39 protein-coding genes and 8 tRNA genes (1 of these 47 running past the window's edge) are annotated in these 57,671 nt (G+C 33.5%); 32 read left to right on the top strand and 15 right to left on the bottom strand.

Annotation, left to right across the window (positions count from 1 at the left end; genetic code table 11):
• The 4 genes from EAH81_RS24570 to EAH81_RS24555 all read right to left on the bottom strand — a co-directional run.
• Positions 1-1,598, bottom strand: partial view of a 3-hydroxyacyl-CoA dehydrogenase/enoyl-CoA hydratase family protein gene (locus tag EAH81_RS24570; RefSeq protein WP_140511643.1) — the 5' portion only. It extends 793 nt beyond the left edge of the window; the window shows 1,598 of its 2,391 coding nt (coding positions 1-1,598); it begins with the start codon at positions 1,596-1,598; the stop codon falls past the left edge of the window.
• A gap of 51 nt (positions 1,599-1,649) precedes the next feature.
• Complete coding sequence (locus EAH81_RS24565; protein WP_089354313.1) at positions 1,650-2,108, bottom strand: MarR family winged helix-turn-helix transcriptional regulator; 459 nt, start codon at positions 2,106-2,108, stop codon at positions 1,650-1,652.
• A 246-nt stretch (positions 2,109-2,354) separates the two neighbouring features.
• Complete coding sequence (locus tag EAH81_RS24560) at positions 2,355-3,368, bottom strand: helix-turn-helix transcriptional regulator (protein WP_140511642.1); 1,014 nt, start codon at positions 3,366-3,368, stop codon at positions 2,355-2,357.
• Positions 3,369-3,864: 496 nt separating this feature from the next.
• Positions 3,865-4,479 (bottom strand): hypothetical protein, encoded by a 615-nt coding sequence (locus tag EAH81_RS24555; protein WP_140511641.1) that lies wholly within the window; start codon positions 4,477-4,479, stop codon positions 3,865-3,867.
• Positions 4,480-5,263: 784 nt separating this feature from the next.
• Here EAH81_RS24555 and EAH81_RS24550 point away from each other — a divergent pair.
• From EAH81_RS24550 to EAH81_RS24490, 15 genes are all read left to right on the top strand, one after another.
• The gene (locus EAH81_RS24550; RefSeq protein WP_140511640.1) at positions 5,264-6,781 is read left to right on the top strand and encodes a TROVE domain-containing protein; all 1,518 of its coding nucleotides are present in this window, start codon (positions 5,264-5,266) and stop codon (positions 6,779-6,781) included.
• Positions 6,782-6,932: 151 nt separating this feature from the next.
• A tRNA-OTHER gene (locus EAH81_RS27305) sits at positions 6,933-7,063 on the top strand.
• A gap of 517 nt (positions 7,064-7,580) precedes the next feature.
• Entirely contained in the window at positions 7,581-7,883 is a 303-nt protein-coding gene (locus tag EAH81_RS24545; protein ID WP_140511639.1) for a hypothetical protein, read from the top strand.
• A 51-nt stretch (positions 7,884-7,934) separates the two neighbouring features.
• Positions 7,935-8,351 (top strand): hypothetical protein, encoded by a 417-nt coding sequence (locus EAH81_RS24540; RefSeq protein ID WP_140511638.1) that lies wholly within the window; start codon positions 7,935-7,937, stop codon positions 8,349-8,351.
• A gap of 744 nt (positions 8,352-9,095) precedes the next feature.
• Positions 9,096-10,112 (top strand): T4 RnlA family RNA ligase, encoded by a 1,017-nt coding sequence (locus tag EAH81_RS24535; protein WP_140511637.1) that lies wholly within the window; start codon positions 9,096-9,098, stop codon positions 10,110-10,112.
• 1 nt (position 10,113) lies between these two features.
• Entirely contained in the window at positions 10,114-10,986 is an 873-nt protein-coding gene (locus EAH81_RS24530) for an AAA family ATPase (RefSeq protein WP_140511636.1), read from the top strand.
• Positions 10,987-11,177: 191 nt separating this feature from the next.
• A complete protein-coding gene (locus tag EAH81_RS24525; protein WP_140511635.1) occupies positions 11,178-11,978 on the top strand; it encodes a TatD family hydrolase in 801 nt (266 codons plus the stop codon).
• Positions 11,979-12,423: 445 nt separating this feature from the next.
• Positions 12,424-13,248, top strand: coding sequence for a hypothetical protein (locus tag EAH81_RS24520; protein ID WP_140511634.1), 825 nt, complete (start codon positions 12,424-12,426; stop codon positions 13,246-13,248).
• A 36-nt stretch (positions 13,249-13,284) separates the two neighbouring features.
• Positions 13,285-13,974, top strand: coding sequence for a hypothetical protein (locus EAH81_RS24515; RefSeq protein ID WP_140511633.1), 690 nt, complete (start codon positions 13,285-13,287; stop codon positions 13,972-13,974).
• A gap of 1 nt (position 13,975) precedes the next feature.
• Positions 13,976-15,346, top strand: coding sequence for an SDR family NAD(P)-dependent oxidoreductase (locus EAH81_RS24510; RefSeq protein WP_140511632.1), 1,371 nt, complete (start codon positions 13,976-13,978; stop codon positions 15,344-15,346).
• Between the two features lie 4 nt (positions 15,347-15,350).
• A tRNA-OTHER gene (locus EAH81_RS24505) sits at positions 15,351-15,423 on the top strand.
• Between the two features lie 3 nt (positions 15,424-15,426).
• Positions 15,427-15,500: transfer RNA gene (locus EAH81_RS24500), tRNA-Ser, on the top strand.
• A gap of 138 nt (positions 15,501-15,638) precedes the next feature.
• Positions 15,639-15,714, top strand: a tRNA-Trp gene (locus EAH81_RS27300).
• A 107-nt stretch (positions 15,715-15,821) separates the two neighbouring features.
• Positions 15,822-15,897, top strand: a tRNA-Ala gene (locus EAH81_RS24495).
• 238 nt (positions 15,898-16,135) lie between these two features.
• The gene (locus tag EAH81_RS24490) at positions 16,136-19,909 is read left to right on the top strand and encodes a leucine-rich repeat domain-containing protein (RefSeq protein WP_140511631.1); all 3,774 of its coding nucleotides are present in this window, start codon (positions 16,136-16,138) and stop codon (positions 19,907-19,909) included.
• Between the two features lie 68 nt (positions 19,910-19,977).
• On the opposite strand, the gene EAH81_RS24485 is transcribed toward EAH81_RS24490, so the two are convergent.
• A complete protein-coding gene (locus EAH81_RS24485; protein ID WP_140511630.1) occupies positions 19,978-20,376 on the bottom strand; it encodes a helix-turn-helix domain-containing protein in 399 nt (132 codons plus the stop codon).
• Between the two features lie 155 nt (positions 20,377-20,531).
• Between EAH81_RS24485 and EAH81_RS27665 the strand changes: the two genes are divergently transcribed.
• Positions 20,532-20,681, top strand: coding sequence for a hypothetical protein (locus tag EAH81_RS27665; protein ID WP_170214157.1), 150 nt, complete (start codon positions 20,532-20,534; stop codon positions 20,679-20,681).
• A 301-nt stretch (positions 20,682-20,982) separates the two neighbouring features.
• Here the strand turns inward: EAH81_RS27665 and EAH81_RS24480 are convergent, their stop codons facing one another.
• Entirely contained in the window at positions 20,983-21,756 is a 774-nt protein-coding gene (locus EAH81_RS24480; RefSeq protein ID WP_140511629.1) for a hypothetical protein, read from the bottom strand.
• A gap of 1,090 nt (positions 21,757-22,846) precedes the next feature.
• On the opposite strand from EAH81_RS24480, the gene EAH81_RS24475 reads away from it, so the two are divergent.
• The 12 genes from EAH81_RS24475 to EAH81_RS24425 all read left to right on the top strand — a co-directional run bounded on the left by EAH81_RS24475 (position 22,847) and on the right by EAH81_RS24425 (position 35,680).
• A tRNA-OTHER gene (locus EAH81_RS24475) sits at positions 22,847-22,917 on the top strand.
• Between the two features lie 20 nt (positions 22,918-22,937).
• Positions 22,938-23,010, top strand: a tRNA-Asp gene (locus tag EAH81_RS27295).
• A gap of 274 nt (positions 23,011-23,284) precedes the next feature.
• Positions 23,285-23,854: a DUF5565 family protein gene (locus EAH81_RS24470; RefSeq protein ID WP_140511628.1), complete on the top strand. Its 570-nt coding sequence runs from the start codon at positions 23,285-23,287 to the stop codon at positions 23,852-23,854.
• A 309-nt stretch (positions 23,855-24,163) separates the two neighbouring features.
• Positions 24,164-24,949 (top strand): hypothetical protein, encoded by a 786-nt coding sequence (locus tag EAH81_RS24465; protein ID WP_140511627.1) that lies wholly within the window; start codon positions 24,164-24,166, stop codon positions 24,947-24,949.
• Between the two features lie 843 nt (positions 24,950-25,792).
• Positions 25,793-26,890 carry a slipin family protein gene (locus EAH81_RS24460; RefSeq protein ID WP_140511626.1) on the top strand — a complete coding sequence of 366 codons (1,098 nt, stop codon included), beginning with the start codon at positions 25,793-25,795 and terminating at the stop codon, positions 26,888-26,890.
• Positions 26,891-27,203: 313 nt separating this feature from the next.
• A complete protein-coding gene (locus EAH81_RS24455) occupies positions 27,204-27,710 on the top strand; it encodes a hypothetical protein (protein ID WP_140511625.1) in 507 nt (168 codons plus the stop codon).
• 224 nt (positions 27,711-27,934) lie between these two features.
• A complete protein-coding gene (locus EAH81_RS24450) occupies positions 27,935-28,480 on the top strand; it encodes a 3'-5' exonuclease (protein WP_140511624.1) in 546 nt (181 codons plus the stop codon).
• A 247-nt stretch (positions 28,481-28,727) separates the two neighbouring features.
• Positions 28,728-29,354 carry a hypothetical protein gene (locus EAH81_RS24445; RefSeq protein WP_140511623.1) on the top strand — a complete coding sequence of 209 codons (627 nt, stop codon included), beginning with the start codon at positions 28,728-28,730 and terminating at the stop codon, positions 29,352-29,354.
• A 41-nt stretch (positions 29,355-29,395) separates the two neighbouring features.
• Positions 29,396-30,526, top strand: a complete 1,131-nt coding sequence (locus EAH81_RS24440; RefSeq protein ID WP_140511622.1) for an AAA family ATPase — start codon at positions 29,396-29,398, stop codon at positions 30,524-30,526.
• A 1-nt stretch (position 30,527) separates the two neighbouring features.
• Positions 30,528-31,226, top strand: coding sequence for a hypothetical protein (locus tag EAH81_RS24435; RefSeq protein ID WP_140511621.1), 699 nt, complete (start codon positions 30,528-30,530; stop codon positions 31,224-31,226).
• 7 nt (positions 31,227-31,233) lie between these two features.
• A complete protein-coding gene (locus EAH81_RS24430; protein ID WP_140511620.1) occupies positions 31,234-33,792 on the top strand; it encodes a ribosomal protein L7/L12 in 2,559 nt (852 codons plus the stop codon).
• A complete protein-coding gene (locus tag EAH81_RS24425; protein ID WP_140511619.1) occupies positions 33,782-35,680 on the top strand; it encodes a tetratricopeptide repeat protein in 1,899 nt (632 codons plus the stop codon). The genes EAH81_RS24430 and EAH81_RS24425 overlap by 11 nt, the downstream gene beginning before the upstream one ends.
• Positions 35,681-35,767: 87 nt before the next feature.
• Here EAH81_RS24425 and EAH81_RS24420 read toward each other — a convergent pair whose 3' ends face one another.
• The 8 genes from EAH81_RS24420 to EAH81_RS24385 form a co-directional block, all read right to left on the bottom strand.
• Positions 35,768-37,096, bottom strand: a complete 1,329-nt coding sequence (locus EAH81_RS24420; RefSeq protein ID WP_140511618.1) for an SWIM zinc finger domain-containing protein — start codon at positions 37,094-37,096, stop codon at positions 35,768-35,770.
• A gap of 5 nt (positions 37,097-37,101) precedes the next feature.
• Positions 37,102-40,194, bottom strand: a complete 3,093-nt coding sequence (locus tag EAH81_RS24415; protein ID WP_140511617.1) for a DUF6493 family protein — start codon at positions 40,192-40,194, stop codon at positions 37,102-37,104.
• 201 nt (positions 40,195-40,395) lie between these two features.
• A complete protein-coding gene (locus tag EAH81_RS24410; RefSeq protein WP_140511616.1) occupies positions 40,396-42,174 on the bottom strand; it encodes an AMP-dependent synthetase/ligase in 1,779 nt (592 codons plus the stop codon).
• 179 nt (positions 42,175-42,353) lie between these two features.
• Positions 42,354-42,785 carry a hypothetical protein gene (locus EAH81_RS24405; protein WP_140511615.1) on the bottom strand — a complete coding sequence of 144 codons (432 nt, stop codon included), beginning with the start codon at positions 42,783-42,785 and terminating at the stop codon, positions 42,354-42,356.
• A 148-nt stretch (positions 42,786-42,933) separates the two neighbouring features.
• Positions 42,934-45,339, bottom strand: a complete 2,406-nt coding sequence (locus EAH81_RS24400) for a TonB-dependent receptor domain-containing protein (protein WP_140511614.1) — start codon at positions 45,337-45,339, stop codon at positions 42,934-42,936.
• A 1,277-nt stretch (positions 45,340-46,616) separates the two neighbouring features.
• The gene (purL, locus tag EAH81_RS24395) at positions 46,617-50,288 is read right to left on the bottom strand and encodes a phosphoribosylformylglycinamidine synthase (protein WP_140511613.1); all 3,672 of its coding nucleotides are present in this window, start codon (positions 50,286-50,288) and stop codon (positions 46,617-46,619) included.
• A 450-nt stretch (positions 50,289-50,738) separates the two neighbouring features.
• Positions 50,739-52,592 (bottom strand): endonuclease, encoded by a 1,854-nt coding sequence (locus EAH81_RS24390; RefSeq protein WP_140511612.1) that lies wholly within the window; start codon positions 52,590-52,592, stop codon positions 50,739-50,741.
• 395 nt (positions 52,593-52,987) lie between these two features.
• Positions 52,988-54,502: a hypothetical protein gene (locus tag EAH81_RS24385; RefSeq protein ID WP_140511611.1), complete on the bottom strand. Its 1,515-nt coding sequence runs from the start codon at positions 54,500-54,502 to the stop codon at positions 52,988-52,990.
• A 266-nt stretch (positions 54,503-54,768) separates the two neighbouring features.
• Between EAH81_RS24385 and EAH81_RS24380 the strand changes: the two genes are divergently transcribed.
• The 4 genes from EAH81_RS24380 to EAH81_RS24365 all read left to right on the top strand — a co-directional run bounded on the left by EAH81_RS24380 (position 54,769) and on the right by EAH81_RS24365 (position 57,278).
• Entirely contained in the window at positions 54,769-55,197 is a 429-nt protein-coding gene (locus EAH81_RS24380; protein WP_140511610.1) for a PaaI family thioesterase, read from the top strand.
• Between the two features lie 5 nt (positions 55,198-55,202).
• The gene (locus EAH81_RS24375; RefSeq protein ID WP_140511609.1) at positions 55,203-56,288 is read left to right on the top strand and encodes a chorismate-binding protein; all 1,086 of its coding nucleotides are present in this window, start codon (positions 55,203-55,205) and stop codon (positions 56,286-56,288) included.
• A gap of 122 nt (positions 56,289-56,410) precedes the next feature.
• Positions 56,411-57,127 carry a bacillithiol biosynthesis deacetylase BshB1 gene (gene bshB1 / locus EAH81_RS24370; protein ID WP_140511608.1) on the top strand — a complete coding sequence of 239 codons (717 nt, stop codon included), beginning with the start codon at positions 56,411-56,413 and terminating at the stop codon, positions 57,125-57,127.
• Between the two features lie 77 nt (positions 57,128-57,204).
• A tRNA-His gene (locus EAH81_RS24365) sits at positions 57,205-57,278 on the top strand.
• Positions 57,279-57,407: 129 nt separating this feature from the next.
• Here the strand turns inward: EAH81_RS24365 and EAH81_RS24360 are convergent.
• On the bottom strand, positions 57,408-57,671 hold a 264-nt coding region (locus EAH81_RS24360), incomplete at its 5' end, for a transposase (RefSeq protein WP_140511607.1).

Below are 57,671 nucleotides of genomic sequence, written 5' to 3'. Positions count from 1 at the left end.
GCTGCCTGGTTTCCAATGACTAAACCTTGATATTCTTTTTCAGATAAGTCAATTGCTTTATTGATAGCCTGAAGTACATCGCCACCAATCGTATTCATTTTAGATTGGAATTCTAAGTTCAAAATTCCATCTCCTAAATCCTGAATGATTGCACCACTATTGCTCCAAACTTTTTTGCTTTCGCGAATGTTGTTCAGAATAATGAATGAATCTTGTCCAGGAACTTTTACTTGAGATTTTGTTGGAATGTTATAGAAATAAGTAGCTCCTTCTTTAACAGAATAGAAACTCTCACTTCCGGAAGCCAACATTTCGTTAACCCATGCAGCAGGCTCAAGACCTTCTGCTTTCATGATTTCGATTCCGTTGGCAACACCAATCGCGTCCCAGATTTCGAAAGGACCATTTTCCCATCCGAAACCGGCTTTCATCGCATCATCAATTTTATATAATTCGTCTGAGATTTCAGGAATTCTGTTTGACACATAAGCAAACATTCCGGCGAAACTCTTACGGTAGAATTCTCCTGCTTTATCTTTTCCTTTCACAAGAACTTTAAAACGATTGATAGGTTTATCGATAGTTTTTGTTAGTTCAAGTGTAGCAAAATTTGCTTTTTTAGCAGCACGATATTCTAATGTATCTAAGTCAAGAGTAAGAATATCTTTGTCTACTTTTTTGTAGAAACCTTGTCCGGTTTTGCTTCCTAACCAATTATTTTCCATCATTTTGGTGATGAAATCAGGAAGTTTAAACAATTCGTGTTGTTCATCCGTTGGGCAGTTTTCATAAATACCATTGGCAACGTGTACCAAAGTATCCAAACCAACAACGTCAACAGTACGGAAAGTAGCCGATTTTGGACGACCAATTACCGGACCAGTCAATTTATCAACTTCTTCAATCGTTAATCCCATTTCTTTTACCAAATGGAATAAACTCTGAATACCGTAAATACCAATTCTGTTTCCAATAAACGCCGGAGTATCTTTGGCAACAACCGAAGTTTTTCCTAAAAATTTAGAACCGTATTCGTTTAAGAAATCCAATACTTCAGTTGCCGTTTTTGGACCAGGAATAATTTCAAATAATTTTAAGTAACGCGCAGGGTTAAAAAAGTGAGTTCCGCAGAAGTGTTGTTGAAAATCTTCGCTTCTACCTTCGCTCATAAAATGAATTGGAATACCAGAAGTGTTAGAAGTAACCAAAGTTCCCGGTTTACGGAATTTCTCGATTTGTTCAAAAACCAGTTTTTTAATGTCAAGACGTTCTACAACAACTTCAATAATCCAGTCAACATTAGCAATTTTTGCCATATCATCAGTCGTATTTCCAGTCGTAATTCTGTTTGCGAATTTTTGACTGTAAATAGGAGATGGTTTCGATTTTAATGAATTCGCCAAGTGCTCATTTACTACACGGTTGCGAACAACTTTACTTTCAAGCGTTAATCCTTTTTTAGTTTCAGCTTCTGTCAACTCGCGTGGTACAATGTCAAGCAATAAAACTTCAACACCAATATTGGCAAAATGACAAGCTATTCCTGAACCCATAATTCCGGATCCAATTACAGCAACTTTTTTAATTGTGCGTTTCATATTTGTTAATGTTTGTTTTTATTTGAATTTGAAACTCCTTAATAAATAAGGTTATTCATTTCCTGTTTTTTCTGTTTGATTAAATATGTTTTTATCGTGAATAAGTTCATTTATGATTTCCGAAACCTCGATAAAATGTTTCATTTTTTCATCCGAAACATGTTTTCTAACCGTCTCATTAAATTTCAAAACTGTATTCTTAGATAATTCTCTTTTTTCTTTTCCAAATTCCGTCAGGTAGATTAAGACACCGCGACCATCACTTGGGTTTTTTTTGCGAACAATCAAACCTTTGTCTTCCATTGATTTCAAGGTTCTTGTAAGACTTGTAGCTTCCATACCCATTCTTGGGCCTAAAGCCGTCGATGGAGTCCCATCTTCCTTATCAATACTCAAAAGTGCAAATCCCGTCGCCATTGTAGCATCGTATTTAGCAGCTTCCTCGTTATACATTCTTGATACGGCTTGCCATGTAGCTCTCAAAATATAATCTATTGTTTTGTCTTTCATATGTAACTATATCGATTTCAAATATAATCAAAAAATACTATGCATGCATATTATTTTATCATAAATTTTTGGTTATTTAAAAAATTCCTCTGAATTATAGGGGTTTACGGTTAATTTTTAATTGAAATATACTATTCTTTTTTTTGATTTTAACAAATTTTAAGACTTAAAAAAAGTTTTACGTATCTAAAACGGACTAAAATTCTTCTTTATGTAAAAAAAGATATAATAAAGTGCGAATAAACTTTAGTCTTCATATCGTGTAATCGCTTTCTGAAGGATTTTTTTCATCCGATTCCGAAGATTTTCAGGACGCAAAACCTCAATTCCGTCACCAAAACCCAATAAAATACGTTCCATTTCATAATTAGGAGAAATCATTAGATGAATAATAACACTATTGTCTTCATTTTCCTGAATTAATCTTTGGGTATGATGCAACGGTTTTGTCAAAACATAAGGTGCATTTGTGGCATCAATCCAAAGTTCAATTCTTCTGGGTTTCAAACCCGAATTTACTGTTACGCCAATAATATTCTCGTAATAGACTTCAGCATCAAAATCCTCCTCTATATAAGGAAGGTTAAAATCGTAATCGATCGCAATAATTCTGTCCAGCGCCAAATTCGTAATGGGTTGAGAACCCTTAGTTTTTCCAATCAAAAACCAACGATTATTGAATTCCTTCAAAATAAAGGGATGAAAATGAAATTTACTTTCCTCCTTCGATTTAAATGATTTATAAGTAATCACAAGAACAACCTTCTTGATAATCGCCTGATAAATCTCGTCCAGATAATGCAAACCCTTTAAACCCTCGTTTTTGTCCAGATAAATAACAGGCTTCGTATGCGATTTCTCCGAATAGATTTTATCCTCCAAACGCTGCAAAATATCCGATACATCATTAAACAGCGAAAAATCCTTAAACTGCTTCAGCATCGAAACCGTTTCCGTCAAAACATTCATATCCGTTTCCGTCAGCGGAATATCCGTAATCGTAAACTCGTCGTCCTCATATTTATAGAACTTCTTGTCATAAACGACAATTGGCGCATTATAACCCAGTTTTTCACTTCGCATCAGCTGAATATCCATTTGGATTGTCCGTTTGCTAATTGGATTTTCCCGACCTTCATATTCAAACAAAGCTTCAGAACAATATTCGATCAAATCCTCCAAAGTCCATTGCCGATATTTATTTTGTAGACATTTGTCTATCGTTTTGTACCGTATTAAGGCATTCTTGTTTTGAGACATATTATTTTGTTTTGCCGCAAAGGCGCAAAGGCACTAAGTTTTTTTGTTTCTCGCAGATTTAGCAGATCGAGCAGATTTTTTTAATCATTTTTTATACTTTATCCCGATAGCTATCGGGAGTGGCTTTAAAAATAAAACTTTGCTACTTTGCTACTTTGCGCGATTATTTTTTTGCTTAACAATTATATTACCAGCATGTTTTGGGTGTGTCCCTCCGGGTCGGGCTTTCGGCTTTATCTTTTGTTCCGTTCCACTTCACAAAAGGATATCGCCTCTATCCCTCACGTAATTATGATAACAACAAAATCTCGTTTATACATTGTTATAATCTGGGTTTTTCAATTCCCAATTCTAGATTCCAATTTTCCGCCATCATTTTCCGTAGAGACGCACAGCAGTGCGTCTAACACATCGTAACCACAATTTATTCAGATCGCGAAAGACGCACTGCTGTGTTCCTCTACAGAAATTCGTTGTAAATAAATCACGAAAATTTTTACGTCAAGAATAAAACCTCCCGTTCAATATTCGTCCTTGCTTTCTTTTCATACAATTTCCTGAATACATCTGTTTGAAAAATAGAATCATATTCCAGAAAATGTTTCAAAGCCTTTGCGCGTCCCGGTTTATAAAGAAAATCAGGATAAATGCGATATTCCTTTCGAATCTGTTCAAAATAAATTTGATATTCAGACCAACCTCGGGCAAGAATTTTCAAATCAAAATCAATTAACCAATTAATATCTTCAACCTCATTATGTTGGTGCAATTGCGTCGCACAAATCATATCAAATACCAATTTCTGATTTATATTAGAACTTTTCGGCAGAATTTTAACTGCAAACTCAGCACTTTTGAGCTCGTTATCTTTTTTACTGCTTACATAGATATAGTCATGATAAAAGATCGAATACAAAACCTCATTTGGGAATTGAAGTTTGTCAAAATACATTTCAAAACATTCAATCATATCGTTAATATGCGTCAGATTGTGATAATATCTTGATTTCTTGGAATATGCCTTTTCTAAATCAAACCAATTTTTTTCAATTGCTTTTTCGTCAAAGCCAATATTTGCAAGCAATTCGGCATATTTTTCCTTTAAATTCATGTAGTTTTTATTTAAATCTTAATGTAAAGCTCCATAGGAGCGTAATATTTATAGCCGTAATATTTATAGCAATTTATTAGAAGGGATCAAAAGCTCCAGCGGAGCGACATTTCGGCTTTTATGTTTAATCAATAAAATATGTCACCCCGCTGGGGTTCTTGAAATGTTTTTGGAAAAATAGCTATAAATATGTCGTCCCTCTGGGACTTTATGGTTTTTGTCAAATCTTAAAAATAGCTATAAATATGTCGTCCCTCTGGGACTTTCGTGATTTTATCAAATCTCAATAATAGCTATAAATATGTTGTCCCTCTGGGACTTTATTGTTTTTGTCAAATCTAAAAAAATCTATAAATATGCCATCCCTATGGGACTTAGGCGATTTTTGTCACCTAAATATCTACTCAAATATAGAATTCTTTTTTTACTGCGCAAAATAATTGCGTAGTGGTTCTGAAATCTTTGTAATGTCAAAACGAAAGGCCTTGTAGCTTAAAAGGAAAAGCCTACAGAAAAATTACTGACTGTAGAGTTTGCGGATATTCCGGTTAGACCCGAGCGGACTAATGGGTAGAATTTACAGAAGCACCGAAATCGTTAGGGAAAGTAGGGAAGCGTATTTAGAGCCGCAATGCCCGAAAGGGAATATGAGTTCGAATCTCATCAGGGTCACAAAAATAAAAGATTTTTTTACTGCGCAAAATAAGTGCGTAGTACAATCGAAATCTTTGTAACATCAAAAAGAAACAACAAGAGATTGTTTAATTTTTAAAAACGAGAAATTATGAAATTCAATTTTTTAGCAAAAGAAAAAAACACCGTAGTTAATTACGAAAATGCTGTAGCTTTTCCGTTAACGCCAGATTATGAATTGTATGCAGCGGTTGTGACAACAAGTTTAAATGCTTCATTTTATGAAAAAGATACAACTCGTTTAGAAAGAATTAAAGATTTAATCCAAAAGAGTAATCCGGTATTTGTAGCAAAATTGGCGGTTTATGCCCGAAACGAAATGCACATGCGTTCCGTTCCATTAGTTTTAATCGTAGAATTAGCAAAAATATATTCCGGTGATTCGTTAATCAGTAAAATGATTACGCAAGTTATACAACGTGCCGACGAAATAACCGAATTATTGGCGTATTACCAAATGGCAAACGAACGAAACGGCGTGAAAAAACTAAACCGTTTATCGAAACAAATCCAAAAAGGTTTAGCAAATTCATTCAATAAATTTGATGAATACCAATTTGCAAAATACAATCGTGATGGTGCGGTAAAATTAAAAGATGCCTTGTTTTTGGTACATCTAAAAGCAAAAGACGAAGCACAACAAGTATTATTCAACAAAATAGTAAACGATGCTTTGCAAACGCCTTATACCTGGGAAACCGAATTATCGAAAGTAGGTCAGTTAAAATATTATAACGAAGCCGAAAAGCAAAAAGCATTCACCCAAAAATGGGAAGAATTGATCGATAGCAACAAAATAGGTTATATGGCATTGTTGCGTAATTTGCGAAATATAGTCGAAGCCAATGTTTCGCGATATCATATCTCAAAAGTTTGTGATTATCTTTCTAATGAAAAAGCGGTTGCAAACTCGAAACAATTACCATTCCGATTTTTAGCTGCATATCGTGAGTTAAAAGAGTTGAATTCTAAATACGTACCAATGATTTTGGATGCTTTAGAAGAGGCTGTTATGGCGAGCGCACAAAACATAAAAGGTTTTGATGTCAGTACATCAGTTGTAATAGCTTGTGATGTTTCTGGTTCGATGCAAAAAAACATCTCGCCAAAAAGTAAAATAATGCTTTACGATATTGGTTTGATGTTGGGTATGTTGCTGCAAAGCCGTTGCAAAGATGTGGTAAGTGGTATGTTTGGTGATCGATGGAAAATTATCAATATGCCAAAACGAGCGATATTGTCCAACGTAAACGAATATTACAAGCGAGAAGGTGAAGTAGGTTACTCGACAAATGGTTATTTGGTTTTGGAAGATTTGATAAAACGAAATGAAATCGTTGATAAAGTAATGCTATTTACCGATGTTCAAATGTGGAATAGTAATATGACGAAAGATTCATTTGCGTATTCATGGAACCGATACAAAGCGATCGCTCCAAATGCAAAATTGTATTTGTTTGACTTGGCAGGTTACGGTCAGACACCAATAAATGTCGAGAAAAACGATGTGTATTTAATAGCCGGTTGGTCAGATAAAGTGTTTGATGTATTGAATGCTTTAGACGATAAAAATAGCGCGTTGAATTACATTAACCGTATAGAATTGTAGAAAAATATCTGCTGCGCAAAATAATTGCGCAGTAGTATTTGAATCTTTGCAATAGAAATGTTCATTGAAAAATAATAAAAAACAAGTGTCGTAAAAAAGAGCTCCTTCGTGTCGTGGGTTCAATCCCCATCAATTTTATTGTTATATATAGAAATGTAGCTCAGTGGTTAGAGCAGAAATATCTTTTTGAATGTAGCCTTGTTTTAAAATAAAGGTATTGGTTTCGTAGATAAGAGTTACTTCAGGGGAATTGTAGTACAGGTTCGAATCCTGTTCAGTTTAGGCTGATAGTGAAATGGTAACACACAATTATATAGTCTCTTATTGATTATTATCCAATACTTTAAAATAAAAAAGAATGTCGTAAACAAGAGTTACTTCGTCTCAAATTTGGGGAGGAATAGCGAAGTTGTAGAATCAGCAAGGTTATCCAGTTCGACTCTGGCAAGACAAGCCCCGTTTCTCTTATTGTCTTTTACTTCTTTTTAAAATCGAAAAATGTTGTGTGTGAGAAATACTTCGTTCCAAAAAGAATTCTCATCAATTGTTGCTTTTTCAAAATTATAATATGCCGTGTATAAAGTGTTACTTCGCGGCATGATTATATTAGGTTCGAATCCTAAAAGTCGCTAATAGAATATTGCTCTTAAAAAAGAGTGTCGTCAGGAAATGGTTACTTCGATTCCAATGAAAAACAAACCATCCCTAAACATTACCTCTTTTAAAAATTATAAAAGCTGCGCAAAATAACTGCGCAGCTTTTTTTAATATTTGTATCATCAAATTAATACAATCACAAATGAAAAATGCTTTTCCTTATCCGTATTATATTTATGGTTCTGATGATTCTACGGATCAGGATGTTATTATTATAGTTCCAAAAGAAGATATGCCGGAAACACAGGAAGACCGAAAAAACAAGGTTTTTTTTCTTTTGAAAGAATACAATCTGAATTGGAATGCAACATTGGCAGTAATCGAAAACGGGAAAATCTCGGATACAATTTTTACCAAATCCTGGATTGATTCCCTCAATAATGCATTACTTGAAACGTATCCTTTACATCAACAGGAATATGAATTATTAGTCACCAAAAAATAAATCAGAAACAAAACACTGGCTATTTACAAAGCCGTTCGAACCGTTTTGACGATGTTAACGCGAACAGAATATAGAACTCAGATTCGACCAATTTTAAAAGGAATACATGATTTTAATTTGAAATTGGAAGTACTGGACAAAATAGATTTTTTTTCGCTTTCAGAATTTCATCAGAAGAATACGAAAGATGAAGATATTTGGAAAATTATAGCCTTTTATGTCGGACAAAATATCGCACTTATCGAAAACGATATTGAAATATATACCAAGAAGAACTTCGTAAACCATTTCAATGATTTGGATGGATTTATATATAGAAAAACAATTACGGCAGAAGATAAAATGATTTTACAGAAATATATCAAGCATTGGCTGAAACTGCTTCATGATTTTGGAGAATTTAAATCGGCAAATGGTTTTTTGACTTGTAAAGAGGAATGTATTGACATGTTAAATGAGAAATTTTAATTGGTTTAATCGTTGTGTTTGTCATTTCGACCAAAGGGAGAAATCACACAAGAAACTCCGTTCCCGTAATCGCCAATCTTTGTCGAGCTACTTTATGTGATTTCTCGTTCCTCGAAATGACACAAAATGTGCTGACTAATCTTTGTCGAGTCACTTACGAGGATTTCTCGTGCCTCGAAATGGCAAAAATGCGCTGGCCAATTTTATGCATAAACTATTGGCTACACCCCATCTTGTCATTTCGACCAGAGGGAGAAATCACACAAGAAACTCCGTTCCCGTAATCGCCAATCTTTGTCGAGCTACTTTATGTGATTTACTTCGTCTGTTCGCTATCGCTCGGGTCTCGTTCCTCGAAATGACAAATTAGACGAAAATATTATTATGAAAATGATTGCCCTAGCCCCGATAGTCCCGAAGCTTCGGGAGAAAATCCTTTTGTGGCGGTCCCGAGGCTTCGGGAGCCACAAAAGATTGTAACGGATAGCGGGATTAGCTCCTAAAAAAAATTGGTATTATCATAGAAATTGAAATGACACAAAATGTGCTGACTAATCTTTGTCGAGTCACTTACGAGGATTTCTCTCCCGAAGCCTCGGGATCGAGATGACAATATTGCGGTTAAACTTTGTGCCTTAGCGTCTTCGCGCGAAATAATATATATCAAAATAAAACTTACTTTTCAGCTTCTACGCAAGATAACTGCGCAGTAACTTTTGAATCTTTGTTTAAAGATTAGAACTTATGAATACAGCACTTTTAAAAGAGATGATTTCCAAAAATTATGTAAGGGTAAATAAACATCCACAACATGATTTATACATATACAATTATACCCAAAGCGCACAATTTGAGAGAATCTGGAATGATGTAACCTTGGCTTGCAGAGGTTTAATTTTGGACAAAAACGGAAATGTAATCGCAAGACCTTTTCCTAAGTTTTTCAATTTGGGCGAAATCGAAAATCAGGTTCTTCCTAATACAGCTTTTGAAGTTTATGATAAAATGGACGGTTCATTGGGAATTTTATATTGGATAAACGATGTTCCTTTTATCGCAAGCCGAGGTTCTTTTTCGAGCGTTCAGTCGGATAAAGCAAATGAAATGTTACACGGAAAATACAAAACGACATGGGAACTTTTGGATAAAAACAAAACGTATATGTTCGAAATTATTTATCCTGAAAACCGAGTTGTTTTAGATTACGGAGCTTCAGAAGAATTGGTTTTGCTGGCAATTATTGATACACAATCCGGAGAAGAATTTGACCTTGAAGATCTTGGTTTTCCTGTGGTTGAGAAGTATAACGGAATCAAAGATCTTTTGGTTTTAAAAGAAATGGATATTGCGGACAAAGAAGGTTTTATCATTAAATATTCAAACAATTTCAGGGTAAAAATTAAATTTGAAGAGTATCTTCGTTTACACCGAATTATTACTCAGGTTTCTAACTTGAATATCTGGGAATATTTGAAAACCAATCAGCCAATGGAAGAAATTCTGGAACGAGTTCCGGACGAGTTTTTTTATTGGGTAAAAGAAACTAAAAAAGATTTAGAAACGAAATATGCGGTAATAAAAGATCAGGCCGAAAAGGATTTCAAAGTATTTGAAACGGTCAAAGAAACCGCTTTGTATTTCCTGACTTGTCAACATTCGGGCGTATTATTTGCCATGCTGAATAACAAAGATTATTCGGTGATTATATGGAAAATGATTCGGCCAACATTTGAAAAACCGTTTAATAGAGAAGAAGAATAAAATGAGAAAAGTAATTTTAATGAAAGGATTACCGGGAAGTGGGAAATCTACTTTGGCAAAAAAGATAATTGCAGATAATCCTGAAACTTATAAAAGAATCAACAGAGACGATTTACGTGCGATGTTTGACAACGGAAACACGACACAAAGCAATGAGAAATTCGTTAAAAAAGTACGTGATTTATTAATCGTAAAAGCTTTGGAAGAAGGAAAAAGCATTGTGATTGATGATACCAATTTATCGGATACTAATTTTAAACGTGTTTCACAATTGGTTCAGGAATACAACACAAAATTCAATGAAAAGGTAGAAGTTGAGGTTCTGGAAGTCAATACAGATGTTGCGGTTTGTATCGAAAGAGATGCGTTGAGAGAGAAACCTGTTGGAGAAAAAGTGATCAAAAAAATGCACCGACAATTCTTTAAAGGTTCTCCGGAATACTGCGATCAAAACCCTGATTTGCCAAAAGCCATAATTTGCGATCTTGACGGAACACTGGCATTAATGAACGGACGAAATCCTTTTGATGCGAGCAAATGTGACGAAGACGAAATCAATAATCCGGTGGCGAATGTTTTGAGAAATTACAAGAAATTGGGTTATGAAATATTACTGGTTTCAGGAAGAGAAGACCGGTACAAAGAACCAACGTTGCGTTTTCTTGAAAAACATGAAATCGAATACGATGCCTTAATCATGAGAAAAACCAAAGACAGCCGAAAAGATTCCGTCATAAAAACCGAAATCTACAACGAATCCATCAAAGATAAATACTTTGTAGAATTTGTCTTAGACGACAGAAATCAAGTAGTTGATACTTGGAGAAATGATTTGAAATTACCTTGCTTCCAGGTTTACTATGGAGATTTCTAGAAGAGGTTCAAAGGTGCAGAGGGACAAAGATGAAAACGATGCAAGAAACAAGAAGCAAGATGAAGAGTGTTTATGAAAGAAGTTAGGTTGAAAAGGATGGGAATAAAGAAGCAAGATGAAATAAACTAGGTTTTAAGATTAAGTCTTGCCTCTTGCATCTTTCTTCTACCAAATCTTAAAAAATAAAAAAAATGAATACATACATAGATATGGGAATTAATTTAACCAATAAACAATTCCAAAACGACATAGACGATGTCGTACAAAACGCATTAGATGCCGATGTATCGCAAATGATACTAACCGGAACAAGCGTAAGAAACAGTGAAGAATCTTCGCGAATAGCAAAAGAATATCCCGGAATATTATACGCAACAGCAGGAATTCATCCGCATGATGCGAAGAGTTTTGATGCGCAGAGTATTCCGAAACTGAGAAATTTATTAAAACAGAAACAAGTAGTTTCAGTAGGCGAGTGCGGACTCGATTTTGATCGGGACTTTTCGCCCAGAAATATTCAGGAAACCTGTTACAAAGCCCAATTAGAATTGGCAATCGAAGTTCAGAAACCTTTGTTTTTGCACGAAAGAGCCGCTTTTACAAAGTTTATGGACATTACAAAAGACTATTTGCCACAATTGCCAAAAGCCGTTGTGCATTGTTTTACAGGAAATTTACAAGAAGCCAAAACTTATCTTGATAACGGATTTTATCTTGGTTTTACAGGAGCAATATCCGACAGCAAACGTTTTGAGCATTTAAAAGAAGTGATACAATACATTCCGCTTGACCGAATGATGATCGAAACCGATGCACCTTTTATGCTCCCAAAAAATGTTCCGAACAGTCTTTTAAAGAAATACCACGAACGCCGTTGCGAACCTGCTTTTCTGCCTTTTGTTGCAGCAACAATTGCACAGTTCAAAGGAGTTTCAGGAATTAAAGTTGCGGAAGAAACAACGAAGAATGCGAAAAACTTTTTTAATATCTAGGTTCAAAGTGGCAAAGGTTCAAAGGTTCAAAGGTTCAAAGTGGCAAAGGTGCAGAGGAACAAAGGATAAAAACAAAAAAACTTTGCGACTCCGCGTCTTTGCGAGATTAAAACCATACCAAGAGAATAAAAAAACTTTGCGTCTTGGTGCCTTCGTGGCAAAAAAAAACTTTGCGACTCCGCGTCTTTGCGAGATTAAAACCAGACCAAGAGAATAAAAAAAAACTTTGTGTCTTAGCGCCTTCGTGGCAAAAAAAAAACTTTGCGACTCTGCGTCTTTGCGCGATTAAAACCACACCAAGAGAATAAAAAACTTTGTGTCTTACCGCCTTAGTGGCAAAAAAAACTTTGCGTCTTAGCGCCTTCGTGGCAAAAAAACAAACAGATTTATATCAGGATAGAACGGGAGATATAAATATTTATTTAATTTGCCTAAAAAAATAATAATGAAATTCGTACTGCACAGAACCATAATCATAAAGTCACTTATTGCTGCATTGGCTGTATTAGGAATTAAAAATTTTGTATTCAAAAACCTTTCTTTCTACGGACAGGATTTTCATGATTTGATTGAATTATCAGATATTACGATTATTTTCACCGGAGCATTTTTTGTATTTGGATTATTATTGGCAGCAACGATGACCGATTTTAAAGAAAGTGAAAAAATCCCGGGAGAAGTTGCTTCAAATTTGGAAGCGATCAAAGATTGGATTTATCTCGCTTTTAGAGCGCCAAGAACAGGAACTTCAGATTTGTGTATGGAAGAATTAAACAGCACTTTTTTGCGCGAAGAAATGATTTCCATTACTAATGGCATTATTGATTGGATCTATTCCAGCGGAAAAGATTCTACCGTTATCTTTCCCTTAATTCGGAAATCAAACGAAATTGCCTATTATTTTGCCGAAAGAGGCGTCGACAAAGAAGCCATAAAAGGCATACAGGAAAATACGAATGCGATGCGAAAACAGCTTACGCGTGCCTATACGATTTCGCGAAACAACTTCATCAAACCCGCATATATTCTGCTTCAAAGTATTTTGTTTATTGTCATGTCATTTTTATTGATTAGCAAATTCAAAAGCCCTTCGGCAGATTATTTGGTAACTTCTGCGATCACCTTTATATTTTGCTATTTGTATTTATTAATCAGCGGATTAGACGATCCTTTTGATATTCATAACGGAGATACCAATGTCGATTTGAAACCTATAGACCGATTCAAACAACGACTGATTTCAGATTTTTTAGTTTCAAAACCGAATTAAATATTCAGAAAACTAGAATCGAAAAGCCAATAAACAATGAATGCAACTCAATTTTATAACGAAATAAAAGCAACAATTCCAGACTTAAATAAAGAATGGAAAGAGAAATATGCTTTGTTTTTAACCGATGAAAATTTATATGATTTCTCGGAAAAGCTGTTTCATTTTTATCAAAATCAAAAGTCTGAAATTTCAGGATTACCTTCTTTTAAAGAAGAGATTTTAATTTCGAAAAAAGATTTTCTGCCTTATTTTAAAAGTGTTTTTGAAGCTTTCGAAAGCAATTCAGATCAATTGAAATTGGAAATTATTAATATGTTCGAAAAGACGCCATTCGGAATTATTTTGCTTATTTTGGGACAGCGATTGACTCCGGCAAGTGTGCGTGATGAAACGGCAATTCCGCCTGCAAAAGAAATTCTTTTAGAGAGTTGTTTTCAGCCTTTTAATAGCGAAACCACTATTGTGGCGAGAGCTTGGGAAAAACATGTTGGCAGAAAAAAAGACAGTATTTTTGGCGAAATAAAAGGAAATACCCAACAAAAACAGGAAACGGTAGAGAAATTAATTGACTATATTATCCTAAATAAAACATGGTGGAATGTATTTCATCATTATAAACATGAGATTGTTTACGAAATCAGAGTACCAAACGGACAAGGAATGAGATGGTCTGGTGATGGAAAGAAATTCATTGGGTTTTTAGAACATTTTTTAGAAGAATAAAATGAAAGAAGATATAAAACATACTTTTAGTGACGAAGAATGGCAAAGTTGTATAAAAGTCCTGAACGCATTAAAAGAAAATCCATTTGAAAATCCCGACAATAATTTGTTTGCCGGTTTGATTACCAAAATTCACAAGAACGCAAAAAAGAATATCCGTAATGTAAGTTATACGTCAAAAAAGCAGGAAGATCTTCAAACAAGTCTCAATGCCGAATTAGTCTCAAATGCTTTAAACGGAACGACTTTGTTTTCGGAAAAAGAGAATCCTGACGAACAGCAATTTACCGAATTAAATTTGCCCAAAAACTGTTATTGCTGCAATCAATCGTATAAATTGGCGCATAGTTTCTACACCAGACTTTGTCCGGATTGTGCCGAAGAAAATTATGCAAAACGTTTTCAGAATCTGGATTTAAAAGGCCGAAACGTTATTTTAACCGGAGGCCGTGTAAAAGTTGGTTTTGCAACCGCGCTGAGATTATTGCGAAATAATGCAAATGTGGTACTTACAACCCGTTTTCCTGCGCTGGCTTTGGAGCAATTCATGCAGGAAAGTGATTTTGAAAATTGGAAAGAAAATCTAATTGTTTACGGTTTAGATCTTAGAAATTTAAATGCCATTACGGAGTTTATTTCTTTTTTTAAATCGAAGTTCCAAAGCCTGGATATTTTGATCAACAATGCCGCACAAACCATAAAATATACTGATGAATATTATCAGCCTTTGATTAAAAAGGAAGAAAATTTATTGATCAGTTTTCAAGCCAATAGCAATTTAATTGCCAATCAAACCGCAGTTACAAAAGAAGTAAAAGCATTAGAATACAGTTCTGGAGAAAAAACCGAAGTACAGCTTACCCGTTTTGGACAACCGGTTGATAATCGCGAAAAGACAAGTTGGAATTCGACTCTGGAAGAAATCAGTATGTATGAATTGGTTGAGGTGAATTTAATCAATCAAATTGCGCCTTATTTTTTAATAAAAGAGTTGAAACCATTGTTTCTGAATTCCGGTTTTGAGGAACGTTTTATTGTAAATGTAACTTCGTCTGAAGGGATTTTTAGTTATACCAATAAAACCGTTTTTCATCCGCATACCAATATGACAAAGGCGGCTTTGAATATGATGACGCTGACTTCGGCACGAGAATTTGCTGTTGATTCTATTTTTATGACAAGCGTAGATGTAGGCTGGATTTCGACGGGCGCAAAAGAAAGTCTGCGAAAAAAACAATTCGAAGAAGGATATATTCCGCCGCTGGATTCTGTTGATGGCGCCAGTAGAATTTTTGATCCAATAGTTCAAGGAATCAACGGAAAAAGTATATTTGGGGTCTTATTGAAAAATTATAAAGTTTCTCAATGGTAAAAAAGGGAGAAGTAGTTTAATTGGAAAAATAATTGTAAACACCGCAGTAGTTTTGGGTTCGAGTCCCAACTATCCCACGAAGGGCGTTAGCTCAATTGGAAGAGCAGCAGTTTGCTAAACTGACGGATGCAGGTTCGAGTCCTTGCACGCCTTTATTTTTTTTAGGTTTAAAGGTTCTTCAAAGGAATAAAGGTTTTTCAAAGGAACAAAGGGACAAAGGGACAAAGGTTCAAAGCTGAGAAAGAAAGTAAAAAAAACTTTGTGTCTTCGCGTCTTTGCGGCAAATTCATATAAAGGTGTTAGCTCAATTGGAAGAGCGTTCCCCACCACGGGGGAAGGATGCAGGTTCGAGTCCAGGCGCACTTTTATTTATTTTAGATTTTAAGGAACAAAGTAGCAAAGGAATAAAGGTTCAAAGCTGAGGAAAAAAGTAAAAAAAACTTTGTGCCTTAGTGTCTTTGCGGCAAATTCATATAAAGGTGTTAGCTCAATTGGAAGAGCGTTTGCTCGGCAGGCAAGAGGTTGCGGGTTCGAATCCTTGCGCACCTTTATTTTTTTAGGTGAAAAATCCATATAAAATTTTGTGAGATTGGCTTTTAAATTCAGGTGTTTTTACTGGGTTTAAAGGCTTATTGTTTATTTATATTTGAAGAATTTATTAATAAGAAAAAGTATTATAAAAAACAACTTATAATTGAATTATACTAGTATTTACGGATAACCATAAAATTACTGGCAATATTATAATTAGATTTGATAAAATATTTTGATTAACCAAAATGTATTGATATGAGTAAACCTAAGGAAATTGTGGTTTTAGAAAAATATTATAATATTGTAATTTCTGAATATTCTAATTCAAGTTTGAATAATAAAAATTACTTTTTACTTGATGAAAATAGCAATATTGTTTCCCTAAGTTTAATTCATAACAAAATTTCTAATATATCTTTTTTAAAGAATTTTCCTTTTTTAAAATCGCTAAATTTAAGTTATAATCAAATTTTAGATATTTCAGGAATTGAAAATTTACAAGGATTAGAAAGTATTAATTTAAGTGGTAATCAAATTTCTGACATTTATTGTTTGGGAAGATTAACAAATTTAAAAACCTTAATATTAAATGGCAATTCTATCTATGATGCTTCTTCTCTAGCTAATTTAATATCATTAAATAATTTAAATTTAAGTGAAAATCAAATTTCAGAAATCGAGTTTCTTTGTGAATTAACAGAGTTGATAGATCTAAATTTAAATTACAATATAATTTACAATCTTTCTTTTTTAGATAATTTAATGAGATTGAAATCTTTACATCTAAATAATAACCATATATCTAATATTGTGGCACTTGAAGATTTAAAAGAATTAAATTTTTTAGATCTATCAAATAATGAGATTACTGATATTTCTCATTTAGAAGGACTAAAAGAATTAACAAGTTTACATTTAAGTAAGAACGAAATTTCTAATATGTCTTCTTTCCAAAATTTATTAAAATTAAAATATTTATTTTTGCAAGGTAATCGAATTTCGGATATATCACATCTTGAAAATTTGATCGATTTAGAACATTTACAATTAGATAATAATAATATAGAAGACATTTCTCCTCTAAAAAATCTACAAAAAATATCTAATTTAGATTTAAGTAATAACAAAATTTCGGAAATCTTAGCATTAGAAAATCTTATAAATCTTAAAGATTTGAGTTTGTCCAGAAATGTAAACATTTCTGATATTACAATTCTTAAAGGGTTAAAAGAAATTATTTTTTTAGATTTGAGCAATAACAAAAACGTATCTGATTTTTCTATTATTAAAAATTTAAAAAAAATTAATAGATTGTTCTTAAGTAATGTTATAATTTCAGATTATTCTTTTCTTGAAAAACTAAACATCAGAACTTTATTTTTGGGTAGTAATAATATTGTAGAGATTTCATTTTTAAAAAAAATAAAATCTATTACTACTCTATATTTGAATTATAATAAAATTTCAAATATAGACGTCATAAAAGATCTAATTGAAATCAGTTCGTTATATTTAAGTGGCAATAATGTTAAGGATATTTCGGTACTTAAAGAGCTTACCTCTTTGAAAATTTTAGAATTAGAAAGTAATCAAATTTCAGAAATTGAGCAGTTCGAGTTTATTTATAATTTACCGTCATTAAATATAAAAGCTTCTTATAATCCTTGTTTCAAGATTAACGAAATACTGTTAGAAGAAAAAAGTAATCATTATGATACAATTTTAAATGCTTTAAAAAAAATTAATGAATCTAAAAAAATGTATAGGTTACCTGCCAAGGTTTTATTTTTAGGTAATACTGAAAGTGGAAAATCTACCTTATTAGATTATATTCTACAAACTAAAGTTCCTAGAGTAATAGGGAATTCTTTTCTTAGTACGCACATTGTTCAAATTGAAACATTGCCAAAAAAGTTAAGAAAAAATGCAATTCCAGAAGCAGTTTTTTATGATTTTGGAGGACAAGATTATTATCATGGTTTATATAAAGCTTTTTTAAGTAATGACTCAATTAATATTCTGTTATGGAATAAAGATTATGATAAAAATCAAATAAGAAGAGATAGAAATAAGCAATTAACGCGGGATTATAATCGCGATTATTGGCTGAATCAGTTGAAATTTCAATATGATAAAGGAAAAAATATTTTGAGTTTATCAGAATCTGAAAAAGCAGAACCAATTTTATTAGTTCAAACTCATGCCGATATAGAAAATCATAGTAGAGAGGCTTATAAAGGTGATTGCGAAAATTTCAATATCAAAAATGAGTTTTTTATTTCGCTTAATCAGGATTCTATAAATGAATCTGTAACTCAAATGATAAGTTTGAATTATTTGGAAGAAACTTTAAAAGAACTAATTAACCAAAAACAAATTGAAAAAAGGGAGCCAATCTGGTTTAAGGAGTTTTTAAATTATATTTTAAGGACAAGTACACAAAATTATATTTTATTGTCTGAATTGGCAAATGAATATAAAAGGGACAGCGATAAAGATAATTTGTTATTGCCAGAAGTTCTAAGGGAATTGGCTCAAACGGGTTTAGTTCTATATTATAAAGATGATATTGATTTGAAGGATATTGTTTGGCTTGATCCTTCAAAAACAATTCAATACATTCACGATAGTATATTGTCTAAAAGTAATATTATAGAAAAGAAAGGTATCGTTGAAAGAAGTGTTTTAGATGGATTTGCTGATCAAAAAATAGTAAAGTTGTTACTAAACCAGAAAGTTATATTTTTTGATGAATTTGATGATCAGTATATTATACCAGGTTATTTATGTTTGACAGAAGAAGATGATAGAATATATGAGCTTCTGACTTTTGATTTTATTGAGCCAAATTTTATTATGAAATTTGAATATTTTATTCCATTTGGATTAATTAATCAGTTAATATGTCATTATGGAAAAAATAAGCATAAAAAATATTATTGGAGAGACCAATTACTATTTACCAAAGGAAATTCAAAAATATTAATTAAGTTAGATTTCACGAATTTAGAAATTTTAGTATCTATAAAATCTAAAGATAGTAACAGTAAAATGGAGAAAATACAACAAGAAATATTTACAGATATTTTGGATTTATACTGGGATAAAAACAATAAATTTAAGAATAACGATTTTATTGAATCTAAAATTTACAAATTTGAAACTTTTAACGAGAAAAATATAGAAAAAAAAATAGACTTGGATATAAAAACAGAAAAGTTAAATGAAAGAAATTTAAGTACAAATATTTATTATGAATTTATTAAAGATTCATTGGAAAGTCCCGAGGATTTATATATTTCAATTGATAATAAATATTTTGTAAATCATAAAGATTTAGAAGACAAAGAAAAAACATTTAATAAAATTATGTCCTTTGGTTTAGAAATTAGTAAGGAAATTCAAAATAACAAAGAAATTGAAATAAGGAGAATAGATAAGACGAAATTTAGCGAAAAAGCTAGTGGATTATATAGAAGTTTCACAACAAATATAAATGCTGAAAATATGAAAAGAATATTTATTTCTTATGCAAAGGAAAATAAAAAAGAAGTAAACGAATTTCAAAAGCAAATTGCACCATTCAAATTAACTAAAGAAGTGGAAACTTGGCATTGTTCAGAGTTGCAACTTGGTGAAGATTGGGATTCAAAAATAAAAAATAAGTTTTATGAAGCTGATATCATTCTTTATTTTATAAGTACTGATTTTTTCAGCACTCCATTTATTTTGGATGAAGAAGTAAAAAGAGGAATTGAAAGAGATAATGATCCAACAGATAATGTTGTTTTAATTCCAATAATTTTAGAAAAGATTCATTGGGAAGATTTATTAGGAAAATATTCTTCAAATTTCAAAGGTAAAGCTATAAATTCATATGATAAATCAAATAACGCTTGGTATGAAATTGTAGATGATTTAAAAAAACATCATTTCAGAAAAATTGATCCAAATAGTACCTCAGGAGTTTTAGGGCAATCTAAAGAAAAAATGAAAGCTCAAGAAGATACAATTGCAGGAGAATTGTAAAAGGTAAAAGACAAAAAAGCGCAAACCTTAAAAATTTGCGCTTTTCAGTTATATAAAGAAAAAGAATATTATTTCCCTTTCAACAATTTTTCTAAATATTCAACCTTTTCTTTTTCAGATTGAACCAAACGTTCGTAAAGCTCAACAACTTTATCAAGAGGATTGAAAGTACAATTATTATTTGGACCATTTATCTGACCTTGATTAGTACTATTATCATAAAAGCTATTAAAATAACTAAACACAGATTCTTCCGAAAAGTTTTCAAGTGCTTCAACCGTAACACCAAGTGCTTTTGCAATTTCGGCAAGTTTTTTAGGATCAACTTCTTCGCTTCCTTCAATTCCGGAAATAGCTTGCTGGTTTGAGCCAATTGCCTGCGCAAGTGCTTCTTGTTTCATTCCGCGAAGTTCTCTTATTCGGCTTATATTTCTGCCAATGTGTTTTGGTTTGATTGCTGTGCTCATAATTCAAAGGTATTTAAAATTTTTCAAAAAAATTGTGATCCGTAAAAAACACCCTTGATTTGATAAAATACCGTTTTGGTTGTTTTTTAAGTGAAGTAAAAACACGCTTTTTCTTACTTTAAATCATTATGTTTGCATTATAAACTTCATAAAATATGGACTACAAAATATCATTTAAGGAAAGAGCCAGGTTAAGCATGGAACAATTAGCGAAGCAAGGTCCGGTTACTTTAGAACAAGCAAGAGCACAAGCAAAATGGCTTAGTGAGGTAAGCAAATCAAAAGAAAAGAAACAGCGTAAATGATTAATATTTAATTAACTCGTTGGGTTTAATGCATAAAATTTAATTAAACACATAGAAACATAGATTTTATGTGCTTGAAAAAAGTAAATCAAAAAGAAACTAGTTTCTCACACATAGCTATGTGTGTTAATGCAAGTGAAACGCCTTTTTTGAGTTCAATAATGCTATGTTTCTATGTGTTAAAAATAATTGCACCCAACGGGTTATTTAATTACATTTTCAACAGGTTTTGGTCCGCTTAAATCAGATTCTTTAGTTTTTACAAACTTCAGATAAATAAAATATTCAACAAAAGGAATAATCAGAAACAACAAGAAAAACAACAATTCATGTTCAGGATTTCTTTAAAAATATAATCTAAAACAGTTTGCAACTTGCGTCCAATTTCAGATTGAATCGAAAGTTCAATTCGTTGCGGTTCGATTTGATCTAATTTTTGCAAAAGCGATTTGAATTCGGTGTAATCAATATCTTTTACGTTTTTCATGTTGGCTTTATCGTCAACCACTTTCATAAAACCAAATACGCAAGCACTATAAACTTCGGACTCATATTTTTTGAGCAAATACGAAGTCGACGAATTCTTAAAGTTATCTACAGAAGCGAAACCGCTATTATTTTGTTTGATATAAAGTGCCAAAGCTTTGGTCATGGATTTGCTCACATCTTCAGACGAATTGGATAACGTTTGAAGCGTATGCAAAAAATCTTTCTTCTCTTTTTCGGACGAAAATGTAGTTCCAATAGTTTTAGAATAAATATTGGCAGTTATACTTTTATTCTCTGATTTCAAAACCGAATGTACTCCGTAAAAAAGCCCAATTATCGCAAAGAAATACAGAAATACAACCATAAAATACGGAATCCAAAGTTTGGCAAACCAATTGTAATACTTTTTATCCCGAACGAAAATGTTTTTTCGGTACAGGAAAACATTAAAAACGATTCCGAGAATAAGTCCCAGAATTATAAATAAAACGAGCCAAAAAATAAACCAACCAATATTGGGTAAAATATATTGTTTCGATATTTCCCAAATTTCAGACCACGCAATACTGTCGATGAATTCTTTCATATTTTGATTTAAGTGCGATAAAAATAATCAAAACTTTCATTTAAATTAAAAATATTTTCTTTTCTAAAAAGTGTCATTAATGCGTTGAGCGTTCGTGAAAAAAATAAAACTACTCTCGCAAAACCCAATGCTTAAACACAATCTTGTCATTTCGACCGAAGGGAGAAATCACACGCGTAATTAGACAAAGATTGGCGACTTTGATTGCGGAGTTTCTAGTGTGATTTCTCCCTTCGGTCGAAATGACAAAAACTTTGCGACTTAGCGTCTTTACGCGAGATTTATTCGCAATAGCATTATATATTTTTCTTTAACTATTTTTTAACAAACAATGAGAGAAAAGTTATATTAATTAAAAAATTAAACTACATTTGCTTCCGAAATAAAAACAAAACATACATATGTACCTGTCAGCAATAAAAATTATCGATCAATTAGTGGGATTTTATCCTTCTGACGATTCAGGGCGTAATATGTATTTTATGGAATAGAAGAGAAATTGTAGTTCGAAACTCAACATAAATATATAAAAGCGCCCTAATCAGGGCGCTTTTTTTGTTTTAGATGCAATTTGAATACACTCAATGTGACAAAAGAGAAGCTTATAAATGATACTAATTAACCTTTAACTAAAAATAATTAAAAAAATAATTGACCAAATGTTTAATGATTAAACTAAATATCGAAATATAATCTTGAAAAGTAATCCGGTGATAAACAGTCATTTGATACGATTAAGGATCTGCACAAGTATGCGGACAGGGATTTTTATGATTCTAATTTAGGTTTAACTAATTGATTATCAGTAAAATAAATTTAAAAATGATTTGGATAATTGAATTTTTAGACTTTATCTTTGCCCCAGAAAATTTCGGTAGAGAATTTCAAACCACAACGATTTCAAAATATAATACAACACATAAAATGGCTTTTAATAAAAACATATATAACGAACAATTGCTAAACCCGATCTCAGATCTTGGACGTTTAACAATACAGGTGCATGAACGCAGGCAATAGGATACGTATATCTTATTAGATCTCATGAAGCACCTTTAATCGGGTGCTTTTTTTATGCCCCAAAATAAAAGATTCCGTATTTCAATTGGTAGAAGGAAGGTTAATAAACCTGGAATGAAGGTTCGAATCCTTCCGGAATCACACGTTCTCTAGAAAGAACAGGCTCATTGGGGTTACTGGCTAACCTTCCCGACTGTCTCTCGGGAGAAACGGGTTCGACTCCCGTATGGGCCGCTATTTTTTGCCACGAAGGCACAAAGACACAAAGTTTTTTTAAGTAAGGATTTTAAAACTTTGCTCCCGATAGCTGTCGGGATTGCGAGAGATTAACAAAGTATTGAAAAAAATGCAGCGAGCAATTTTCACGCAATCCCGATAGCTATCGGGAGCAGAGTCGCGAAGAAAAATAAGCTTTGTGTCTTAGTGCCTTAGTGGCAAGACAAAGTTGTAAATAAATAAAGTTAACGCCTTTGTGCCTTAGTGGCAAAACAACATTAAATATTAAAATATGAAAAAGATAAGTACACTATTTGCTAAAGACCCAAAGAATTTGGCAAGAGTAATAGATAAGATAAATACTGAAAATGCCTGGGTAATAAGCGGCGAAGCTATTGCGACAAGAAAATTCGACGGAACATCTGTAGCTATTATCAACGGTGAATTGTTCAAACGATTTGATGCCAAAAAAGGACGTGCAATTCCGGCGAATGCAATTCCGTGTCAGGAAGCAGATTTGATTACAGGGCATCACCCACACTGGATAAAGTGCGATAGAACAAAATCTGAAGATAAATTTTTCTTCGAAGGATTTGATTCTTTAGATACAAAAACAGATGGAACTTTCGAATTATGCGGACCAAAAGTGCAAGGAAATCCTGAGAAATTGGAGAAACATACTTTAATCAAACACGGAAGTGAAGTACTTGATTTTGTAAGCCTTGGATTTGAGGATTTAGAAAAATTCTTGTCAGAAAATGATATCGAGGGAATTGTTTTCCACCACATTTCAGATGGTAGAATGTGCAAATTAAGAAAATCTGATTTCGGAATTAAACGCTTGGAATTAGAAGCAGTTTAAAAAGAGTCTTGCCACAAAGGCACAAAGACGCAAAGTTTTTTATACGAAATCAAAGTAAACTTTGCGGAGACGCGAAGTGAGATAAATTTAAAGTTAGCGCCTTAGTGCCTTAGTGGCAAAACAAAACAAAAAAACTGGACTGCTTCTCAGACAAAGGGTTATTTGAATAGTTCTGAGATTAAAAACTTTGCGACTTCGCGTCTTTGCGCGAAAATCATTTAGTCAATCTCGCGCAAAGACGCAAAGTCGCCAAGAAAAAAAATTAGCGCCTTAGTGCCTTCGTGGCAAAAAAAATTAAATATTAAAATTATGAAACAAGATTACAATAGAATAGCACTAGTTGGTATTGAACAAGAAGAATATGATATTATAAAAGCCAATTATTCGGGACATATTATTTGGCACCAGTCTATACCGAAAATCGTTGTAAAAGATGAGGTTCTTTATATGGAAAAATCCAACGGAATCGGAATGTTACCGGTTGATAAAGTAGTTTATTACGGAATTTATGACAACGATTTTGATTTTATTTCTGGTTTAGCGATCTGGCGAGGAGCTTGTTATCCTAATGCCGCTGCGATGCTCGATTGTCGATTTAAAATTCCGTGTCTGGTAAAAGCTTTATCGCATTCGAGATTTAGCGCACCACGCGGATTTATAAGTGCAGGCGCTTCGGTTACCGTAACGGGTGATACTGTTGCAAAATGGGGAAACTGGCATTGTGGCGAAAATAAACATCGTTTTACAGACGAATGGGAAAGCGAATTTACGGCAACAACAGAACCTTATTTTGAGGGCGAAGCAGTTCGGATCATGATTATTGGTGATGTTTATTGGCAAATTAAACTGGAAGGGGATTCATGGTTAAAATCGATTCACCCTGATGATGCAGGATTTATGGAAGTTGATCCTGAGTTGCTTGCAGACACTTTATACATTAAAAATGTTTTGAATATGGATATGATTGGGAATGATTATATCGTTGCAAAAGATGGATCTAAATATTTATTGGAAGTAAATCATATTCCTAATATAACCCGATTTGAAGACGTTCGACAAGTCTATTTATCGACTGTAATCGAATGGATAAATTAAATTATTTATGCTGCGCAGAATCACTGCGCAGTGTAATTTGAATATTTGCTCAGGAAATAAAACAAGTTCTTTTATACACTGAAAATCATCAAAGGAAACTTTGATTTACAATATCAAACAAGTCCTGTTGCGTGTTTCTGTATAGCACCATTGTAGGGAACTTTTCGCGAAAGCGTATTATGTTTTTCTATGCAACTTGATTTGGAGGTTTTAGGTTGTTTTCCAAAAAACGATCACCAATCTATGTGTTATGGGTTCGAGTCCCATTCGCAGCAATGCGATAACTCAATTGGGTAGAGTAATAGAAATTTCTGCAGGTTCGAATCCTGCACCGATTAAGTTCGGTTAGACAAACGGTAAGTCAACTACAGACTGAAAATCTGTGTTTAGAGCGCATCACTCGTAAAAAGATGTTCATTGAAAAAAACTGATTTGTCTTTGTCAGTGAAGTTTGGATTTTAGGATTCAAAATTTCACACTCATGATAAAACCAGTGCGAACAGAAATGTATTTTGAAATACTCTTTTTCTTTTCGGTTTGATTGTCTGAGTGATTTTTTTAGAATTTAGAATCACTTTTTCAAAATAGAATTGCAAAACAATTAGCGTAAACAAACCACAAACTATTCGTCCGTTTTTCTCAGAGGAGAGAGGCAATGAGGTTTTTTTATTTTTAGAGAAGATAGAAGCAAGATTATAGAAGCAAGATTGTTGAGACTAGAAAATTGGCTTGAGAAAATAGACTTGAGAATAAAGATTATAGAAAATAGAACTAAGTTTTAACGGCTACAAAACTTGAAACCTGAAACTAAAAAAACTTGAAACAAAATATAAAAAAATAAAAATGATAAAAAGAATTAAAATCGAAGCTTACCAAGTGGGTTTGGTGTTCGAAAATAGAAAATTAGTTACTGTAATTGAGGAAGGTTTACACTGGATTTTTGGAGACAAGAATGTAATGCTTTACGATATGAATGCCAATTTCAATGCGCCATTTGAGTTGAATATTTTGTTGCAGAATGAAATATTGGCTTCAATGTTAGAAGTTGTAGAAGTTGCCGATAACGAGATTGTTTTGCAATTCGTGAACGGAAATTTCAAAGGAACTTTAACTGCTGGAAGACATGCTTTCTGGAAAGGAATTGTAAAAAATGAATTCACTAAAGTAGATCTTTCCAAAATTGAAATCACAGAGAACATTCCTGTAAATTTATTGGAACACAATCAGTTAAAATACTTTGTTCGAAAATTCACGGTGTCAAGCAACGACAAAGCTTTGTTGTTTGTGAACGGAGCTTTTGTGAAAGAGTTAAAAGCCGGAACACATTATTTTTGGAACAATACCATTACAATCGAAGTTAAAACTGTTGATGCAAGACAACAACAAGTGGAGATTTCCGGACAAGAATTGTTGACAAAAGATAAGGCGGGATTAAGAATCAATTTCTTTGTGAGATACCAGGTTATTGATATTATGAAAGCTTTGGTTGATAACAAAGATTTCGAAAAACAATTGTATGTGGCAATGCAATTGGCTTTAAGAGCTTTTGTTGGCGGATTGACTCTAGACGAATTACTGGCAAAAAAAGATGCCATTGCCGAGTCGATTTTGGCAGAAGTAACTACTAAAATCAACGAGTTGGGATTAGTGATTTCTGATGCCGGAATCCGTGACGTGATCTTGCCTGGAGATATGAAAGAAATCATGAATCAGGTTTTGGTTGCCGAGAAAAAAGCGCAAGCCAACAGCATTATGCGAAGAGAAGAAACCGCCGCAACAAGAAGTTTACTAAACACAGCAAAGCTGATGGAAGAAAACGAAATGTTGTGGAAATTGAAAGAGATGGAATACGTGGAGAAAATCGCCGATAGAATTGGAGAAATCACAATCTCAGGAAGCGGAAACGTCATTAGTCAATTAAAGGAAATCTTTGTAAAATAAAAAGTCATCTATGAAATACGGATGGCTTTGATTTAAAAATTAAATTAATAATGAATCAAAAATTATTTTTTGCGGCAGATCAGCATTTTGGTCAAGCCAATAGAATTAGGTTTAGTGAGCGACCGTTTATTTCAATAGAAGTAATGGATTTGGAACTCATTAAACTATGGAATAAAAAGGTAAGTTAGGGAGATTTTCATTTAGGTGATATCTCTCTGGTAAAGTAAAGATTTTATAAGCTTTACAAATAAGGGATTCCCAGAATTCCTTCATTTTCCTGAGATTCCAGAAGATTCCCAAAAGAAAATATACCATGCGTACTAATACATTAAAAGAATATAAAAAAGCGATCAGAATTAAATATGAGATAGAAAGAGAACGAGAATACTTTGATTATTTGAACAGTCCTTCTCGTGGAAAACTTCGAGATTTTTGTTGGCTTATCTTCGAAGATAACCCAACTGAGGATGACTTAAAAGTCTTTAAGAATCTATTTTCTATAGATTTTGATCCAGCTAAAAAGAAAAAGTTCAAGGAACAAAAAGACAAATTCAGACCGATTGAAACTTTCTTTAAAGGCGAAACAGATCCATCAAATATCGATGCGATAAATATGGCAGCAATTTTGGTTGATTTTGAACCGCGTCCGTTCAAAAAGTTTCACGAAAAGTGCAGACTTGAAGAAACGAAACAAATTGGAACTATCGATAAACCGAAGAAAGCGGTTAAGAACGAAAAAGAAGTGATAGATATTTTCAAATGGCGGAAACGTTACAAGTCAATCGGAAGAAATCTTCGTCAGGTAATGGCTCTTTTTTAGAAAGAGAATTGAAATAACCGTTGAGTCTAATTCAAAAAAAATTAAACACATAGATACATAGTTTTTATGATGAAAAGAATGCAAAAAAGAAATACATTTCTTTCACATAGCAAACTATGTGTATTTAAATGAGTGAAACGCCTTTTTAAAGTAAACAAAGCTATGTTTCTATGTGTTAAAATAATTACACTCAAAGGGTTATAGAATATTAAAAAATTAAACAAATGAAAACTACAGATAAAATTATTATTATCGATTTAGAAGCCACATGTTGGCAAAGCGCTGTCCCGCAAGGGCAGGAGAATGAAATTATTGAGATTGGTTTGGCAGTTCTGGATTCAGAAACTGGTGAGATAACTCAAAATCAAGGTATTTTGATCAAACCACAACGCTCTAGTGTGAGTCCGTTTTGTACGGAACTGACAACGATTACCCAGGATTTACTGGATAAAAACGGAGTAAGTTTTGAAGAAGCAATCGAGAAATTAACTGACGAATACAATCCGGATTTATATACCTGGGCAAGTTACGGTCAATACGATCTGAATATGCTGAAGAAACAATGTAAATCATTCGGGATTCCGTACCCAATGGGCGACGAGCATATTAATGTAAAAGTCACTTTTGGAGATAAATTTGGCTTAGTAAAACCAACCGGAATGAACGGAGCGTTACATTTATTGGATATTCCGCTGGAAGGAACACATCACCGGGGAATTGATGATGCAAAGAATATCGCCAAAATTTTGCATTGGTGTTTACAGAATTAGATAGCAATCTGTATAAATACCAATCGATTATGGCGAGAAATTTAAGAAAGAACTGTGGATTTTATGATTTGCAGTTCTTCTCTTTTTGCAATTTTGAAACCTTTTTTATTTTAAATTTAATCAGATAATTGCTCTTGAAATTTTAAGAAACTACCAATATAATTATATATTTGTTGGGATACGTTTTTTGTTAAATAAACTAATAAAAGCACATTATCATAATTGCAATTGCTTAAAAGCAGTTAATATGGAAAGCACAAAAACACCATTTTTAGATACAATTTTTCACCTCAGAACCATTGAGCAGGTTATTTTGTACAATAAAATCATAACGATTTCCCGAATGGAAGAAACAGATACAGCTTCTTTCCTGGAAACTGAGTATGAAAACGAAATTTTAGAATATCCTGATGTTGCGCCAAAATTTAATCCCGGTGCTGCATTATGGGCGGCAAGAACAGTTTATAGTGCTGCGCAGTTATTATTGTACAGAGAACATAAAATAAGTGATTTGAATAATTTTTTGCCTGAATATATGGGCGAAATCGACGCTTCTGTTTTGGTATCGGCGGATATTTGTCTGAGGTTTCTGCCGCAGATTATTTTAGAGTTGAAAAGAGTAGATCCAGAGGATTTGGTGATACCAATTTTAGAAAATCATTTAGTTCAGTTTCATTATTCGGCGATAGGATATGAAATTGATATAGAGAATATAAACTTTGATATTTTGGCTGCAAATGAGTGTTTAAAGGGACTTTATCTTAATCGAATTGTCGAAAGAAAAGCAACCAAATTTGCTCAGTCGGATTTTATAAAGAAACAATTAGAAATAGGTTTTGGCGATTATAAAAAAGTATTCTGGCCACAATTATAAAGAGAATAAAACAAATTAAGATCAAAATATAAGCAAAATAAATGAGCACTACAGACAAATTAAATGCTGTTTTAAAGCATATTAAAGAAACTTTTGTTGGAAAAAATGAAATCATTGATTTATTAGGAATCGGATTGCTGGCCAAAGAAAATGCCTTTTTGTTAGGACCTCCGGGAACAGCAAAAAGTGCTATAATCAGAGCTTTATCAAATGGAATTGATGGCGGAAAAAATTTCGAATATCTATTAACCCGTTTTACAGAACCAAATGAAATCTTTGGACCTTTTGATATTCGTAAATTAAAAGAAGGTGAACTGATCACGAATACAGACGGAATGATGCCGGAAGCTTCGATGGTATTTCTGGATGAAATTTTCAACGCCAATTCAGCAATTTTGAATAGTTTGCTAATGGCTTTGAACGAAAAAATATTCCGTCGTGGTAAAGAAACCAAAAAGTTACCAGCACTTATGTTTGTTGGAGCAAGTAATGTTTTACCCGAAGATGAATCGCTAAACGCGTTATTAGACCGTTTTTTAATTCGCATAAAATGTGATTATGTAGAACCGGATTTACTTCATGAAGTGCTTTTGGCAGGTTGGAAATTAGAAGGCGGAAACAACAAAGAAGCTCCAACAATCCTTGCCGATGAAATTCGCGAATTGCAACTGCTTTGTCGTCAGGTTGATTTAACCGGAATACGCAATCAATACGTTGACATTATTCACAGTCTTAGAAATACAGGTATAAAAGTATCTGACAGACGTGCCGTAAAATTGCAGAATCTGATTGCCGCAAGTGCTTTAATGTGTGGTCGAAATGAAGCAATTTTGTCTGATTTATGGGTATTGAAATACATTTGGGATAATGAAGAACAAATCGAAATTCTGGAAGGAATCATTAATAAGATCATTGAAAAAGACGATTCGGTTTTGGCGCATCCACAAGCTTTATATAATAAAACTCCAGATGCCGAAAGCGTGATGAAAGAGGTTAATTATTTAATCGAAAAATGGCAGGATGACAGTCTTTCGTTTGAAGAACAAAACGTTATTAAAGATAAATTAAGATACATTCAAACCCGTTGCGACTGGATTAAAGATGCTGAACAAAAGAAATACATTCAGAATCATATAGAATCTTTGTGGCAGAAAATCCTTCAAACTATCTAATATGTATTTCTTAGAAATTAAAAAGCAACATAAGGATTTTTTGGGATCGATACGACATTGGCAAAATCTAAAAACAGCTTTTGAAGGTGATGCAATATGGGTAAAAGATTTCTTGGCAGAACAAATAAATTCGCCTGAAATTCAGCAAATTCCGTATAAGAAAGTCTATGAATTAAAAGAGAATTTGTTGTTTGAACAAGGAAATCTTTTGCCTTCAAAAAAACTTCCGTCGGGATTGTTATGGACGCCAATTTTGCGTGCGTTACCCGTTTCATTGCCTAAGTTTAATCATAACTTTTTTGGGATTGATGAAAAACTTGAGATAAGAATCAAAGCTTCTGAAGAAATAAAAGAAGCTCATGCTTTGCTAGTGGATTATGACGAATTAAAGCGATATATAGAAACAGCGCCCAAATATAGACTTGAACCCTTGCAATGGGTTGTGCTCGATAAAAGCGCCTTAATTCTTGGGAATCCATTGTTACCCATAAAAGGCAATACGTATTGGCTAGAACATGATTTTTTGCTGCCAACCGGATATAATTTTGAATGGTTTGCATTAGCAAAAAAGCTTCAGGAAGAATTAAATCTTTCAAAACAAAATATAATACTTTGGAATATAGATAACAGCTATTCTGTAATTCCAAAAACAACTATAAAACAACTGTCAATCAGTTCATTTCGCTTAACTTTTTCATAAAATAAAAATGGAATTTCAAAAATATTTTCAATCATACGAGGACTATTTCTGGGAATGGGACAATCAAATATTTGCTCCGGACGAGCTTTTTGAGGCAATAACAATTCCTAATGGATCTACTATTGGTTACGAGAAATTTGTTTTTGAAATTTTAGAGTTTTTATCTGATGACAGTATTCCGCCGTTTGGATCCTTATTGCTGGCTATAATTGCTACCAATCCAGAAAATGGACCTTCTATTCAGATGATTTATGATTTGGGAAAAAGAAAAGAAAGTGCAGACTCTTTCAGGACTGCAAAATCTTTAGAAACCTCTAATTTTTTTAGAATAGGATCGACTATTGGTTTTATGAAAATACTTTCTTCTTTACCGGAGGATTATAAAACGGGCGAAAAAAGAATGAAACTTTTTCAGACGATATTTCATGATTGTCACAATAGAATTTCATCAGAAAAAGCAAAAAAGGTCATTGAGGATTTTAAAAAAAATAGACATGACGTAATCGCAGACGAGAATATAAATCCGTTTAACGAAGCTAATTTTATTAAAGATTTTAGAACACTTGCGCTTCTAAAAGTAAAGTTTCCTACGGTTCAGTCTATTTTGAGAGCGATGGAAGGCCTTCCTTATGAAGAGATAAATGATAAATTGAATGAGGAAGTTTTAGAAGAGAAAAATTTATCTGAGAGTGCAACTGATTTTGTAGATCAGCTTATTGAGGAAGATCGGACATTTCATGTTGGAAGTTTAATCAAGCGACTTTGGTCCGGATTAAATATTCCGTTACATCACAATCATCCAAGCGAACAGCCATTGGGAGGAATTTCTGATTTGACCAATAAAGGAGATTTTGATAAACTTGTCATTTCTGAATTTGCTTATGACGACGATGTTTTTATGTCCCGAATTGCCAATAATGAAGCACTTTATATACAAAGAGAAGTTCCGCCAGAGGCCGACAAATTTGAGCGTATTTTATTAATCGATAGTTCGTTGAAAAACTGGGGAAATCCTAAGATTCTTTCTTTTGCTTCAGCAATTGCCATAGCCAGACATCCAAAAACAGATATTGAATGCAAGGTTTTTGTTGTTGGAGAAAACTACGAAGAAGTGACTTTTGATGATGTAAATCATGTGATTAAGGCATTAAGTAAACTTAGCGGAAAACTGGATTGTGCAGCGGGATTGGATGCTTTTTTTCTGGAGAATAAAATCAGCAGTAAAAATCAGGAAGTTTTTCTTTTTTCATCCGAAGAAAGTTTAAAAATGACCTCGATGCAAAAAATTACAAATGATTATTTTGCCAATATAAAATACACTTTTTCAGTAGGAATGCAGGATGTCAAGGTTTTTAAGAACCACAATAATGGCAGAAAAATGCTTCAGCATATTATAATGCCGTTAGATGAATTATGGACTAAAAATAACAATAAAAGTGCTGATTCAGAGAAAGATATTTCGAAAGAAAATATCCCGTTGTTGTATCCTGTAGAACGAAATTACCATAGCATTTTTCACGAAGGCAATAATTTTTATACGTATGTAAACAAAAGTCTATTTCTTTTTGCCAGTAATAAATTTGATAAAGGATTTAAAAGAATGGCATCAAATCTTCCTTTTACAAATGGAGAATTCGCGATCAAAACCAACAGTAAAGGACAAAAGATATTTTTGAATTATTCTAACGATGCGGTACAGAATATCAGTATCATAAATATTGAAACGCAGGAATTAAAGCGTGAAGAAGTTTTTTATAATGAATTAAAGGAAAAGAAAATTACCGTATTTGTGATCAATGGTGAATTTCATTTAACTGATAATATTGATTTTTGGCGTGTTAGTGATGATTTGAAAATAGAAAAGGCTCATGGAGATGCTGTAAAAGAAGCTTTTGATAATTATTTTAAAAAGCAATTCTCGTTTAAAAATAGTTTCATGGGTAATAAATCCAAGTTCAGTTTTGTTAAGCGGGTAAAAAGTATTTCCATTAGAAGTAACTTCATTGAAATCAATGGATTTTGCTTTGCTCATTTAGAGTTCATGAAATCACATCATCATTATAGTAACAGACCAAACGATTCAGATATTCATTTTGAGGAAAAAGTCAGGCTGATTTTAAAAAACAAAGGCGAATCATTTATTGATGTTGTGAAAGCAATAAAGACAAATACAGACAAATCTTTGGTTGAAGCTAAAAGTATTGTAGATGAAGATTTTGGAGTTATTTTAAATAATGCGACAAAGGATGAAGCCGAAAAACTAAAAAGAATAATCGAAAGCAACGGAGCAATTTGTTACATCGAAACCGTTTTTTTTGAGTCTAAAGACGGAAGTAAAATAACAAATCAGGATGGAATTCTAATACTAGAAAGCAGTAATGCGGAAATTGAGAAGATTTATATTCCTTTTATTATTGACGGAAGAACTGTTATGGCAACAAAAGAGGAATATTCCGGTAATGAGTATTTTATTTCAGAATATTTGATGGAGAGTATAAAGGATAATGCATTCCAAGAGAAATACTTGAATCCATTTATTCAAAATATCGTGAAACATGGAGCTTAAACTAAAAATAAATTCTAAAAATACATTTCCCAAAGGAGGTATTTTTATTAAAAGTGCATCGCCAAAAATGTGGCTGGAGCAAATTCAGTTTATCGGTTTATCACTAAATTCGGTAAAGGTTTTTGCAGTTCCGGATGTTACAGCAAATGAGCTTTACGGATGTTTGGTGGTTTTGAACCAAAATAAAATAAAAGCAGGAGATATTGGTAAAAATAATTGTTATCAATTGGTAGAAAATAAGTTGTTTATTCCTGAAAACACGACGATTGTACCACAACTTGCAAAAGAAGAATGGTGTAATTTGTTTTCGGATAATTATCATTTTTTACATCCTGAAATTGGTTTAGTCGAATTGAAAGACGCTGTAGAATGGGAGAATCTAATAGAAGTTCCGGCATTAAAAGAAAGGATTGTAATTGAGCCTTCAAAGACAGTTTCGATACCCAATTTCATTTCTTCTTTGCGAATTGAGGTTGATAGGGAAAAAATCCTGGAAGCAATCGAAAATCCCACTTCGGATCAGGAAATTCCGGAAGAATTGCCTTTTGATTTGCAAAAATTAGTAAATGGAAATCAACAGGAAATGGATAAGTTTATGGAGCTTATGGACAAAAATCCTGATTTGGCTTTGCAATTGGCGATTCCTTTAGATACGATGGGAACTTCACGAGGTGGACACTTTGGACAATTTTCTTTTGATACAAGTGGACTTAGTGGATTTAATGGATTTAATGGAGCTAGTGGCGGTATTGTAGATAATGGAAATGGGTTTAAGGATATAAATGTAGGTAGATATAATGTAGATGCAGGCAGAGAACCTATTGTTTTGTCTGATGGAGTTCATCCTTTTTTTAAAGTTTTCAGATTTGGTTGCGCAATTCTTTTTATCATATTAATGAGGAGTTATGATCCGGATTATTCACATTTTGAATTTAGTTCCTTATTTAAGGGGTTTTCCGGTTTTTTGATTTTAGCACTTATTGTGTGGTTCTTTTATTCGCTTTTTTCAGGTAGAAGCAGCACAAATACTGTAGAAAATATTCCAAGAAATACTTCAGGAAATACTCCGATGACATCTGGAAAAACTGCGTATTCCGGTGGTTCTGCTTTGATAGATTCAGAACGATTTAGCACTTTGCAAAACAGATATGAAAAACTTGCAGAAGAATTTATAGCTAAAAAAGACTATCAGAAAGCGGCTCGTATTTATTTGAAATTATTAAAAAATTATCCTAAAGCGGCAGATGTTTTAGAAAAAGGAGAGTTGTATACAGAAGCGGCAGCAATTTATTTAAAGTATTGCAGTAACAAGCAAAAAGCAGCCGAATGTTATGAAAAAGGACGCGCTTATAATGAAGCAATTGAACTCTATCAAGAACTCGATAATGATGAAAAAGTAGGTGATTTATACTTGATTTTAAAAAACAGGAAAGAAGCCAACAAGCATTTTAGAAAAGTAATCGAAAACTATAAAGAGCATTTTCAGTATGTGAAAGCATCATTAGTTTACAAAGATAAAATTGAAGATATAACCGAAGCACAAGAATTACTTATAGTGGGCTGGCGAACGAACAAAGATGCCGGAAGATGTCTTAATAATTATTTTGCAAACATCAAATCTGCAGAAGATTTATCTCTTGCGATCCCAAATATTTACAAAAGCGAGGTAACCTCAGACAATGCGATAACATTTCTGAATTTATTGAAACATGAATTTAGCAGATTTGAAGCTGTCGAAGAAGTTACCAAAAATATTGCTTACGAAATCGTAGCAGAACGTATTGATGAAAGACCGGATGTGGCATCAGAATTACTGAGTTTCAACCCCAATAATAAAGCAATACTCAAAGATGTTATGAAATATAAATGGAAGCGAAAGAAAGCGTAATTATTACTTTAAAGCAAAAATAAAAGAAGCCGTTTCAAACTGAAACGGCTTCTTTATGTTATTTCAAGTTGAATCAAAAAGTTATTTTTAAGAAACCATCATTTTAACTCCCAAAATATGCTTACAAATTCCTCTTTTACCCTGATAAGCAGTAAACCAATCGCAAGTACATCTTTGCGAATTATTATCGATAATTACTTTGTGTACAACGCCAGAACCTTTTACTTTGGCTTCGATATAATCGGATCTTCGTTCGACGATTTCGATATCTTCGTTATCGATTAGTTTTTTGGCATTTTTAAGTCTTGGGTTTAGTGATAAAATACGTTCAGTTTTGAACGGGAGACGACGGTAGAAATGTGCTTTTTCGCTTAAATCATAACCCAATAATCCCATCGAGGATAAATTCGAAGTCAGATTATCCATCGTGCCAAAATCGATATCATTTTCGATAGAAAGCATCGTCGGATCAAAAGTTTCATTCGATTTTAATAAACTGTTCAAACCGTAAACCCATTCTATTGGCAAGTTTTCGGTCATGGTTTCGAGTACATTTCCTTCGCCTGAGAATCCTCGGTACGAATCAGGTGAAAAAGCCATTAAAAGTTGCATTTTTCCAAATTCAGCCACTATTGCACACGTTTGTTTGTCTGATGATTCGTAAATGTAAATTTTATCAACAATAGACAGAATTCCTTCTAACAAACGCAATCTTTGTACGCCTCCAATTCTAACACTATCGGCTGTAGCCAAAGTCGAAAACATAAATTTCCCGGCTCTTTTGGTAATAAAAAAATCACCTTTTACAGTTCCTTTTGGTAAACTTTGAAACAATTGGATCGTCTGAATTTTATTCAATTCAAACTTAATATCCATATCTGCCAGATACAATTGAACACTCGTTAAGCCTTTTATCCAGCGCATTGGTAAAGTTACTTTTTTCTCGGTCACTTTTGCTTTACTGGTTATTACCTGAACATCCTGCTGACCAACGGCAAGTGTTACTTTTTCATTTTTCTGAATCGCATTTAAGGCATTCAGCATTGGGTCATTAAAATCGACATTCGTAGTTCCATTGGCAATAAATTCTCCGTCTATCGCTTCGGGTTTCATATCCAGTCGCACATAAACGCCATTACAAGACGAAAAACCTTCAAAACGCAATCGCTCAGATCCTGCCGAAACGATAGGATCACGAAGACTTGGCGGAATTGGTCCAAAACTGGAACGAACGACTTTGGCAATCGTGGTCCAGCATTTTGCAGTAACATAAGGATCAGTCAGACTTCCCCAGAAAAAACACGGAATGTTATTGACTTCTTCAATTTCGGTTTGATGAGCGAGAACCAGATTATTGATACCTTTGGTTTTGCTATAAGTCGAAATTCCTTTATAATTATATTCGAGATCTGTCATTTTCTTTATTTTAAAATTTGCTTAATCAATGATTTAAGCGATGCATTATCTTTCCATTTATCGAAGAAAACAATTGCTTCTGCCGATGGTTTCTGATTGGTTTTCGTTAAAATATCAACATAATTCTCTGTTATTTTCTTGAAGTTGGTTGGTAATTTTTCTTTTAAATCAAGACTGGCAAAAAAGGAATTTAACAACTTCAATAAAGCATTATTATGCAATGGAGAAACATCTTTTAAGGCAATTAATCCGTCGACTAATCTTAAAAATACACCATATTTTTCAGTTGTCAAATGTGCAATTTTCTGAGCAAAAAGGTCAATGTCTATAACTTGCTTTTCAATTAAATGAATTAAAACTTCAGATGCCATTAATCGCAAATCTTTCTTTTCCTGAAAGAAACAGCAAGAATACAAAAGCAAACTGATATCTGAGAATCGAAACTCAGGTCGGTTAATTACGTCCAGAAAACCTTTTAATTCCGGTTTTGCCCCATCCGCCATTCTGCAATTCTGTAATAAAGTCAAGGCTAGCGCGTCTGAGTTCTGTGGCGTAAGACTGTGCCAGTAATAAGTGTTTCCGGCATAATTAAGATTATAATCCCAACTGTTTGATCTGTTGTAAATGTCCAGGCTGTACAACAAATAGTTCGGGATTTTAGAATAGTTAGGCAGATCGAATCTTAGTTCGTACCACGATGGTGTTCTTTCTTTTTGTTTTGTTTGATAATTAGTCCATTCGGACCATTTTTCTTTAAACGTAATCTCAGGTTTAAAAGGAGCAACTACAAAAGGAATCTCTTTTAGATACGTATTTTCGAATTCGGAGAAAGTATCGTTTGGATAAAAAGTTCTTGCCGCAACAGCCCAAAGAGACAAATTTCCGGTTTCTTTGGTCGTTTTGCCCATCGTTGCCAATAGTTTCGAAAACAAAGATGTTGAATCTAAATTCAGTTTTTCATCTACACCAAGACAAAACGATAAAAGTTGTTTTATATCTCCTTTAATCTGATCCAGTATCGGAAGCGCTTCTTCTATGTTTTCTCTCCGCATACGCGCGATTGCAATAGCCAAATCGACAGAATCAATCTCTTCTTTTGTGTTTTGGTACGCAATAACTCTTTCCAGTAAAACCTTTGGAGCAATCCAATACGGTTTATGACTCGGAAAAGAAAGTAGAGGCAAAGCAGAGTTTGTATCTATTTTTTGCTGCACTTTTTCGAGCAAAGGCTGCATTAACAAAGTTGTATTAATCTTTGAATAATGAGTGACTTTGCTGTTAAATTTGTTATCTATATTTGGGATTTTATGTAATAAAAATGCCTTCACGAAATTTTTATGAACTGCTTCGAAATAATTTTTTTGCAATTGTTTTTCATAGGGCTGTAACTGCGCTGAATAATCAGCTGGAAACAAATTTCGTTGTGAGATATAAATATTCAATAGAATTTCGGAATCTAATGTTTCTTCTGAATTTATGAAATTCCCAAACTGAAAAACAATATCATTCCAATCCTTTGGCAATTGAACTTCTTCTGTAAGCAATAATTCTTTTTGAGGTTCGAATGTATATTCTTCTAAAGCAGTTTCGTCAAGAGCTAAATCGTCTTCATTTAAAAACTGCGTTAATCCCGATTTTATATTTCCTTGCATTAGCGTTACATAAGAAGATAATTTTTCTTTAAGTACCTTATCTTTTACGTTCGCAATTTTGGTAATAATTTTGGTGGATCGTTCCTGCAAAGCCAGATCGGCAATTACATAAACATCAGCAATAATTAATGCAATGGCTGCGCTTACTTTAGGATTTGATTTGGTAATTTTCTCGAGAATGGGCAAAACATTTTTAATAGCTGCTTTGCAATCGCTTCGCATCATTAAAGGTTCGACCCACTCCAGAAATGATTTTGTTTTGAATTTTGGATGATCGTAAATTTTCTTAATCAATTCAATTCCGTAACTTGTTATTGGCGGATAGGGATGGTGTAAATAGGAGAATATATTTTCCTGTAGAACAATAAGTTCATCGGGCGTAACATTAAATTCATCTATTCTTTTTCTAAAGAACGATTTCAGGTTATTGTTCCATTCTTTGGTTTGAATAAGGATGGCATTCTCGATAAAGAACGCACGATCCATCTTTTTTTCGTCTAATAATGATTTGTATATAATAGCCCAAGTCTGAAATTCATCATGTTTTTGAGAATCATTCTCCCTGAAAAAGCTGTTGTGCAGAATCGTTTCGTAATTAAACAATTCCGGAATATCCCTTTGATAAGTTAGTTTGTCATTCAATGAAGTATTAATAAAGCTGCGGGTCTTCATTTTTGCACGCCACTCATTTGTTGCTGCCAGAGTCAAAGCGTATAATTCAGGATTAAATTGCAACAAATTCTGTTCTTCTAATTTGCGAAGCATATGGTAATTGAAACTAACCCAGTCTTGTCTTTTTACTTTGTCTAAAATAAAAGTATTAAGCCAATTGGGTTTTGCCCATAATAAAACCTCCATAACCTGTGGTTTTTCGTCTATTTCGTTCAGCAAACTCAAAACTTCATCCCAGGAATTGATGTCGGTTTTATCAAATAAAGCGATGGCACTAAGCGTAATAATATCATTTTGTTTTTTATCCCCACGCGTTCCCCAGCCATAATCGTGTTTGTCTTTTTTTACATAACCCTGATCTTTTGTAAGATCTGTATAGGTCATAAAATAACGCTTGTTTTTCTTGATAAGCTTTTTTAGCGCTTCAATATTCCCTTTTGATTTTTCATTAAGGAAAGGCAATAATAAATCTATATTTTTTGATTTTATAATTGCGTCATATTCTTCAAAAACTGCATCAGAGTTTGAGCTTTTGGCTGTTTTTGGTTTTGAGGCCACAGTAACATCACCCGTTTCTGAATATCCTTTTTTTACTTTTTCTGCCAGTATTTTTTCCGCTGATTTCAGAGATTCTTCCTCTGTAAAGAATTTTTTGGTTTGAGAAGTTCCAGATGTTCCGTTTTTACCGTAGGTCACAGTATATTCAAATCCTGTAACTTCAATTTGCCAAAACTTATCAGAGTTTCCGTCTATGTATTTTAAATATTTTTTCATGCTGTTTTAGAACTGAATTGATAAAAAATAAGTGTGCGTATATTCTCAAAAATATAAAATTATTAAGGTTTAGCAGTCGTTTTTAAATGAAAATTTAGATTAAAATTGTTAGAGATGTGATAAATATTTCAGGATTAGGGATTAAAAAAAAAGGCTGTTCCAAAAGAACAGCCTTTTCGTTGGTTATATTATTTTGATTTATTAATTCTGACCATAGATCTTAACATAAAGATCTTTGTAAATTTCTTTAATAATTTTACGTTTCAATTTTAATGTAGGAGTCAATTGTCCGCCATCGATAGACCAAACATCAGGAGTTAACTCAAAACGTTTGATTTTTTCCCAGTGTCCGAATTTCTCATTAATACCTTCAACTTCTTCATCGATACGTTTAATCACATCAGGATTTGAACTGATTTCTTTGTCAGTGCTTCCTAAAGTTATTTTGTGAATTTTTGCCCATTCTTTTACAAATTCAAAATTTGGCTGAATAAAAGCTGCCGGCATTTTTTCGCCCTCACCAATTACCATGATTTGCTCAATAAAACGAGATTGTTTCATAGCGTTTTCGATCAATTGAGGAGCAATATATTTTCCGCCCGAAGTCTTGAACATTTCTTTCTTACGATCGGTAATTTTCAGGAAACCTTCGCTGTCAATTTCACCAATATCTCCGGTATGGAAATATCCATCGATCAAAGCTTCGGCAGTTTTTTCAGGATCTTTAAAGTAACCTAACATTACATTTGGTCCTTTGCAAAGAATTTCACCGTCAGCAGCAATTTTAACTTCAACGTTGCGAATTACTTTTCCAACAGTTCCAATTTTAAAACCTTTGTTTCTTTGGTCGTTTACCGCAATTACCGGAGAAGTTTCAGATAAACCGTAACCTTCCATAACCGGAATTTCGGCAGCAGCAAAAACTCTTGTTAAACGCGGTTGCAAAGCAGCGCTTCCGGAAACCATTAAATCTAAATTTCCTCCTAAACCTTCTTTCCATTTACTGAAAATAAGTTTTCGGGCAATCTTCAATTGAAACTCATACCAAAAGCCATTCGCTCCGTATGGTTCGTATTTTAAACCTAAATCAATCGCCCAGAAAAAAAGTTTTTTCTTGATACCGGTTAATTCAGTTCCTTTTGCATAAATTTTATCGTAAACTTTCTCTAAAAGTCTTGGTACAGCTGTAATAACAGTTGGTCGAACTTCTTTTAGGTTATCACTAATTTTGTCAATCGATTCTCCAAAATAAACCGAAACACCATAATATTGATAGATGTACAATATCATTCTTTCAAAAATATGGCAAATTGGCAAGAAGCTTAATGCGGTGCTTTTTCCCGGATCAAACGGAATTCTTGGCGCACTGTCCAAAACATTTGAAACAATATTTTTGTGGGAAAGCATAACGCCTTTAGGTCTTCCTGTAGTTCCTGAAGTATAAATAATAGTAGCCAAATCATCTGTGTGAATACTATCTTTTCTGGCTTCAACTTCAGTTTGATTGCTTTCGTCTTCGCCTAGTAATAGTAAATCTGTCCAGTGTTTACAACCTGGAATTTCATCAAACGAATAAACTTCTTTTAAAGTAGGTACGTTTGCTTTTATAGCGTTTACTTTTTGAAGTACTTCACTGTCAGAAACAAAACAGTAAATACTACCGCTATGGTTCAATATATATTCGTAATCTTCTTCGGAAATTGTTGGATAAATAGGAACGTTTTGCGCTCCTGTTTGCAGAATACCAATATCCATGATATTCCATTCCGTACGATTATTAGAGGTAATTAATGCGATTTTATCATCTTTTTGAACGCCCATACGCAGCAAAGCTCTTGAAACAGCATTTGCCTTTGCAATATATTCCTGGCTAGATGTTTTTTCCCAGACTCCGTTTTTTTTAGTTGCTAAGGCAACCGGAAGGTTATAAGTTTCTTGTTGATAATAGGGAAAATCAAAAAGGCGTGTGATTGAAACCATGTTTAATATATTGAATTTTATCGCAAATTAAATAAAAATTAGGGATAATTTTTAATTTTGTGGAATTTTATGGTAAAATTTATAAGTACTCTTGAAAATCAACGAAAACGTTTTCTTTTTTGTAGTAAATTTTCGAAAAATCAAGAAATATTGATTTTTTGTTATAAATTTCAGCTAAACTATTGCACGTCGTAATCAACATATTCTTTTACACGTTCGCCCATTAAGAACATTTTTTTCTTGGTAAAATGAATTGAGAATTGAGAATAGTTCCAATCATCACTATCATTGTTTCTATACCAAAATGTATAAGAAGCACTATTAAAACCTTCTTTAAAAATCGGAATTCCTTCGTCAGTACATTCGATTCCCCAGTTCATCTTTTTTTTGCTTAAATCGTCAGATTGGATAACTCCTGTACCATCCGGATTTAATATCGTAACAGGTTCTTTTTGTCCCGTTGGAGCAAAAGTCCCGGGAACAGGATAACCAATAGTTGTTGTAATATAATGATCACGGCTGTTGTAAGTGATTTTATCTACCTGAACTTGAGAATAAGAATGTGTAGAAACAAAAAATAATGTAATAAATAATAGCTGTAATGATTTCATTCTTTGTAGGTTTAATTGTTTTTGGAGTTGCACAAAAAAAATCAATGGCAGGATTTTTTTAGCGAATATAGTTCAAATTTCTGTAGAAAAAATGAATCCCAATTACAAGAATGAGTTTATTTTTTAACATTTTAGTTTTGCCGGAATATTACTCTGTCGAAAACTGATTTTCTAATAGTTTTTCTTTAAAATCAGATTTAAAAGTATAAGCAAATGTCACCATCAAAGCACGTGTGTCTGATTTATTAGTCCTGTTGCTGCTAAACAAAGCTGTATTGTTTTTGTATCCGCTTTCAAGCGTGTTAAACATATCTGTAACGACCAATCCCAAACGGGCATTTCCTTTTCCCAGTTTTTGCTGAAAACCCATATCGACATTATAAATCGGAATTCTTTTTCCTTGCGGAGTTGCCAATGCCGAGTTGTAATTGCCAATAAGCTGCAGTTTTCCACCTTTCCAGGGAACAAAATTATTGATGATTTTTCCGTACCAGCTAAAAGCATTACTAACTACATCCTGAGCCAGATTTGAGGCGTTTATATTTTGCTGAAAAGCAGTTATACTAATATTAGCATCATAAAAACCAATTGGCTTTAAGCTGAAGATCGTTTCTAATCCGTAAGTAATGGTACTTCCAATGTTTTTTGGCATCAATAAAATTACGCCGTTATCAAGCAGTTCAGCATATTGTTTAATAGTGTTGGTAGCATTTCTATAAAAAGCATTTGTAGAAAAAGAGTATTTTGTCCACTCCTTATTATAGCTCATTTCGGCAATATGAATAATTTCAGGTTTTAAATACGGATTCCCACTATGTGGATTCAACGCATCTGTAATATCGATAAACGGATTTAAATCGTCCAGATCCGGGCGATTAATACGTTTGCTGTAACCAATTTTTACAAATTCATCAGATTCTAAATTCAATTGTAAAGAAGCGGAAGGGAAAAGTTTTAAATAATTATTGTTAAACCTGTCGCTATTATTTTGAGTTGCTCCAGTGTTGGAAACATTTTCTGCACGTAAGCCTAAATTGTATTTCCATTTTGGATTTTCTTTGTTACCAATAAAAGAGTTTAACAGACCATAAACCGCATTTATTTGCTCATTGAATTTAAAAGTATTACTCGAAATTGGGTTCACAACATATTTGCCATTCACCATATCAGCACTTTGAAATTCTGAATTAAAAAAACGAAATGTTCCTTTATAACCAGTTTCTATAATCGATTTTTCTGATACCGGAAAAGCATAATTTACAATCGCATTCGAGATATTTTCACTTTCATAATTATGTGTTTTTTGTAAAAAAGCATCACCAATCTGTTCCTGATACTGATCGTAATTGTACGTGTCGATATTCGTATTTTCTTTGTCTCTGTTAAATGATGAAGTAATACTTGCGTTTAGACTTTTTCGATCATCAGCAAATTTCCGGTCATAATTAAAAGCCAGTTCTCCTACTTTTGAACGTTCTAATTCTAAAGAATGTCTTCTGTTATCAGAGTAAAACTGATTTGCACTAGTGTTGACCTTCGTATATAAAGTTTCGTCATTATCCTGAGTTTCCAGGTTTCCTAAAGCTTCAAATGAAAAGCTGTTTCTCTCGTTTGGCGAAAAATCGATATTCAGTTTTAAATTTTGTAAGCCTTCTGTACGTTCGTCATTTCGTGTTTGATTGATGAAATGTTCGTCATCAATAAAATAGTTTGTTCGATCCGCATTAATTTTTTTGGTTCGGCCGGCAAAACGATTGTCATAGCCCAGACCAAAATTCCATTTTCCAGCTTTATGATTTAATTGAAACGAACTGTTTGCTCTTCCTTTAGCTCCAAAACCACCGCCCAAAACCATTGCACCGTTCATTCCGCTTTGGTTATTTTTCTTTAGTTTGATGTTGATAATTCCGCTTTCTGCATTAGCATCATATTTGGCTGTTGGATTACTGATTATTTCAATACTTTCGATACTGCTTGCCGCAATTTGATCCATATTGGTAATCGCTGAGTTTTTTCCGTTAATTAAAATCATCGGAGATTTTCCTCTCAAAGTTATTCCACCTTCTGCATCAACAGCAACAGTCGGAATACTTTTAAGCATGTCCGTCGCAGTTCCTCCGGATTGTGAAATATTAGAAACAGCGTTAAAAATAAAACCTTCGTCTGTTTTTTGAATTTGTTTTTTGGCAGAATTAACCACAACAGTATTCAATAAATTAGTATCGCTTTGCAAAGTGATTGTTCCAATAGAAATAGGAGAACCTGCAAATTTTACTTTTCGAATAGTAGTTTTAAATCCAATTAATTTGAATTGCAATTGATAATCCCCCGAAGGGACATTATCCAAAGAAAAATTTCCGGAAGCATCTGTTACCGCATAGCTAGCCACTTTTGTAGAATCGCTAACGTTTTTTAAAATAACATCTACAAATTCTATCGGAAGTTTCCCGTCAGAAATAGATCCTTTTATAGCCGCTTGATTTTGACCAAAAGAGAATTGGCTCGTTATAAATAATAGAATTAGAAGTAAAAGATTTTGTCTGCAATTTTTCATAGCGCAAAGATATTTATCCCAGTAAATGCGCTTGCTTAAACTACCTTAAGATATTATTAAATTAGTCTTAGATGATATTTAATTTTTTTATAGCCATTTTTTCGGAGTAAAAAAAGGGTGTTTTTCCCCTAAAATAAACAGGAAAAACCACCGATGATTTAAAAAGGGACAATAGTATTTTTATTTTATTAAAATGCGGATGCCGAAAAGCAAAAGAGTAGGTGCTAATTTTAAACTAAATAATATGTTAACGGCTCTTTTAGCAATGTTCTGGTGGGGAATCGTATGCCATTATTTCCACGACTTTCAAAAAAAATAAAATAAAAATGCCTCAGCTTAGGGATAGCGCTGAGGTATATTTTTATACCAATCTAGAAGCAGGTTTTTCTGTTTCGAAATAGAGCACGAATTTTTTGGGGAAAATTCGTAAAATTACTTCGCCCGTAATTATTCAGGTCGTGGTAAAAAAAAAGCGTTCGATAATTCGAACGCTTTTTAGTTTTAAATATATTTCTTTAGTTTTTCTCAATCCATTTTCTTGCATTGACAAAAGCTCACGGCAAGGCGTAACTAATTGATTTTGTTTTTGAATCACAAAAATTAGCACAAACTAATTTGTGAAAATTTGTGAAATTTGTGGCAAAAAAAATCGCTCAAATTCTCGAGCGATTTCAGTAATAATATATTATTTGTTTTTCTCAATCCATTTTCTTGCATTGACAAAAGCTTCATGCCAAGGCTTAACTAATCGATTTTGTTTTTGAATCACAAAAATTAGCACAAACTAATTTGTGAAAATTCGTGAAATTTGTGGCAAAAAAAATAGCCCACGGATTTGACGGATTTAAACAGATTGACACAGATAATATTTTTAATCTTTGGCAAAAAGAATCAGCATAAACCTTTTTAAATCCGTAACATCCGTTGACAAAAAAACAAAAAAAGCGCTCGAAAACTCGAACGCTTTAAGTAATAAAAATATATTTTTTAGATTTTCTCAATCCATTTTCTTGCATTGACAAAAGCTCACGCCAAGGCGTAACTAATTGATTTTGTTTTTGAATCACAAAAATTAGCACAAACTAATTTGTGAAAATTTGTGGCAAAAAAAATAGCCCACGGATTTGACGGATTTAAACAGATTGACACAGATAATATTTTTAATCTTTGGCAAAAAGAAATCAGCGTAAACCCGTTTAAATCCGTAACATCCGTAGGCAAAAAAACAAAAAAAGCGCTCGAAAACTCGAACGCTTTAAGTAATAAAAATATATTTTTTAGATTTTCTCAATCCATTTTCTTGCATTGACAAAAGCTTCATGCCAAGGCGTAACCTCGTCATTTCTGTCTTTTGGATAATGCGCCCAGTTCCATTGGAAAGTAGAACGCTCAATATGAGGCATTGTAACCAAATGTCTTCCGGTTTTATCACACATCATTGCTACGTCGTAATGAGAACCATTTGGATTTGCAGGATAACCTTCGTAACCATATTTAGAAACGATGTTGTAATTCTCTTCTGCCATTGGCAAATTAAATTTTCCTTCTCCGTGAGAAACCCAAACTCCTAAAGTTGTTCCGGCCAATGTAGATAACATAACCGAATTATTCTCCTGAACTTTTACAGAGGTAAAGATACTTTCGTGTTTCTGACTCGTGTTGTGCAGCATTTTTCCGTGAACTTCATGTTCCGGATTAATCACTTCAAGTTCCATAAACAATTGACAACCGTTACAAATACCAACAGATAAAGTATCTTCTCTTTTGAAGAAATTATCCAAAGCTGTTTTTGCTTTTTCGTTGTATAAGAAAGCTCCCGCCCAACCTTTGGCAGAACCTAAAACATCAGAGTTAGAGAATCCTCCAACAGCTCCAATAAATTGAATATCTTCAAGAGTTTCACGACCAGAAATTAAATCCGTCATGTGAACATCTTTTACATCAAATCCGGCTAAATACATTGCATTTGCCATTTCACGCTCAGAATTACTTCCTTTTTCACGAATAATCGCTGCTTTAGGTTTTGGCTTCGAAGCGTCAATTACTGGTTTTTCTCCTGTAAAATGAGTTGGAAATGTATAGTTTAAGGGCTGATTTTTATAGTTTTCAAAACGAGCTTTAGCAGTTCCGTTTTTAGATTGTTTCTGATCTAATAAATAAGAAGTTTCAAACCAAATATCTCTATAAGTCGGAATATCCAATTTATAATCACCAAATTCTAAAGTTGCGGTGTTTTGAACTGAACCAATTTTGAAGAATTCGATATTGTTTGCGCTCAATTTAGCTTCAACAGCTGAATCCGATTTAGCTTGGAAAACGATTCCGATGTTTTCAGCGAAAAGAATTTTCAATAAGTCTTTTTCCGCGAAAGCGCTGAAATCAATTTTTGCTCCAAGATTTACATCAGCAAAACACAATTCTAATAAAGTAGTGATTAAACCACCGCTTCCGATATCGTGACCTGCTAAAATTTGGCTTTCGCCGATTAATTCCTGGATTGTATTAAAAGCATTTTTGAAGAAAGAAGCGTCTTTTATAGTAGAAGTTTCTTTTCCGATTACATTTCTAATTTGTGCAAAAGACGAACCTCCTAATTTGAAATCATCCTGAGATAAATTGATATAATAAATAGAATCTCCGTTTTTCTGTAAAACAGGTTCTACTACTTTTTTAATATCTGTACAGTTTCCTCCAGCCGAAATAATAACCGTTCCCGGCGCAATTACTTCGTCGTTTGGATATTTTTGTTTCATCGAAAGTGAATCTTTTCCTGTCGGAATATTGATTCCCAATTCGATTGCAAATTCAGAACAGCCTTCAACTGCAGCGTACAAACGAGCGTCTTCACCTTCGTTTTTACAAGCCCACATCCAGTTTGCAGATAATGAAATACCTTTTAAACCATCTTTAATTGGAGCCCAAACAATGTTTGATAACGATTCTGCAATAGCATTTCTACTACCTGCAACAGGATCAATCAAAGCCGCGATAGGAGCGTGTCCAATAGAAGTTGCAATTCCTTCTTTACCTAAATAATCAAGAGCCATAACTCCAACATTATTCAAAGGCAATTGTAACGGACCTGCGGTTTGTTGTTTAGCTACTTTTCCACCTACACAACGGTCCACTTTATTAGTCAACCAGTCTTTTGAGGCAACAGCTTCAAGACGTAAAACATCTTGTAAATATTTTTCGAAATCATTTGCCGAATAAGTAACATCAGCATATTTTCTATCGATAGTTTTGTCCGTCATAATCGTTTTAGGAGAACTTCCGAAGAAATCTTCTAAAGCATAATCCATCGGTTTTGAACCATTTGATTTTGATTGAAAAGTAAAACGGTGATCTCCCGTAACATCTCCAACCTGATACATTGGCGAACGCTCTCTGTCTGCGATTCTTTGCAAAATATCAATATCTTTTTGACCAATAACCAATCCCATTCTTTCCTGAGATTCGTTACCAATAATTTCTTTTGCAGAAAGAGTTGGATCTCCAACAGGCAATTTATCCAAATCTATTAATCCACCAGTTTCTTCCACCAATTCCGAAAGACAGTTCAAGTGTCCTCCAGCTCCGTGATCGTGAATAGAAACAATTGGGTTATGATCGCTTTCTACCAAACCACGAATGGCATTAGCAGCACGTTTTTGCATTTCCGGATTCGAACGTTGGATCGCATTTAGTTCAATTCCCGAACCAAAAGCTCCTGTATCTGCAGATGAAACCGCAGCTCCACCCATCCCGATTCTATAATTTTCTCCACCAAGAATAACGATTTTATCACCTTCTTGTGGTTTCTTTTTGATTGCCTGATCTAATTTTCCGTAACCAATTCCGCCCGCCTGCATGATTACTTTATCGTAACCAATTTTGCGGTCGTTTTCTGAATGTTCGAAAGTTAAAACCGAACCTGTAATTAACGGTTGCCCGAATTTATTTCCAAAATCAGAAGCTCCGTTTGAAGCTTTGATCAAAATATCCATTGGAGTCTGGTACAGCCATTTTCTTTCTTCCATTGCATTTTCCCAAGTCCTGTCATCCTGAGCGGAGTCGAAGGATTTCAAACGTGAGTAAGATGTCATGTAAACCGCTGTTCCTGCTAGTGGCAAAGAACCTTGACCACCTGCAAGACGGTCACGAATTTCTCCTCCTGATCCAGTTGCAGCGCCGTTAAAAGGCTCTACAGTTGTTGGAAAATTGTGTGTTTCTGCTTTTAAAGATAAAACAGAATCAAATTCTTTTATCTCGTAATAATCTGGTTTGTCAGCTGTTTTTGGTGCAAATTGCTGTACTCTTGGTCCTTTTACAAAAGCAACGTTGTCTTTGTAAGCAGATACGATATCGTTAGGGTTTTCCTGTGATGTTTTTTTGATTAATTTGAAAAGAGAAGTTTCTTTTTCTTCACCGTCAATTACAAAAGTTCCGTTGAAAATCTTATGACGACAGTGTTCAGAATTTGCTTGTGAGAAAGCAAAAATTTCAGAATCGGTTAGTTTTCTGCCTAGTTTTACAGCAAGATTGTCTAAATAATCTACTTCTTCCTGGCTTAAAGCTAAACCTTCTACTTTATTATAAGTGGCAATATCATCGATTTCCAGAATTGGTTCCGGCTGTACGTTGATAGTAAAAATCTCCTGATCTAATTGATTGAATTTTTGTGAAAGCATTGGATCAAAATCAGTAAAATCTTCCGTTGCCGGATGAAATTCTTCAATTCTGATGATGCCCGGAATACCCATGTTCTGAGTAATCTCTACAGCATTTGTACTCCAAGGTGTGATCATAGTGGCACGAGGACCAACAAAAAAATCCGTCAAGGCGGATTTTTCGATCTTATTAGAGTTGGCAAAAAGCCAGTTTAGTTTTGAAATGTCTTGAGCCGAAATTTCGTTTTGCGTTTGTACTGCAAAAACAGTTTTGCTTTGGTTTTCAAAGAAATGGATCATTGTGATGTGTAGTTTGTTGTATTGAAGTGCAAATTTAGTTTAAATAAATAGTAAGCGCAAATTTGAAAACAAACTCTTTTGAAAAAAATGTATTGATCTTATTTTACCATATAAGTGATATAAGTTCATTTTAGAAGCAGCTAAAGTAGAGATGCACAGCAGTGCATCTTCTTATAAGTATGGTTTTCTCGCAAAATGTTATTTTTTTAATCTCGTAATCCCGATAGCAATCGGGAGCAAAGACGTGGAGTTTTTTATCTCTCGCAGATTTGGCAGATTGAGCAGATTTAAATTGATTGGAATTTTATTTTAAATCTGCGTGAATTTTTTATTCAGTTCTTTATCTGCTCAATCTGCCAAATCTGCGAGAAAAATTAATTTAAAATTTTAGGACAATAAAAAAGAGCGGCAACTAGCCGCTCTTTAATTTAGTAAGCACTCATTTTTTAATTAGTTGATAAGGATTTTTTTACTGAAATTTTCAGAACCTTTACTAATACGAACAATGTAGATACCTTTCGGTAAATTATTTATCGTTGATAATGAATCTTTAATATTTGATTTCTCAAATATTTTTTGACCTAATATTGAAATTATCTCGATAGAATAGGGTGCTTCTGTATTATTAAAATAGATTGAAAAGTTTCCATTTGACGGATTTGGATATAAAATAATTCCTTTTGAATCGGCAAGGGTTTCTTCTGTTTCAAGAGTGGTGTTTTTAACCAGTTTCGCACCTAAATTTGAGCAAGTATCCGTGGTAAATGAATCCCATTGAGATGCCAAATTAAAAGTAGTGCTTGGAGCAGTAACCGTCGATTTTCTTCTTAAAGTAACATCTACTGCAAAATTTGCTGTTCCGCCATTAAATGTCCCGATGATGTCTATCAAAACGCCATTTTTAAATAAACCAACAGCGTCATTTCCATTAAAAGTTAATTCAGTGGCAGTTGTCGAAATATTAGCAGAACTTGTTGGATAACAGCTCGAAGCCATTGAACTGTTTACGATCGTAAATTTACTTCCGGTTGCTAATGTTCCGCTCAAGGCCAAACCTGTGCTCCATGCTCCGGCACCATTCGTTTGTTTTTTTACGGTATAAACAGATAAGCTCACAGAAGCTCCGGTATTATTGGCAATTTCCAATGCTTTATTATTTCCTGAACCTTCAATATATTCAGAGAAAAGTAAGTCAGTTGCAGTTCCGCCAGTTCCACCGCTGCTATTGGTCGTAACGGCGATTGTATTGCTTAACGCCGATGTATTTCCTGCAGCATCTTTGGCACTTACATTAATATTATAACTTGTAGAAGCTGTTAATCCTGTAATAGTAGCAGTCAAACCAGTAACTGTAGTTTTCAAAACTCCATTTGAATATACATTATATCCTGTAACACCAACATTGTCTGTCGAAGCATTCCACGCAACAGTAATCGAAGTAGCTGTTTTTGTTGTAGAAGCTAAACTTGTTGGAGCAGTTGGAGCCTGAGTATCTGCAGAAGGATTCCATATCTGATTTACATATTCCGGATGATCGATATATGGATTTCTATTGTTCTGACGTGCATAAATGGCATTATTTCGGGCAATTTCTCTAGCGCTTACCGGATCTTGTGCGTTCCATGCTAAAAGAATATTCAAGAATGCAGTTGTAAACACTTTATTGCTTGATCCATCGAACATGGCATACGTATATCCTGCAACGGTGTTCTCGTAACGAGTTGCAAAATAGAAATACATTCTGGCAATATCACCTTTAAACTCGTTGATTGGTTCAAAAACAGTTCCTGAATATCCGGATGTTGAGTTTGGACCTAATTTCCCGCCATTTTGAGAAATATAAGTTGGCGTACTCACGACTCCGTGTGGATAATTGGAACGCATTCCGTTTACTTTTCCATCCGTTGGAGTGATAAAATGAGCATCGGCAACCATTGGAGATTGTTCATTAAATACAGATTGCGGAATAATGTGTTCTCTGTTATAACAGTCACCTTCTACAGAATAATTTCCACATCTTTGTGTACTTCCTGTACTATAATTATAAGGATCTGTTCCGGCAGGATTCTCAGAATACATGTCCAGAACAGTTCCGTCATTTTCGTAAAAATTATCAACATCAGAAGTTTGGTATGTGGTGTACAAACCTGCATAACCGTTATCCGTATGACCTTTAATAATATTGTACAATTGTGTTTTTAAAGTGTAGCCTGTTCCAGTTGCAGTGCTGTAATAACCGGAAGGAATTTGCGAAAATGTTGCCGTAACAACGAATAGTAATAATAAAGTGTAGAGTTTTTTCATAAAAAATAGGTTTAAGATTTGGGTTAATAATAAATTGATTTTTAGTGAGTTAATTTAGTTATTGTAGCAAATCTACTATTTTTATGAATGCGTTGCGTTAAGGAAAGATTATTTTTAGATATATTTTCTTACGGGTGGATTTTTTGTAGCCACGAAGGCACAAAGGCACAAAGTTTTTTTTAATTAACGTATTAAGCGTATTGTTTGTCATTTCGACCTAAGGGAGAAATCACACTAGAAATTCGACAATCAAAAGTTGCCAATCTTTGTCGAGTTACGCGTGTGATTTCTCCTTTGGGTCGAAATGACATAAAATGAGAAGAAAAAAACTTAGTGTCTTAGTGCCTTCGTGGCAAGAAAAAAAACTTAGTGTCTTAGCGCCTTCGTGGCAAATTCTATTTAGGAAATACCGCACTTTGATAAGCGCCTAAATCTGGTGGAGAAGTTCTCGTGGCTCCAATAATATCTAATGGAATGATATAATCCTGATTTCCTTTAGCGAAAGCGGACGACGTATTATCAATATTAAATTTATTATTTGAAGCATCGTAATACTTAGGATTTTCATTTAGAATAATCTGATTGTAATGTACAGCGTCTGTTTTAAACTGATAATCAGGATTCGTTGATGAACTGCTAAATTTTAATAGACAATTGTTTAATTGATATACAAATGCTGCGTTGGTATTTTTGTCCAGATTAAATTCATTGGTATTGGAGCCATAAATAATACAATTGTTGAAAGTTGCCTGAGTCAACGGATTGGTTTCCGGAGTCGCCCCAGCCAAACTATTGCTTAAATTCACGGCAAATTGGGGACTATTTGACCAATTGTTATTGAAGGTACAATGCGTAAAAAGATAGTTTCCGCCATAAACACACGATAAACTTGTTAAACCGGCATAATTAATTACGATGTTTTCGCCATTAATTCGGGCATTTTGAGCCAGAATTCCATATTCGGCACAATTGTAAATCTGGGTGTTTTTAATTTGGATTGTTGTATTGTCTTGACTTCTAATATCCAAACCTGTGATTGCATTTTTTAAAGTCAGATGATTTATGGAATGATTCGTACTTCCGTTTGATAAAATCACAGATTTCCATTGTCCGGGAATATCATCGTACAGCGATTCTAATCGATCACCTTCAAAAACAACTTCATTTTCTAATTTTTCGGTTGCTGAGGTCGTTCCGTTAATTTGTAAGGAAGCTTTATTGTCGACATAAAGTCCTGAATTGGCATGAAAAAATACGCGCGCTCCGGCTTCAAAAGTTGCCGTTTTATTTTGCGGAACTCCTGCATAACCATAAATGACATATGGTTTTTGTTTGGTGAAGATTAATTCATTTCCGTTTACAGGATCATTTTCATTCAAATAGAATCCATCAACATCTTTGCCGTCTATTTTTATTTTTTCTTTAGTTCCGTCAGGATTTTGTTTCGGATATAAAAAAACAGCGTCCTGAATTAAAGTCACCAAAGCTACTTCCTGAAGATTTGCTCCACTGTCAAACTGAATTTCATCCGTATATAAAAAATCAGTTGGATCAGCATCTGTAATATCTGCCGTGGTTTCTATAAAAATGTACAAACTGTCTTTGGCTAAAAGCGTAACATTATTGAAGATTTTGCCATTGTTTCCGCTCATTCCGTCAACCGTCATTCGATATTTTGAACTTAAACCTTTTTTTAACTGAACGGTCGGAATCGAAATGTCGTTTTTACTTTTATTATACACTTTAAGTTGGTACGTACTCGAACCAATGTTTTTAAAAACAGTATCCAGATAAACAGTATCTTTTGAAAACTTTAAATTTCCGGAACTGGCAACAGTATCAAAATCTGTTCGACAAGAACTGAAAGCTAAAAATAAACCGAAAATGAAGAGTATAAAGTATTGACGCATTTGAATAAGTTTTTTTGCCACCGATTAAAAGGATTAAAAAGATTTTCTATTTATTGCAAATAAACTTTTAATCTGTGATAATCTGTGATAATCTGTGCAATCTGTGGCAAAAAAATATTACATTTCAGCCAAAGATTAATATTGATTCTTTTTGTAAAAATAGCAAAAAACTTACATGTTTGGAGATGATTTTAAATAATAGAAATGTATTTTCTAATTTGTATCTCATCTTTTCTTTAATTTTACGATTTTAAAGCCTATTTTAAATGAATTACACAAAAGAACAAATATTAGAGCGTTGCAATCAGTTTTCTAAAAACACTTTGATGGAAACGCTAAAAATTGAATATATAGATGCAGGCGAAGATTTTTTAACGGCTAAAATGCCTGTAAATCCAAGCGTTCACCAACCAATGGGGTTATTGCACGGAGGTGCTTCTGTAGCTTTGGCAGAAAGTGTCGGGAGTGCAGCTTCTTTCTTTTTTATTGATCCAAAAGAACAAGAAGTTCGCGGAATCGAAATCTCGGCAAATCACTTAAAAAGTATTCGTGAAGGTTATGTTTTTGGTACAGCGCGCATCATTCATAAAGGAAGAAGTATTCATCTTTGGGAGATTAAAATTACCGACGAAGCAGGAAATCTGATTTCGCTTTGCAAATTAACCAATATGGTTTTGGACAAAAAGAAAGAATAGAAAATATGAATGACTTTTTCTCAACAATAAGAAAACACCAGGCGCAAAATTTACCTTTTGTAATCTATTCTAAACCTAATTCTTCAAGTATTTTTGCGCTTTTACAGCAAAATGATACTTTATATACCGTTTCAGATTATAGCGAAAAAGGCTTTGTTTTTGCTTCTTTTGATGAAAAACAATTGATTTTAATTCCTGAAGAAGAATCTAAAATTATAAGTGCAGAACAAACTAAAGTTGATTTTGATTTTAATGAAACTGAAGATCTAACTTTTGATTTGGAAGCAAAAACGCAATACGAAGATCTGGTTTCAAAAGGAATTGAAGCGATTAAAAACGACGAATTCAAAAAAGTAGTTTTATCCCGAAGCGAAAAAATTGATTTCGCTGATTTTGATTTTGTGATTACTTTTAAACGTTTGATTCATTTATATCCAACGACTTTCTCGTATTGTTTTTTTCATCCTCAAATTGGACTTTGGATGGGAGCAACGCCGGAACAATTACTAAAAGCCAGCGGAAATGTTTTTGAAACGACAGCTTTGGCGGGAACGCAGAAAGCAACTTTGGAAACGGAAATTTCCTGGCAGCAAAAAGAGAAAGACGAACAACAATATGTTACTGATTTTATCGTAAAGAGATTGCGCGAAGTGGCTTCGTCTGTTGTTGTAACGGAACCGTATAGTATAAAAGCGGGATCGATCTGGCACATTAAAACAGATATTTCGGGAGTTTTAAATGATAATTCGACTTTAGAAGAGGTTATTGATACTTTGCATCCCACGCCGGCTGTTTGTGGCTTGCCAAAAAAGAAAGCAAAAGCTTTTATCATCGAAAACGAAAATTACGACCGAACTTTTTATACTGGTTTTCTGGGCGAATTAAATAGCAGTTTTGCCAACAAAACAGTAAGTTCTGATTTGTTTGTGAATTTGCGCAGCATGCAAATTCACGATGGAAAAGCTATTTTGTATATGGGCTGCGGAATTACAAAAGAAAGTATCCCAGAAAAAGAATGGGAGGAAAGCGTCAATAAATCAATGACAATGAAAAGAGTTTTGAATATTAAAAAGAATAATAGTAGTTGTTAAAAAAGTTTTCAGTCTCAGTATTCAGTCTCAGTAGGCAGTGCGACTGAGACTGAAGACTGAGACTGAGAACTGAATACTGCGACTGTAAACTGTGACTGTAAACTGTGACTAAAAATAAAAACATGAAATTAGATATATTAGCCTTTGGCGCACATCCGGATGATGTAGAATTGGGTTGTGCCGGAACAATTTTAAAAGAAGTATCTCTTGGTAAAAAAGTTGGAATCGTAGATTTAACGCGTGGCGAATTAGGTACGCGCGGAACTGCTGAAACCAGAGATGCTGAAGCAAAAGATGCTGCAAAAATATTAGGTGTTTTGGTTCGTGAGAATTTAGAGATGCGTGACGGATTTTTTGTAAATGACGAAAAGCATCAATTAGAGGTTATAAAAATGATTCGAAAGTATAAACCTGAGATTGTATTGTGTAATGCAATTGACGATCGTCATATCGATCATGGTAAAGGAAGTAAATTAGTTTCTGATGCTTGCTTTTTATCCGGTTTGATGAAAATCGAAACTTCGATCGATGGAGAGAATCAGGAAGCCTGGAGACCAAAAGTGGTTTATCATTATATTCAGTGGAAAAACATTCAGCCGGATTTTGTAGTTGACATTACAGGTTTTGAAAAGAAAAAGGTTGAAGCGATTGCAGCATACAAAACGCAATTCTATGATCCAAATTCTAAGGAACCTGCTACACCAATTACGAGTAAAAACTTCTTTGAAAGTTTAAATTATCGTGCGCAGGACTTAGGAAGGCTTGTTGGGAAAGATTTTGCTGAAGGTTTCACTGTTGAGAGATGTTTGGCAATCAATAGCTTAGAAAATTTGATATAAAAAGTTTAATTTTTTTTTCATTTTTTTCTTTGTAGAAGTAAACCTTTGTTGTATATTTGCAACCGCAAAGAAAAATGGTGGTTGTAGCTCAGCTGGTTAGAGTATTGGTTTGTGGTGCCGAGGGTCGCCGGTTCGAACCCGGTCAGCCACCCAGAAATTTAAAGCCTTGAAGAAATTCAAGGCTTTTTTTGTGCCTTTAATTTAAATCCCAATTTTTGTAAATTCCAAATTCCAATTGAGTAGAATCGGATCAACACGAAAACCTGTGGAGTAGCAAAAATTAAGCATAAATATTAGTTAGTCTGAAAAGGAAGTATTCTATATTTCTAACGCCCCTGAATTTTGACCTAAATGCTTTTATTTTTGCGTTGAAAGATTCTGCCGAAGCGTTGGTGCTTCTGTTGTCAAAATAATTCAATATGGTTTGATAATGATTTATAATTGTGCGAGAGATTGTACCAAAAGATTTAAATCCAGATTGATTTACTTTTTCGTGCCATTTGGCTAGTTTAGCAAAGCCTATGATTTTATCTTTTGTGTTCTC

Origin of the sequence: Flavobacterium pectinovorum, from assembly GCF_006438875.1 — a bacterium.
GTDB classification, from domain to species: Bacteria; Bacteroidota; Bacteroidia; order Flavobacteriales; family Flavobacteriaceae; genus Flavobacterium; species Flavobacterium pectinovorum_A.
Note: the sequence above shows the minus strand (reverse complement) of the source record. Positions and strands in the feature narration are given on the sequence as shown.

Coding starts and splice junctions, on each gene's coding strand:
- EAH81_RS24565 (WP_089354313.1), bottom strand. CDS start 2,108: ATGAAAGACAAAACAATAGATTATATTTTGAGAGCTACATGGCAAGCC.
- EAH81_RS24425 (WP_140511619.1), top strand. CDS start 33,782: ATGGAGCTTAAACTAAAAATAAATTCTAAAAATACATTTCCCAAAGGA.
- EAH81_RS24415 (WP_140511617.1), bottom strand. CDS start 40,194: ATGAAAAAATATTTAAAATACATAGACGGAAACTCTGATAAGTTTTGG.
- EAH81_RS24545 (WP_140511639.1), top strand. CDS start 7,581: ATGAAAAATGCTTTTCCTTATCCGTATTATATTTATGGTTCTGATGAT.
- EAH81_RS24405 (WP_140511615.1), bottom strand. CDS start 42,785: ATGAAATCATTACAGCTATTATTTATTACATTATTTTTTGTTTCTACA.
- EAH81_RS24455 (WP_140511625.1), top strand. CDS start 27,204: ATGCGTACTAATACATTAAAAGAATATAAAAAAGCGATCAGAATTAAA.
- EAH81_RS24485 (WP_140511630.1), bottom strand. CDS start 20,376: ATGAGCACAGCAATCAAACCAAAACACATTGGCAGAAATATAAGCCGA.
- EAH81_RS24380 (WP_140511610.1), top strand. CDS start 54,769: ATGAATTACACAAAAGAACAAATATTAGAGCGTTGCAATCAGTTTTCT.
- EAH81_RS24375 (WP_140511609.1), top strand. CDS start 55,203: ATGAATGACTTTTTCTCAACAATAAGAAAACACCAGGCGCAAAATTTA.
- EAH81_RS24430 (WP_140511620.1), top strand. CDS start 31,234: ATGGAATTTCAAAAATATTTTCAATCATACGAGGACTATTTCTGGGAA.
- EAH81_RS24465 (WP_140511627.1), top strand. CDS start 24,164: ATGAAACAAGATTACAATAGAATAGCACTAGTTGGTATTGAACAAGAA.
- EAH81_RS24400 (WP_140511614.1), bottom strand. CDS start 45,339: ATGAAAAATTGCAGACAAAATCTTTTACTTCTAATTCTATTATTTATA.
- EAH81_RS24515 (WP_140511633.1), top strand. CDS start 13,285: ATGAATGCAACTCAATTTTATAACGAAATAAAAGCAACAATTCCAGAC.
- EAH81_RS24555 (WP_140511641.1), bottom strand. CDS start 4,479: ATGAATTTAAAGGAAAAATATGCCGAATTGCTTGCAAATATTGGCTTT.
- EAH81_RS24435 (WP_140511621.1), top strand. CDS start 30,528: ATGTATTTCTTAGAAATTAAAAAGCAACATAAGGATTTTTTGGGATCG.
- EAH81_RS24470 (WP_140511628.1), top strand. CDS start 23,285: ATGAAAAAGATAAGTACACTATTTGCTAAAGACCCAAAGAATTTGGCA.
- EAH81_RS24440 (WP_140511622.1), top strand. CDS start 29,396: ATGAGCACTACAGACAAATTAAATGCTGTTTTAAAGCATATTAAAGAA.
- EAH81_RS24525 (WP_140511635.1), top strand. CDS start 11,178: ATGAATACATACATAGATATGGGAATTAATTTAACCAATAAACAATTC.
- EAH81_RS24560 (WP_140511642.1), bottom strand. CDS start 3,368: ATGTCTCAAAACAAGAATGCCTTAATACGGTACAAAACGATAGACAAA.
- EAH81_RS24445 (WP_140511623.1), top strand. CDS start 28,728: ATGGAAAGCACAAAAACACCATTTTTAGATACAATTTTTCACCTCAGA.
- EAH81_RS24520 (WP_140511634.1), top strand. CDS start 12,424: ATGAAATTCGTACTGCACAGAACCATAATCATAAAGTCACTTATTGCT.
- bshB1 (WP_140511608.1), top strand. CDS start 56,411: ATGAAATTAGATATATTAGCCTTTGGCGCACATCCGGATGATGTAGAA.
- EAH81_RS24535 (WP_140511637.1), top strand. CDS start 9,096: ATGAATACAGCACTTTTAAAAGAGATGATTTCCAAAAATTATGTAAGG.
- EAH81_RS24540 (WP_140511638.1), top strand. CDS start 7,935: ATGTTAACGCGAACAGAATATAGAACTCAGATTCGACCAATTTTAAAA.
- EAH81_RS27665 (WP_170214157.1), top strand. CDS start 20,532: ATGGACTACAAAATATCATTTAAGGAAAGAGCCAGGTTAAGCATGGAA.
- EAH81_RS24390 (WP_140511612.1), bottom strand. CDS start 52,592: ATGAAAAAACTCTACACTTTATTATTACTATTCGTTGTTACGGCAACA.
- EAH81_RS24420 (WP_140511618.1), bottom strand. CDS start 37,096: ATGACAGATCTCGAATATAATTATAAAGGAATTTCGACTTATAGCAAA.
- EAH81_RS24510 (WP_140511632.1), top strand. CDS start 13,976: ATGAAAGAAGATATAAAACATACTTTTAGTGACGAAGAATGGCAAAGT.
- EAH81_RS24550 (WP_140511640.1), top strand. CDS start 5,264: ATGAAATTCAATTTTTTAGCAAAAGAAAAAAACACCGTAGTTAATTAC.
- EAH81_RS24450 (WP_140511624.1), top strand. CDS start 27,935: ATGAAAACTACAGATAAAATTATTATTATCGATTTAGAAGCCACATGT.
- EAH81_RS24530 (WP_140511636.1), top strand. CDS start 10,114: ATGAGAAAAGTAATTTTAATGAAAGGATTACCGGGAAGTGGGAAATCT.
- EAH81_RS24385 (WP_140511611.1), bottom strand. CDS start 54,502: ATGCGTCAATACTTTATACTCTTCATTTTCGGTTTATTTTTAGCTTTC.
- EAH81_RS24490 (WP_140511631.1), top strand. CDS start 16,136: ATGAGTAAACCTAAGGAAATTGTGGTTTTAGAAAAATATTATAATATT.
- EAH81_RS24410 (WP_140511616.1), bottom strand. CDS start 42,174: ATGGTTTCAATCACACGCCTTTTTGATTTTCCCTATTATCAACAAGAA.
- purL (WP_140511613.1), bottom strand. CDS start 50,288: ATGATCCATTTCTTTGAAAACCAAAGCAAAACTGTTTTTGCAGTACAA.
- EAH81_RS24460 (WP_140511626.1), top strand. CDS start 25,793: ATGATAAAAAGAATTAAAATCGAAGCTTACCAAGTGGGTTTGGTGTTC.
- EAH81_RS24480 (WP_140511629.1), bottom strand. CDS start 21,756: ATGAAAGAATTCATCGACAGTATTGCGTGGTCTGAAATTTGGGAAATA.